Source organism: Novosphingobium sp. (assembly GCF_031417815.1).
Lineage (GTDB): Bacteria > Pseudomonadota > Alphaproteobacteria > Sphingomonadales > Sphingomonadaceae > Novosphingobium.
Map to the genome: position 1 here is coordinate 109,817 of NZ_JANOWI010000015.1, position 49,979 is coordinate 159,795.

At 64.2% G+C, this 49,979-nt stretch carries 44 protein-coding genes and 1 riboswitch (1 of these 45 cut by a window edge); of the genes, 16 read left to right on the forward strand and 28 right to left on the reverse strand.

The window, feature by feature from the left end:
- On the forward strand, window positions 1-279 hold the 3' portion of the coding sequence (locus RMN99_RS03570; protein WP_309621915.1) for a hypothetical protein. It extends 219 nt beyond the left edge of the window; only the last 279 of its 498 coding nucleotides appear in the window; its start codon lies off the left edge, out of view; the stop codon is at window positions 277-279.
- 6 nt (window positions 280-285) lie between these two features.
- Here RMN99_RS03570 and RMN99_RS03575 read toward each other — a convergent pair whose 3' ends face one another.
- The 3 genes from RMN99_RS03575 to RMN99_RS03585 all read right to left on the reverse strand — a co-directional run bounded on the left by RMN99_RS03575 (window position 286) and on the right by RMN99_RS03585 (window position 2,894).
- On the reverse strand, window positions 286-1,305 hold the full coding sequence (locus RMN99_RS03575; RefSeq protein WP_309621916.1) for an aromatic ring-hydroxylating dioxygenase subunit alpha: 1,020 nt from the start codon (window positions 1,303-1,305) through the stop codon (window positions 286-288).
- A gap of 10 nt (window positions 1,306-1,315) precedes the next feature.
- Window positions 1,316-2,605 (reverse strand): adenylosuccinate synthase, encoded by a 1,290-nt coding sequence (locus tag RMN99_RS03580; RefSeq protein ID WP_309621917.1) that lies wholly within the window; start codon window positions 2,603-2,605, stop codon window positions 1,316-1,318.
- A gap of 166 nt (window positions 2,606-2,771) precedes the next feature.
- Entirely contained in the window at window positions 2,772-2,894 is a 123-nt protein-coding gene (locus RMN99_RS03585; RefSeq protein ID WP_309621918.1) for a hypothetical protein, read from the reverse strand.
- Window positions 2,895-2,961: 67 nt separating this feature from the next.
- Between RMN99_RS03585 and RMN99_RS03590 the strand changes: the two genes are divergently transcribed.
- On the forward strand, window positions 2,962-3,879 hold the full coding sequence (locus RMN99_RS03590) for an alpha/beta hydrolase (protein ID WP_309621919.1): 918 nt from the start codon (window positions 2,962-2,964) through the stop codon (window positions 3,877-3,879).
- Between the two features lie 51 nt (window positions 3,880-3,930).
- Here the strand turns inward: RMN99_RS03590 and RMN99_RS03595 are convergent, their stop codons facing one another.
- From RMN99_RS03595 to RMN99_RS03605, 3 genes are all read right to left on the reverse strand, one after another.
- Window positions 3,931-5,055, reverse strand: a complete 1,125-nt coding sequence (locus RMN99_RS03595; RefSeq protein WP_309621920.1) for an ATP phosphoribosyltransferase regulatory subunit — start codon at window positions 5,053-5,055, stop codon at window positions 3,931-3,933.
- A 236-nt stretch (window positions 5,056-5,291) separates the two neighbouring features.
- Entirely contained in the window at window positions 5,292-6,875 is a 1,584-nt protein-coding gene (serA, locus tag RMN99_RS03600; protein WP_309621921.1) for a phosphoglycerate dehydrogenase, read from the reverse strand.
- Window positions 6,876-6,974: 99 nt separating this feature from the next.
- Complete coding sequence (locus RMN99_RS03605; RefSeq protein ID WP_309621922.1) at window positions 6,975-8,138, reverse strand: phosphoserine transaminase; 1,164 nt, start codon at window positions 8,136-8,138, stop codon at window positions 6,975-6,977.
- Window positions 8,139-8,338: 200 nt separating this feature from the next.
- Between RMN99_RS03605 and RMN99_RS03610 the strand changes: the two genes are divergently transcribed.
- Window positions 8,339-8,977, forward strand: coding sequence for an extensin family protein (locus RMN99_RS03610; RefSeq protein WP_309621923.1), 639 nt, complete (start codon window positions 8,339-8,341; stop codon window positions 8,975-8,977).
- Here the strand turns inward: RMN99_RS03610 and RMN99_RS03615 are convergent.
- The 9 genes from RMN99_RS03615 to RMN99_RS03655 form a co-directional block, all read right to left on the reverse strand.
- Complete coding sequence (locus RMN99_RS03615; protein WP_309621924.1) at window positions 8,974-9,450, reverse strand: hypothetical protein; 477 nt, start codon at window positions 9,448-9,450, stop codon at window positions 8,974-8,976. The two genes, RMN99_RS03610 and RMN99_RS03615, sit on opposite strands and share 4 nt — an antisense overlap.
- Entirely contained in the window at window positions 9,447-10,550 is a 1,104-nt protein-coding gene (locus RMN99_RS03620; RefSeq protein WP_309621925.1) for an agmatine deiminase family protein, read from the reverse strand. Before RMN99_RS03620 ends, RMN99_RS03615 begins: the two co-directional genes overlap by 4 nt.
- Window positions 10,547-11,287 (reverse strand): peptidase, encoded by a 741-nt coding sequence (locus RMN99_RS03625; RefSeq protein ID WP_309621926.1) that lies wholly within the window; start codon window positions 11,285-11,287, stop codon window positions 10,547-10,549. Before RMN99_RS03625 ends, RMN99_RS03620 begins: the two co-directional genes overlap by 4 nt.
- 47 nt (window positions 11,288-11,334) lie before the next feature.
- Window positions 11,335-12,150 carry a transglutaminase family protein gene (locus tag RMN99_RS03630; RefSeq protein ID WP_309621927.1) on the reverse strand — a complete coding sequence of 272 codons (816 nt, stop codon included), beginning with the start codon at window positions 12,148-12,150 and terminating at the stop codon, window positions 11,335-11,337.
- Window positions 12,147-13,094: an alpha-E domain-containing protein gene (locus RMN99_RS03635; protein ID WP_309621928.1), complete on the reverse strand. Its 948-nt coding sequence runs from the start codon at window positions 13,092-13,094 to the stop codon at window positions 12,147-12,149. The genes RMN99_RS03630 and RMN99_RS03635 overlap by 4 nt, the downstream gene beginning before the upstream one ends.
- A 16-nt stretch (window positions 13,095-13,110) precedes the next feature.
- Complete coding sequence (locus RMN99_RS03640; RefSeq protein ID WP_309621929.1) at window positions 13,111-14,538, reverse strand: circularly permuted type 2 ATP-grasp protein; 1,428 nt, start codon at window positions 14,536-14,538, stop codon at window positions 13,111-13,113.
- Between the two features lie 84 nt (window positions 14,539-14,622).
- Window positions 14,623-15,591, reverse strand: coding sequence for a hypothetical protein (locus RMN99_RS03645; RefSeq protein ID WP_309621930.1), 969 nt, complete (start codon window positions 15,589-15,591; stop codon window positions 14,623-14,625).
- A gap of 88 nt (window positions 15,592-15,679) precedes the next feature.
- A complete protein-coding gene (locus tag RMN99_RS03650; protein ID WP_309621931.1) occupies window positions 15,680-16,429 on the reverse strand; it encodes an arginine deiminase family protein in 750 nt (249 codons plus the stop codon).
- A 110-nt stretch (window positions 16,430-16,539) separates the two neighbouring features.
- Window positions 16,540-16,791 (reverse strand): GlsB/YeaQ/YmgE family stress response membrane protein, encoded by a 252-nt coding sequence (locus RMN99_RS03655; RefSeq protein ID WP_309621932.1) that lies wholly within the window; start codon window positions 16,789-16,791, stop codon window positions 16,540-16,542.
- A gap of 493 nt (window positions 16,792-17,284) precedes the next feature.
- Here RMN99_RS03655 and RMN99_RS03660 point away from each other — a divergent pair, with 493 nt between their 5' ends.
- Together RMN99_RS03660 and RMN99_RS03665 are read left to right on the forward strand one after the other, a co-directional pair.
- Window positions 17,285-18,478, forward strand: coding sequence for an acyl-CoA dehydrogenase family protein (locus RMN99_RS03660; RefSeq protein WP_309621933.1), 1,194 nt, complete (start codon window positions 17,285-17,287; stop codon window positions 18,476-18,478).
- 117 nt (window positions 18,479-18,595) lie between these two features.
- Window positions 18,596-19,726, forward strand: a complete 1,131-nt coding sequence (locus RMN99_RS03665) for an acyl-CoA dehydrogenase family protein (protein ID WP_309621934.1) — start codon at window positions 18,596-18,598, stop codon at window positions 19,724-19,726.
- 51 nt (window positions 19,727-19,777) lie between these two features.
- Here RMN99_RS03665 and RMN99_RS03670 read toward each other — a convergent pair whose 3' ends face one another.
- The 5 genes from RMN99_RS03670 to RMN99_RS03690 form a co-directional block, all read right to left on the reverse strand.
- Complete coding sequence (locus RMN99_RS03670) at window positions 19,778-20,386, reverse strand: HutD family protein (protein ID WP_309621935.1); 609 nt, start codon at window positions 20,384-20,386, stop codon at window positions 19,778-19,780.
- Window positions 20,271-21,149 carry an SHOCT domain-containing protein gene (locus tag RMN99_RS03675; RefSeq protein WP_309621936.1) on the reverse strand — a complete coding sequence of 293 codons (879 nt, stop codon included), beginning with the start codon at window positions 21,147-21,149 and terminating at the stop codon, window positions 20,271-20,273. The genes RMN99_RS03670 and RMN99_RS03675 overlap by 116 nt, the downstream gene beginning before the upstream one ends.
- A 258-nt stretch (window positions 21,150-21,407) precedes the next feature.
- On the reverse strand, window positions 21,408-22,208 hold the full coding sequence (locus tag RMN99_RS03680) for a hypothetical protein (RefSeq protein WP_309621937.1): 801 nt from the start codon (window positions 22,206-22,208) through the stop codon (window positions 21,408-21,410).
- A gap of 891 nt (window positions 22,209-23,099) precedes the next feature.
- Window positions 23,100-23,669 carry a hypothetical protein gene (locus RMN99_RS03685; RefSeq protein WP_309621938.1) on the reverse strand — a complete coding sequence of 190 codons (570 nt, stop codon included), beginning with the start codon at window positions 23,667-23,669 and terminating at the stop codon, window positions 23,100-23,102.
- Window positions 23,670-24,641: a hypothetical protein gene (locus RMN99_RS03690; protein ID WP_309621939.1), complete on the reverse strand. Its 972-nt coding sequence runs from the start codon at window positions 24,639-24,641 to the stop codon at window positions 23,670-23,672.
- Window positions 24,642-24,942: 301 nt separating this feature from the next.
- Here RMN99_RS03690 and RMN99_RS03695 point away from each other — a divergent pair, with 301 nt between their 5' ends.
- A complete protein-coding gene (locus RMN99_RS03695) occupies window positions 24,943-25,191 on the forward strand; it encodes a hypothetical protein (protein WP_309621940.1) in 249 nt (82 codons plus the stop codon).
- A 164-nt stretch (window positions 25,192-25,355) separates the two neighbouring features.
- Here RMN99_RS03695 and uvrA read toward each other — a convergent pair whose 3' ends face one another.
- Together uvrA and RMN99_RS03705 are read right to left on the reverse strand one after the other, a co-directional pair.
- Window positions 25,356-28,346 carry an excinuclease ABC subunit UvrA gene (gene uvrA, locus RMN99_RS03700; RefSeq protein WP_309621941.1) on the reverse strand — a complete coding sequence of 997 codons (2,991 nt, stop codon included), beginning with the start codon at window positions 28,344-28,346 and terminating at the stop codon, window positions 25,356-25,358.
- 60 nt (window positions 28,347-28,406) lie between these two features.
- The gene (locus tag RMN99_RS03705) at window positions 28,407-30,227 is read right to left on the reverse strand and encodes a winged helix-turn-helix domain-containing protein (RefSeq protein ID WP_309621942.1); all 1,821 of its coding nucleotides are present in this window, start codon (window positions 30,225-30,227) and stop codon (window positions 28,407-28,409) included.
- A gap of 223 nt (window positions 30,228-30,450) precedes the next feature.
- Between RMN99_RS03705 and RMN99_RS03710 the strand changes: the two genes are divergently transcribed.
- The 3 genes from RMN99_RS03710 (at window position 30,451) to RMN99_RS03720 (ending at window position 32,159) form a co-directional block, all read left to right on the forward strand.
- A complete protein-coding gene (locus tag RMN99_RS03710) occupies window positions 30,451-30,867 on the forward strand; it encodes a hypothetical protein (RefSeq protein WP_309621943.1) in 417 nt (138 codons plus the stop codon).
- A gap of 128 nt (window positions 30,868-30,995) precedes the next feature.
- Window positions 30,996-31,553: a hypothetical protein gene (locus RMN99_RS03715; RefSeq protein WP_309621944.1), complete on the forward strand. Its 558-nt coding sequence runs from the start codon at window positions 30,996-30,998 to the stop codon at window positions 31,551-31,553.
- Between the two features lie 111 nt (window positions 31,554-31,664).
- Entirely contained in the window at window positions 31,665-32,159 is a 495-nt protein-coding gene (locus tag RMN99_RS03720) for a hypothetical protein (RefSeq protein WP_309621945.1), read from the forward strand.
- On the opposite strand, the gene RMN99_RS03725 is transcribed toward RMN99_RS03720, so the two are convergent.
- On the reverse strand, window positions 32,156-34,252 hold the full coding sequence (locus RMN99_RS03725) for a TIR domain-containing protein (protein ID WP_309621946.1): 2,097 nt from the start codon (window positions 34,250-34,252) through the stop codon (window positions 32,156-32,158). The two genes, RMN99_RS03720 and RMN99_RS03725, sit on opposite strands and share 4 nt — an antisense overlap.
- Window positions 34,253-34,376: 124 nt before the next feature.
- On the reverse strand, window positions 34,377-34,757 hold the full coding sequence (locus RMN99_RS03730; RefSeq protein WP_309621947.1) for a hypothetical protein: 381 nt from the start codon (window positions 34,755-34,757) through the stop codon (window positions 34,377-34,379).
- Between the two features lie 213 nt (window positions 34,758-34,970).
- Between RMN99_RS03730 and RMN99_RS03735 the strand changes: the two genes are divergently transcribed.
- From RMN99_RS03735 to RMN99_RS03760, 6 genes are all read left to right on the forward strand, one after another.
- Window positions 34,971-36,716: a hypothetical protein gene (locus tag RMN99_RS03735; RefSeq protein WP_309621948.1), complete on the forward strand. Its 1,746-nt coding sequence runs from the start codon at window positions 34,971-34,973 to the stop codon at window positions 36,714-36,716.
- A 76-nt stretch (window positions 36,717-36,792) separates the two neighbouring features.
- Entirely contained in the window at window positions 36,793-37,161 is a 369-nt protein-coding gene (locus RMN99_RS03740; RefSeq protein WP_309621949.1) for a hypothetical protein, read from the forward strand.
- Window positions 37,162-37,314: 153 nt separating this feature from the next.
- A complete protein-coding gene (locus RMN99_RS03745) occupies window positions 37,315-37,653 on the forward strand; it encodes a hypothetical protein (protein ID WP_309621950.1) in 339 nt (112 codons plus the stop codon).
- On the forward strand, window positions 37,653-38,957 hold the full coding sequence (locus RMN99_RS03750) for a hypothetical protein (RefSeq protein ID WP_309621951.1): 1,305 nt from the start codon (window positions 37,653-37,655) through the stop codon (window positions 38,955-38,957). Before RMN99_RS03745 ends, RMN99_RS03750 begins: the two co-directional genes overlap by 1 nt.
- A 148-nt stretch (window positions 38,958-39,105) precedes the next feature.
- Complete coding sequence (locus RMN99_RS03755; RefSeq protein WP_309621952.1) at window positions 39,106-41,142, forward strand: M13 family metallopeptidase; 2,037 nt, start codon at window positions 39,106-39,108, stop codon at window positions 41,140-41,142.
- A gap of 78 nt (window positions 41,143-41,220) precedes the next feature.
- Window positions 41,221-43,404 carry a M3 family metallopeptidase gene (locus tag RMN99_RS03760; protein WP_309621953.1) on the forward strand — a complete coding sequence of 728 codons (2,184 nt, stop codon included), beginning with the start codon at window positions 41,221-41,223 and terminating at the stop codon, window positions 43,402-43,404.
- Window positions 43,405-43,569: 165 nt separating this feature from the next.
- Here the strand turns inward: RMN99_RS03760 and RMN99_RS03765 are convergent, their stop codons facing one another.
- The 4 genes from RMN99_RS03765 to RMN99_RS03780 form a co-directional block, all read right to left on the reverse strand.
- Complete coding sequence (locus RMN99_RS03765) at window positions 43,570-44,304, reverse strand: ABC transporter ATP-binding protein (RefSeq protein ID WP_309621954.1); 735 nt, start codon at window positions 44,302-44,304, stop codon at window positions 43,570-43,572.
- Window positions 44,301-45,260 carry an iron ABC transporter permease gene (locus RMN99_RS03770; protein WP_309621955.1) on the reverse strand — a complete coding sequence of 320 codons (960 nt, stop codon included), beginning with the start codon at window positions 45,258-45,260 and terminating at the stop codon, window positions 44,301-44,303. The genes RMN99_RS03765 and RMN99_RS03770 overlap by 4 nt, the downstream gene beginning before the upstream one ends.
- Entirely contained in the window at window positions 45,257-46,057 is an 801-nt protein-coding gene (locus tag RMN99_RS03775; RefSeq protein WP_309621956.1) for an ABC transporter substrate-binding protein, read from the reverse strand. The genes RMN99_RS03770 and RMN99_RS03775 overlap by 4 nt, the downstream gene beginning before the upstream one ends.
- Window positions 46,058-46,230: 173 nt before the next feature.
- Window positions 46,231-48,108 (reverse strand): TonB-dependent receptor domain-containing protein, encoded by a 1,878-nt coding sequence (locus tag RMN99_RS03780; protein WP_309621957.1) that lies wholly within the window; start codon window positions 48,106-48,108, stop codon window positions 46,231-46,233.
- Between the two features lie 91 nt (window positions 48,109-48,199).
- A riboswitch (cobalamin riboswitch) is annotated at window positions 48,200-48,400 on the reverse strand.
- 290 nt (window positions 48,401-48,690) lie between these two features.
- Between RMN99_RS03780 and RMN99_RS03785 the strand changes: the two genes are divergently transcribed.
- A complete protein-coding gene (locus RMN99_RS03785; protein WP_309621958.1) occupies window positions 48,691-49,839 on the forward strand; it encodes a cell wall hydrolase in 1,149 nt (382 codons plus the stop codon).
- Window positions 49,840-49,979 lie beyond the last annotated feature (140 nt).

The following is a 49,979-nucleotide window of genomic DNA, read 5'->3' on the forward strand; positions in this document are numbered from 1 at the left end:
CGCGCAGGCACATCGGGCACGGTCAAATGCACGGTCAACGTGGCCGAGGAGAGCGCGACCAGTTCAAGCGCAGCACTCGATTGCACCCAGTCCAAGGCCAAGAACGCGACGGTCAACCGGCTGGGCGGCGAGGCGATGACGATCGTGGTCTCTGAACACGTCCGCGCCAGCGCGCTCAAACAGCCCTATGACATCGACGGTGTGGGCGACAAGATGCTGTCCTTCATGGCCCGCAGCGCCCCCGCGATGGCCGCGCAGAGGCAGCCGCCGGGGAAGTAGGCGGCGCTAACGCACCCCCTCAGCCCTGATCATCCGCGCCAGCATCCGCCGGGCGTGATTGCTGCCAACGTCGGTGGCGAGATCGAGCTTGCCCGGCCGGGCTTTGATGCCGGCATGCACGGCCGAAAGCACCACCAGGTCTTCGTTGAACGCCGCGATAAAATCCTCGGTCAACGCCTCGCTTTCGGCCAGATCGTCAGCCGCATAATTGCGCACCTGGAACCAGTAATAGCGGCAATTGTCGGCATCGACCGGCGTGACCAGATTGTAGCTATCGATCAGGAAGGTATCGGCATGCAGGCGGCCTTCGGGCGCGCCCGATCCGGCCGGGGCGACCACATCCTTGATCACGGCCTGTGCTGGCATCCGCACTTCGTAGTGCTGGAGCCGGTCAGCCCGGCCCGCAAACGGCACTCGCTTGGCAAAGAACGGGGCTAGATCGTTATCCAGCAGCCAGCGGGTCACGATCACGCGGTCCTCGCCCACTTCGGTCTTCACTGGCACCCCGGCGGTATCGGCATTGCCCAGCGAACTGGCGTGAACATAGGATACATGGCTAGGATCAAGCAGGTTGTCGGTCATCCACTGATAATGGCAGGCCACATCCATCGCCGGGCCGCAGTTTACTGCCCAACCCGCCTCGGCAAAGTGCGGCACGTCGATAATCGCAGCGGGATCGGCCTTTGCCGGCTCGCCCATCCAGATCCACAGCAGGTTCCAGCGCAGCGCAACGGGATAGGCGCGGACCTGCGCAGCCGGCGGAATCACATCCTGCCCGGGAATGTCTGTGCAGCGCCCATCGGCCCCGAACAGCATCCCGTGATAGCCGCAGCGCAACCCATCGCCGATCACGCAGCCCTGCGAAAGCGGCAGGCGGCGATGCGGGCACGAATCCTCCAGCGCGGCGGGCTGGCCATCGCTGGTCCGGAACAGCACAATGGCTTCTTCAAGAATGGTGCGCGCCAGCGGCTGATCGCACAGCTCATGGTCCCAGGCGGCGACATACCAGGCGTTGTTTAGATACATCTGGAACTCCTCAGCCCCGGAACGGATCGCGCACCAAAATCGTATCCTCCCGCTCGGGTGAGGTACTCACCAAAGCCACCGGCGTCTCGATCAGCTCTTCGATCCGGCGGATGTATTTGATCGCCTGGGCGGGGAGATCGGCCCAGCTGCGCGCGCCGGCGGTGGTGCCGCTCCAGCCTTCGATTTCCTCGTAGACCGGCTCCACTGCGGCCTGATCGGCGGCGTGGCTGGGAAAATAGTCGAGCACTTCACCGCGCAGCGTGTAGCCAATGCAGATCTTGATCGTCTCGAACCCGTCGAGCACGTCGACCTTGGTCAGCGCGATGCCGGTTACCCCGCTGATCGCGCAAGATTGCCGGGTGAGCACCGCATCGAACCAGCCGCAGCGGCGCTTGCGGCCCGTAACGGTGCCAAATTCGTGGCCGCGTTCGCCCAGCCGCTGGCCGGTTGCGTCTTCCAGCTCGGTCGGGAACGGGCCCGAGCCGACGCGGGTGGTGTAGGCCTTGACGATGCCGAGCACGAAACCCGCTGCGCTCGGCCCCAGCCCCGATCCGCTGGCCGCCGTGCCGCTGACCGTGTTGGAACTGGTGACGAACGGATAAGTACCGTGATCGACATCGAGCAGCACGCCCTGCGCGCCTTCGAACAGGATGTTCTTGCCGGCCTTGTTGACCTGGTCGAGCGTGCGCCACACCGGCTTGGCAAAAGGCAGCACGAAAGCGGCGATATCCCACAAATCGTCCAGCAGGCGCTGGCGGTCGATCGGGTCCTTGTCAAAACCGCGGCGCAGCGCATCGTGGTGCGCGCAGATCCGGTCAAGCTGCGGGCCGAGCGCGTCAAGATGCGCCAGATCGCAAACCCGGATCGCGCGGCGACCGACTTTGTCTTCATAGGCCGGGCCGATCCCGCGCCGGGTCGTGCCGATCTTGCCCGCACCGCTGGCATCTTCGCGCAAGGCATCAAGATCGCGGTGGAACGGCATGATCAGCGGGGCGTTTTCGGCCACCTGCAGGTTCTGCGGATTGATCTCCACCCCCTGCGCCTTGAGCTTGGTCACTTCATCGCGGAAGTGCCACGGATCAAGCACCACGCCGTTGCCGATCAGGCTTAGCGTGCCGGTGACGATCCCCGATGGGAGCAGCGACAGCTTGTAGACCTTGTCGCCCACCACCAGCGTATGCCCGGCATTGTGCCCGCCCTGAAAGCGCACCACGGCATCGGCCTTGCTGGCCAGCCAGTCGACAATCTTGCCCTTGCCTTCATCGCCCCACTGGGCACCGATCACGGTAACGTTTGCCATGGATAGAGTCCTACCCCTGCCGCGAGGATCCGCAAGCGCCCTTCGACAGGTCTCGGCGCGAGGGATGGACTGGAGGACCGCTGGCGGCCCGTTGTGCGGAGCGGCCCCTAAGCGGGGTTGCGCCGCCGAGTCAAGCGGGCAGAGCGGGTTTGCCGCACTGTTATCCTCAATCCCCGCTTAGCCGCGCGACTGCCTTTTCCAGCATGACCCGCACCTTGGGTTCGGGATCGAGTTTCAGGCCCTTGCGGCAGCCGGTAAGCGTCAGCTCTCCGGTCCAGCGCTGTGACAATCGGCGACACTTTGCGGCTGGCGCGTCAACAGATCCGAAATACCCTTTGCCGCAAAGGGAGTACACCATGCGGAAACAGATCATACTTTCGTGCGCCGCCTTGGCGCTGCTCGCCGGATCGCTGGCCGAAGCCCGCCCCGGCGGACGGCTTCGCGACCGGATCGGCGGCGATCAGGCGCGCGATCAGGTGCCGCAGCCGCCGGGCAAGCAAACGCTGCCTTATGGCAGCGACCGGCTCCAGAACCTCGATTTCTGGCCCGCGCAAAGCGGCAACAAACGCGCCCCGCTGGTGATCTTCGTTCACGGCGGCGGGTGGAAGCGTGGCAGCAAGGATACCGCTTCGGGATCGTACAAGGCCCCGCACTATACTGGCACAGGCTATGCCTATGCCGCGATCAACTATCGCCTTGTGCCCGAAGCCACGGTTGAAGATCAGGCCGCCGATGTGGCGCGGTCGGTGCGCTATCTGATCGATAATGCCGTGCGGCTGGGCTTCGATCCTTCGCGGGTCGTGCTGATGGGCCACAGTGCGGGCGCGCATCTGGTGGCGCTGGTCGGCACCGACGAGCAATACCTGCGTGGTGCCGGACTCAGCTTTTCAAACATTAACGGGGTGATCCCGATCGACGGCGCGGCCTATGACGTGGCCAAACAGATGGCCGATGGCGGCAACTTCATGCACGATACCTATCTGCAGGCGTTTGGCAGCGATCCGGCGCGGCAAAGCGCGCTCAGTCCCACATTGCAGGCCGCCAGCCCCAACGCGCCATCGTTTCTGCTGATCCATGTGATGCGCAAAGACGGTGTGGCGCAGAACAAGGCGCTGGAAACCGCGCTGCGCGGGGCTGGCACTGCAGTCCAGCGCCGCGAATTTCCCGGCATCGGCCTCAAAGGCCACGCCGCGATCAACCGCAGCCTGGGCGATCCAGCTTACGCCGCAACGCCGGTGGTGGATGCGTGGCTTAAGCGGGTGTTCGGGGTTTAGCCGAACGAGGTCCTCCCCATGAGCGGCATTCGCCAAAAATGGGGAGGATCTTCAGAGCTTCACCGCTTCGCCATCTTCCAGCCGGTGCGTACAGCCCAGCGCCTTGGCATCGCAGCCATCGCCCAGCGCAGCCACGGTTCGCCAGCCGATCGCGCGCAGGCGCGCGGCGTGGTCCGTGTCATGCCCCAGCGGCAGGAACAGCGTGTCGCGCGCGGGTTCGCTGGCGGCCAGTGCATCGATCAGCGCATCGGGATAGAGCGAAAAGCCGATTGCCGGTTCATCCGCGCGGGCGGCGGAATTGCTGTTGATCGTGTAGCTGCCGCCGCGCCCCAGCAGGCCCGGCAAGCCATCGGCATAGATCGTGAAGCCAAACCATGACTGGTATTCGAACCCGTGGCGCTCGCTGGGATCGAGCGTCAGCCGCGCCTTGCCCCCCAGCCGCGCGGCAATCACGCGCAGAGCGGCGATCCGGCTGGCCAGCGCGCCACTGGCATCGAACGCCGCCAGCTTCTCGATCGCCGCGTAGAACGGACCTATTGCGCTAAGCAGCGGCAGATAGGCCTCGCCCCCCGCAGCAACCAAACCGCCGGCGTCCTTGGCGTCAAGTTCGCGGCGCACGGCTTCGCATTTGTCACCATCCAGCGGCAGCGCATTGGCGGACAGCAGGTCGACCAGATCGGGCATGGTGAAATCGACCGTCAGGTCCTTGGCCCCGGCGGCCGACAGCGCTTCGATCGCCACCGCCACGATCTCGCTGGCAGCGGCCAGATTGTCGTTGCCGATCAGCTCGGCGCCGAGCTGCAAGCGTTCGCGGGTGGGATCGAGCCCATCACCCTTGATGGTCACCACTGGCCCCGCATAGCACAGCCGCAAAGGCCGCGCGGTGCCGGCCAGGCTGGTCGAGGCGATCCGGCCCAGCTGCGGGGTCATATCGCTGCGCAGCGCCAGCGTGCGCAAGCTGGCCGGGTCGACGAACCGAAACATCTTGCGCGCCCGGATCCCGGCCATCCGGCTGGCGAGCGAGCGTTCAAATTCAATCATCGGCGGCTGGACCCGGTCATAGCCGTGGAGGCCCAACACATCGAGAACTGCGCGCGTTACTTGCGCGGCAGCGGCGGCGGCGGGCGGAAGACGGTCTTCGAGGCCTTCGGGCAGCAGATCGCGGTCGGTTTCCATAGACAGGCCTTTAGCGATTGGAGAGGGATTTGCCATCTGCAAGAAAAGAATGGTTCACGCAGAGGCGCAGAGAAGGAAGGGAGGCGCAAAGGGGTCGCGAGCGCCGCAGACTTTCGTTCCATTCGCGCCCTTGCGTTCAAATCAAAGGGTCGAAACTACAAGCGGCTGCGCCGCACGTGCCAGGCCTCTGCGTCGCTGTCTTCTTCTCGGCGTTCTGTGCGTGAACCCTCTTGTTCTTAAAACGCCAGTGCCATCACCCGCTTCACCCCGGGCAGCGCCTTGGCATGTTCGAGCACTTCGCGCTTCACCGGGCTATCGACGCTGAGCAGCAGCACCGCTTCCCCGCCAGCATCGCGGCGGCCAAGGTTGAAGGTGCCGATGTTGATCGCATTTTCGCCCAAGAGTGTGCCGATCCGGCCGATGAAACCCGGCGCATCCTCGTTGACGATATACATCATGTGCCCGGCCAGCTCGGCTTCAACCTTGATCCCGAACAGTTCGACCAGCCGCGGCTCGCTGTTGGAAAACAGCGTGCCGGCCACCGAACGTTCGCCCGCTTCGGTTTTCACCGAAACGCGGATCAGGGTGTGGTAATCACCCGCCTTCTCGGACCGGATCTCGCGCACTTCGATGCCGCGTTCCTTGGCCAGGAACGGCGCGTTGACCATGTTGACCGTGGCCGACTGGACCCGCAGGAACCCGGCCAGCACCGCGGCCACGATCGGCTTGATGTTAAGCTCGGCCGCGGCCCCTTCAGCGTGGATCGAGATCCGCGGGATCGCCCCGGTGGTCAGCTGCCCGACCAGGCCGCCGAGTTGCTCGGCCAAGGCCATGTACGGCTTCAGCTTGGGCGCTTCCTCGGCGCTCAGTGAGGGCATGTTGAGCGCGTTGGTCACCCCGCCATTGACCAGGTAATCGGCCATCTGTTCGGCCACCTGCAGCGCCACGTTGACCTGCGCTTCGTTGGTCGAGGCGCCAAGGTGCGGGGTGCAGATAAAGCCCGGCGTGCCGAACAGCGGGCTGTCCTTCGCCGGTTCGGTCTGGAACACGTCAAGCGCGGCCCCGGCGATGTGACCGCTGTCAAGCCCGGCTTTCAGTGCCGCTTCGTCGATCAAACCGCCCCGCGCGCAATTGACGATCCGCACGCCTTTCTTGGTCTTGGCAAGGTTTTCAGCCGAAAGGATGTTGCGGGTCTGGTCGGTCAGGGGCGTGTGCAGCGTGATGAAATCGGCACGCGCGAGCAGGTCATCCAGCTCGACCTTTTCGATCCCCAGTTCCACCGCGCGTTCGGGCGAAAGGAACGGATCGAACGCGACGACCTTCATCCTGAGGCCTAGTGCGCGGCTGGCGACGATCGAGCCGATATTGCCCGCGCCGATCAGCCCCAGCGTCTTGCCGGTGACTTCCACGCCCATGAAATCGTTCTTGGGCCATTTGCCGGCCTGCGTCTGGGCATTGGCCTCGGGAATCTGGCGCGCCAGCGCAAAGATCAGCGCAATCGCGTGTTCGGCGGTGGTGATCGAATTGCCGAACGGGGTGTTCATCACCACCACGCCCTGCGCCGAAGCGGCCGGGATATCGACGTTGTCCACCCCGATCCCGGCGCGGCCGACGACCTTGAGGTTTTTGGCGGCATCGAGCACCGCCTTGGTCACCTTGGTCGAGCTGCGGATCGCGAGGCCATCATAATCGCCGATCCGGGCGATCAGCTGTTCGGGGCTCTCGCCAGTGATGACATCGACCGTGCAGCCGCGCTCTTCGAAAATACGCGCGGCGTTGGGGTCCATCTTGTCGGAAATGAGTACGCGGGGTTTGGTCATGGTTCTCTCGTCATTCCCGCGAAGGCGGGAACCCAGTCCCACGATCGCGTATCAAATTGAGGGTTAAACTAGGTCCCCGCCTTCGCGGGGATGACGAATTCAGGCGGCTTTGGCGCTGTAGTAAGCCCAGTCGAGCCATGGCCCGAGCGCTTCGATATCGGCGGTTTCCACCGTCGCGCCGCACCAGATGCGCAGGCCCGGCGGGGCATCGCGGTAGCCAGCGATGTCATAGGCCGCGCCTTCCTTTTCCAGCGCGCCGGCCATTGCCTTGATCATCGCCTCGTCCGCGCCTTCGACCAGCAGGCAGACCGATGTCTTCGAACGCGAGGCCGGATCGGCGGCGAGGTGGCGCAGCCAGCTGCGTTCGCGCACGATGTTGTCGAGCGCGGCGGCATTGGCATCGCTGCGCGCCTGCAGGCCCCTCAGCCCGCCCAGCCCCCTGGCCCATTCGAGCGCGAAGATGGCGTCCTCGACCGCCAGCATCGAGGGGGTGTTGATCGTCTCACCCTTGAACACGCCTTCGCTCAGCGCACCCTTCGAAACGAGCCGGAACACTTTGGGCAGCGGCCAGGCTGGCGTGTAGCTTTCCAGCCGTTCGACCGCGCGCGGGCCAAGGATCAGCACGCCGTGGCCGCCCTCGCCGCCGAGCACTTTCTGCCACGAGAAGGTGGCGACATCGATCTTGTCCCACGGAATATCGTAAGCGAACACCGCGCTGGTCGCATCGGCAAAGGTCAGGCCCTGACGATCAGCCGGGATCCAGTCGCCGTTTGGCACCCGCACGCCGCTGGTGGTGCCGTTCCAGGTGAACAGCACATCATCGGCGAAGTTGATTTGGCTGAGATCAGGCAGCTGGCCGTAATCGGCGCGGATCACCGTGGGATCGAGTTTGAGCTGCCCCACCGCATCGGTCACCCAGCCCTCGCCAAAGCTTTCCCAGGTCAGCGTGGTCACGCCGCGCGCGCCCAGCATGGTCCACATCGCCATTTCGAAGGCGCCGGTATCGCTGCCGGGGACGATGCCGATGCGGTGCGTATCGGGCAGCTGCAGCACCTCGCGCATCAGATCGATGCACAATTGCAGGCGCGCCTTGCCGATCTTGGCGCGGTGCGAGCGGCCAAGCGATTCGGTGGCGAGTTTGCTGGGGGAATAGCCCGGCGGCTTGGCGCAGGGACCGGAAGAAAAGAACGGACGCGCGGGTTTGCGAGTCGGTTGAGTAAGTGTGCGCGAAGGCGCGCCCACGGGGGGCATTGGTACAGTCATTGTAGTCTCTCCTTACAGAGAGCTCGCGCGGCGTTGGGACCGCGTGGCCCGGAGCCGCACCTAGTGTTGCAGCGCAGCAAGTCAAGCCGAATGCATCACAGCTCGTCGCTTACCGGCGCGCAATCCGGGCGGCGTAGGGACTTGTTAACCAAAATGGCGGCATCCTTGCGGTCATGAAGACGGCTCCGCTCATACCGGTTTTGGCCATATTCGCGGCGGGCTGCCAGATGATCCCTGGCGGCGGCGCGGCGCAGCAACGAACGGTGGAAAAATCGGCCCAGCCGGTCGTCGTGCGCCCCGAAGCACGTGCCTGCATGGCCGATCTTGGCACCAAGCGCGCCGACTTCACCCCGGTCCGCGATCAGTATTACGGCGCTGGTTGTTCAACGCTTGGCACAGTCAAGCTGGTCAGCGTCAAGGGCGACAATGCGATGCTGGCGCTGGCCGGACTAGGCCCGGTCGCCTGTCCGCTGGCCGATAGCTTCGCCGGCTGGGCGCGCTATGGCGTCGACCGCGCGGCGCAGCAGATCCTTGGCAGCCGACTGGTCCGGATCGAGACGATGGGCAGCTACAATTGCCGCAATGTCGCCGGCTCAGCCCGTCGCAGCGCGCATGCCACCGCCAATGCGATCGATGTCTCGGGCTTTGTCCTGGCCGATGGCCGGCGGATCACCGTGGCCGGCAACTGGTCAGACAATTCACCCAAGGTGCGGCGTTTCTTCACCGCGATCCACACCAGCGCCTGCAAGCGTTTCGGCACCGTGCTGGGTCCGGCCTACAACGCCGCACACAAGGACCACCTGCATCTGGAGCTGTCGGGGCAGCAGGTTTGCCACTAGTCTGCGCAGGCGCTGACGAAGCCCTTGCACTGGCTGGCTTGAAAGCGCGTCATCAGTCCGCGAATTTGAGGCGTGTCATCCGACCAATCGCTTTCTGCGCACAAATATTCGCGGTGCGGTTTTAGATGGTCAGTCAAAGTCGCTTCCCAGGTCGGCGATGCGGCGAGCAACTGATCACCGGTATAAAGCAGGTATTCGACATAGTTTTCATAGGCCGCGCGCTGCGAGCCAGAGCGGATCGCGCAATAATCAGGATTGGCCAGTTCCGGCCGGGAAATCGAGAGATTTAGAAATTCGCGGTAAATGTCGCGCGCCGATTGCTCTTGCTGCAACCTGGCCGAAGCATCGATCTGCAACTTCACCCCGGCCAGCGCGAGCACCGCGACGACCATCGTCACCAGCCCAGCCAGCGCTTGCAGCGCCGTTGCGTGGCGTTCAAGAAACTTGAGCGGAGAACCTGCTGACTTGCTCATGCCTCGGCCTTTGGTTGCTGCTGGGTCGCACAGTGGATGCCGCCGCCATTTTCACCGATTGCATCTATCTCGATCATTTCCACCGCCCGCCCCGGGTAGAGATCCTGCAACAGCTCGCGGGCCCGCCCATCGGCCCGGCTATCCCCGAATTGGGCGGCAATCACTGCGCCGTTAGCGACGTAATAGTTCACATAGCTGGCGACGAAATCGGCGCTGGTCACGCGGGTATCAAGCGGTTCAGGCAACCGGATGATCTGCAATCGGTTGCCGTTCGCGTCGCATGCCGCTTGCAGAATGCGCAAGGTTTCATGGCCCGCAACCGACCAGGGATCGTCATGGTCGATCGCTTCACCCAGTTGGATCAACACTTTGCCTGGGCCGACAAACCGCGCCAGCGCATCGATGTGGTAATCGGTGATGTCCTTGCCCTTGATCCCCGGTGCCCAGATCATCTTGCGCCCGCCCAGGGCTGCAAGCAGCCGCCGCTCAATCTCGGCCAGCGGCAGCCGATTGCGGTTGGGATTGGCCCAGCTGCTGGCGTGGGCCAGCACGGTCCCGGCGCCGTCATGTTCAACCCCGCCCTGCTCGCCCACCAGCCCGCTCGCGATAACCGGCAAGCCAAGCCGCTGCGCCACTTTGCGGGCGATCAGCTTGTCGCGCGCGTGGGGCTGTTTGTTGCCCCAGCCGTTGAACTGAATCAGCGCGACCGCCAGTTTGCCATCCGCGCCGCGCACGAACGTCGGGCCGGAATCGCGGCACCACAAATCATCGGTCGAGATATCCCACAGCTCGACGGCCCCGCCCAGCATCAGCCGCGCGGCTGCGGCTTGATCACGCCCGACGAGCATCGCAACCGGCTCGTGGCGCGCAATCGTGGTTGCGATCCGGGCAACCGCTTGCTGGACCCGCACCAGCGCCGCCCGATCATAGACTGCAAGGCTGACCGGCCACTGCATCAGGCAACGTTCGTGCGGCTCGCTTTCAAGCGGCATTTCATAGCGCCTGGTGCCGTGCTGCATGATCGTCTTTCCAGCCAGCGCCGCGCCTGCCCCCAGCGTGATCGAACCACCCAGCAAACCGCGCCGGCTGATCCGCGTCACCCCGCTTTATCCTCGCCCTCGAAGAAACTGTAGTCCGGCAGCGCGTGGAAGGCGTTCTTCAGCGCCTCGCTCCAGCCGGCCGAAACGGCGCGGTAATAGGGATCGTCGGCGGCGATCCGGCGTTGGTGGGTGGGCACGAAAGTGCCCGTCTCGATCACCAGCAGATCGAGCGGCAGCCCGACCGAGAGGTTGGCTTTGATGGTCGAATCGAAGCTGACCATCAGCAGCTTGACCGCGTCTTCAAAGCTCATGTCGCGGTCATAGCCGCGGATGATGATCGGGCGACCATACTTGGTCTCGCCGATCTGGAAGAACGGGGTATCGAAGCTCGCCTCGATGAAATTGCCTTCGGGATAGATCATGAACAGCCGCGGCTGTCCGCCCTTGATCTGGCCGGCGACGATCATCGACGCGCGGAACGCGGCCGAAGCATCTTCGCCGTTCTGTTCGGAACTGGTCGCAATCGTATCGCGCAGGATCTTGCCGACGGCCGTGGCCACCTGGAACATCGTTTCGGCTTCGAGCAGCGAATTGTGCCGCTCGTTATGCGCCTTGGCGCGTTCCTCGATCTGGCTGATCACACCTTGCGTGGTGGCCAGGTTGCCGGCGGTCATGATCGAAATGATCCGTTCGTCGGGAACCGACCAGACGTGCATCTTGCGAAACACCGATATGTTGTCAACGCCCGAATTGGTGCGGGTGTCGCTCATCAACACCAGCCCCTTGTCGAGCAGCATTCCCACGCAATAGGTCAATGCAGCAGCCTCCCTCGCCCCAAAGCGGCCTACTGCTCGCAGCGCTGTTGTTCAACCGCCAGGGTCACCTTAAGCAAGCTTTCCCCAGCTCCGTAGCTTAACCCGGTGATCGGCGCCGCCTCACGGTAGTCGCGCCCGGTGGCGACGCGGACATAACGCTCGTCGGGGCTGATCCCGTTCGAGACATCGAAACCGACCCAGCCCAGTCCATCGAGGTGGGCCTCAGCCCAGGCATGGCCGGCTTCCTGTTCGATCCGGTCGTTCATCATCAGATAACCCGAGACATAGCGCGCCGGCACCCCCAGCGCGCGCGCCGCACCGATGAAAATGTGGGCGTGATCCTGGCATACCCCCATGCGCAGTTCGGCCGCTTCCTCGCCGGTGGTATCAACCCCGGTCTGCCCGGCGACATAGCTGACCTGGGCGATGATCTTTGCCGAAAGGTGGTGGAGCATTTCCAGCACCGTATCGCGCGGGTTGAAAAGCCCGGCCATGATGGCCCGCACCCGCGGCCCCGGCCTGGTCAGCGCCGATTGTTCGAGGAACGACCACAGCGGCATGTGTCCCGAATGCAGGCCGACCACCCCGGCGCTGTCCGCCGTGACCACACTGCCGCGGCATTCAACCACGATGCTGGTCGCCCCCGGTTCGACCGAGACCAGCGTGGTGCGGTTGCGGTTGTGATCGTCGTATTCCACCTCGCAGCGCGCGCCTTCGAGGTGCATCTGCCAATCGAGCACGGTCTGGCCCTGAGTACTTTTGGGGGTCAGCCGCAAGCGCTGCAACCCGTGCTTGACCGGGTTGGCGAATTCATAGCGGGTGGTGTGGCTGATCCGCAGTCTCATGCAACAAACCTGTAGGCGCGTTCGATCGCCTGGGCGACCTGACGGTTGCTGGCAATGAAGTCCTGGATGAATTCGTGCAGGCCCGCTTCGAATACCGCTTCGATCGTGGTCTGGTGGAAACGGGTGGTCAGGCTGCGCAGCACTTCATGCGCTTCGGTTTCGTGCCCGTATTCCAGCGCGAGGCCAGCCAGGTTTGACCGCAACTTGTCGACGCAGAAGTGCAAACTGCGCGGAAAGCGGCGATCAAGCAGGATGAATTCGGCGATCCCCTTTGGCTCCATTACGCCTGCGTTAAGCCAGCGATAGGCGCGCTCGCCAGATACCGCGCGCAGCACGCTCTCCCACTGCACATTATCGAGGCTCGAGCCGACCCAGGCGAGCGAGGGCAGCAGAACGTAGTACTTCACGTCGAGGATCCGCGCGGTGCTGTCGCCGCGTTCGATGAAGGTGCCCAGCCGGGTAAAATTGTAATTCTCGTTGCGCAGCATGGTGCCATCGAACGCGCCGCGCACTGCGGTGGCCTCGCGCCGGATCGCGGCCAGCGCGCTGCCCAGCGCCGGTTCGCGCACCGGCCGCGCAAGCAAGTCCTTCAGCACCATCCAGGCCTCGTTGATCGCCTCCCACACCTCGCGGGTCAGCGCGGTGCGCACGCCGCGGGCATTGGTGCGGGCCAACTCCATCTGGTTCAGCACCGAGCCGGGATTGGCCGGCGCGCGCAGCAGGAAATTCCATACCCGTTCGCCGGCATAGTCGGGGCCATAGGCGGCTTCGAACCCGCCGGTCTGGCCAAGCGTTGCAATCAGCGAGCGCCACTCCTCATGCGCGGTGGCGGCATCGCGGGTCAGTGCCATGCGGAAACCGGCCTCGATCAGCCGCGCGGTATTCTCCGCACGTTCGAGATAGCGGGCCATCCAGAAAGCCCCGTTAGCGGTCCGGCCTAGCATGATGCGGTTCCGGGCATCAGTCTTCCAGCACCCAGCTGTCCTTGGTCCCGCCGCCCTGCGACGAGTTGACCACCAGCGATCCCGCTTTCAGCGCCACCCGGGTCAGCCCGCCCGGCGTGATATCGATCCCGTTGGGCGATACCAGCACGAACGGGCGCAGATCAACGTGACGCGGCGCGAGTCCGGTCTTGGCGAAGATCGGCACGGTCGACAGCGCCAGCGTCGGCTGGGCGATATAGTTAGCCGGCTTGGCCCGCAGCTTGGCTGCGAAGGCGGTGATCTCTTTCTTCGAACTGGTCGGCCCGATCAGCATACCATAGCCGCCCGAGCCGTGGACTTCCTTGACCACCAGATCGGCCAGGTTGTCGAGCACGTGGGCCAGGCTGTCCTTTTCGCTGCAGCGCCAGGTCGGTACGTTGCTGAGCAGCGGCTTTTCGCCGGTGTAGAATTCGACGATTTCGGGCATGAACGAATAGATCGCCTTGTCATCGGCGATTCCGGTGCCGGGCGCATTGGCGATGGTGATCCCGCCGGCGCGGTAGATGTCCATGATGCCAGGTACGCCCAGCTTGGAACCGGGATTGAAGCTGAGCGGATCGAGATAATCGTCATCAACCCGCCGATAGAGCACGTCGATCGGCTGAAACCCGCGCGTGGTGCGCATCGCGACCCGGCCATCGACCACGCGCAGATCGCTGCCTTCGACCAGTTCGGCGCCCATCTGGTCGGCCAGGAAGGCATGTTCGAAATAGGCCGAATTGTAGATCCCCGGGGTCAGCACCGCCACCACCGGGCGTTCACCGGCGCAGGCCGGCGCGCAGGCTGCAAGGCTTTTGGCGAGACGGCGCGGATAGTCTGAAACCGGGCGGACATTCACCGTGGTGAACAATTCCGGGAACATCGCCATCATCGTTTCGCGGTTTTCGAGCATGTAGGATACGCCCGAAGGGGTGCGGGCATTGTCTTCCAGCACCATGAATTCGTCCGGCCCGGTGCGAACCAGATCGATCCCGACGATATGGGTATAAACCCCGCCCGGCACCTCCATCCCCACCATCTGCGGCAGAAAGGCGGCATTGCGCGCGATCAGCCGTTCGGGTACGCGCCCGGCGCGGACGATTTCCTGACGGTGGTAGATATCGTGCAAGAACGCGTTGAGCGCGGTGACCCGCTGCTCGATTCCTTTGGTCACCCGCCGCCATTCGCCCGCGGTGATGATCCGGGGCACCATGTCGAACGGGATCAGCCGTTCCTCGCCCGCGTTGTCACCATAGACGTTGAAAGTGATCCCGGTGCGGCGAAAGTTGTTTTCGGCTTCGAGGCCCTTGCGCCGCAGCGCAGCCTGATCCTGGCGGCCATGCCAGTCGCAGTAACCGGCATAGGCCGCACGGACGCCGCCTTCAGCATCGTACATCTCGTCATAGCACGCGGGCGCGTGATTCATGCAGCGGTGTTCCCTTCTCGGACATGACTGCCGCATGACGGGGAAGAGTCAAGCACTTGCTGCACCTGCGAAAAGAATGGCGGCCTAGCGGCTATAGACCCGCGCCGATTGCGCCAGCCGTTGCCGCGAAGTGTTGACCGGAACCGCGATCGCGGTGCCCGGATCATAGACCTTGCCGACCGCCTTGCTGCCCGGCGCGACCCACACTTCGACCCAGGTGTTGGTATAGCTGTTGGGCTTGTAGCGCACCCAGTAGCCATCGGGATGGAGGCTCCAGCGGGTGGCGGGGACATCGATCGATCCGGGCCCGCGCGGTGCGACCCCGCCGATCACCGCAACGCGTTCGATATCGGCATAGCTTGAACCCGGCGTGGCCAGCAGCCCGCGCATCCGGCTTTCCGCCTCGACGATCGTGCGCAGCGGCCCTGGCAACCCGCCGGTGATCGCAGACAGTTGCGGGCTGGTCAGCACACCCAGCGCTGAACGGTTGAGCCCGGCCAGCTGCTTGGTGGTGAGCAGGTTTGCCGCGACCGCTTTCAGCCGCGGATCGAGATCCTCGAACTTGGCGCGGGCCACAATCGCCCACAGCAGCAACTGGATATCGTGCTGGTCGATCTCGGGATGGACCACCGAATTGCGCAGAATGCTGGTTACCGCATCCTTGGCCGATCCCTTGACCGGGGCAAAAAGGTAGCCGTCACCGCCGCCCGGACCATAAGTTCCGGCGTGCAGGCAATAGCTTTGCGCCAGCATCATGTAATAACCCGGCGCCAGCACGAACCCGCCTTGCGGGCTGCGCGGCAGCGTGGTCATCTGCAGCGGCTTGCCCGGCAGGCTGGTGCCATCGCGCGCCGCATCGCCGAAAATCGCATCCTTGATATTGGTCGAAACCGGCTGCGGACCATTGATGATATCGGGCAGCCCCGGTGCCTTGATCGGGGCCGCGCTGATCACTTTGCCGATCCCGCCGAACTGCGCCTCAGCCCCGCTCGCAGCCAGAGTCGTCGCCGCCACCAGGGCCGCGAGCGGCAGGAATTTCCTGAAACGAATCATAATCTTGCGCTCCGGCAAATTGGGCGATTGCGGTGCTGATCCTGGCGCAAGCAAGAGGCAAAGTCTTGGCAATTTTCGCCAGCCGAATTCACCAGCGCAGCGACATGCAGGTCAGCCCGGCATCGATCATGGCGATGGCCCCGGTTTCCAGCGGCACGGGCTCTGCTCCGTGGCCCGCAATCAGATCGGCAATGCGGGGATAGCCGCTGCCCATCAAGACACGGTCGGCCAGCCGCAGGACGTTGGCCCCGCCCTCTTCGTCCGCAGGCACTTCGATCACGCAGTAGTCCGCGAACAGGCCGCTGCGGGCAATCGCCCCGGTTGCCAGCACTGTTTCGGCATCGATCAGCGAGCAGGCGGTCTTGAGGTGCAACACCCCCGGCGGCGGCGTGACAATCGTCGTCGCAAGACCGAAAAGTTCCAGAATCCGGGCCAATTCCTTGGCCCCAGCGCGGTCAGTCCGCGCCGAAAGGCCGATAAAGGCCCGGCCCGGCATGACCAGCACATCGCCGCCATCGGCGTGACCTTCAGCCAAGGTTTCGATCTGCTCGAAGTGTTCGGCCAGCGCGGGGGCCAGTTCGGCAACCTCGCCCGCGCGGCTTGGCACACCCGGATTGAGCAGCACCGCCATGCCTTCCCGAAAGACCAGCGCCGGATCCTCGACAAACAGGGCGTCGGGAAAGGTCGCAAGCGGATCGAGCACGGTCACCGCAATCCCCGCCGCTTCGAGCGCGGCGACATAGCCGGCGTGTTCGGACAGCAAGCCAGCGAAATCGGGGTCGGGGCCACGCCCGGCGCGCAGCCCTTTGACCGCGCTGGGGCCAGGTGTTCGGACCATTGCCCGTGTGAAATCAAATATCCGCGTCACGCTCGCTCGGCACCCCAATCAACGAAACGGGGCGAAGCCCTGTAAGGCCCCGCCCCGCTCTGGTCTGCAGTTGCGGTGCGTCAGGCGACGCCGGCAAAGCGGGCGATGAAGATCACCACCAGCGCACCGAGGATCGAATAGACGAACCCGGCGGGCTTGAGCTGGGTTCCCGGCTCCTTGTCGACCATGCTGCCGACAAATCCGGCCAGGAACGAACCGACGACACCCAGCACCGCGCTCAGGATCAGGCCCATCGGCACCGCACCGGGATAGATGAAGCGCGCCAGGATCCCGACCACCAGGCCAACCACGATCATGCTGACATATTTCATTGGAATTCCCCTCTTGTGCCCCGTTCCCATGACCCAATGCGGGACGGGCGCTGAACCAAGGCGACACCAGCTAGGGCGCTAAGTCAAGCAAAACCAAGCGGCTTTACGTGGCGCAATCATCGATCCGTTCGGCTTTGACGGTCTGTTCGATATGGATCGACTTGCCGCCCGGCATGGCCATGTCGGCAACGATCGCGGCCTGCGAACCGCTGACGGTAGTAGGTGCCCTTCGAACTTGCCCGCGTGGTCATGCCCGATACCGGGGAGCAGGTGAACGCCGCGCGCGCGATTCGCCAGCTTTTGCGGCGAAAACAGGCCCGCTTGGCCAGCCGCGTCTGGCAATGCCCGTTTTGGCATGTTCGGCGCGGCGTGGCCTTGCCGTAACGGCAGCAGCACTATCGGCCCCGCACTTGGGTTTTGCCTTGAAACGCACACTTGCAGCGCGGGCCAAGCTGGGCCAATCTGGCGCCAACAACACAAACGGAGAGCAGCCATGGACCTCGAATTCAGCGCCGAGGACCTCGCCTTTCGCGACGAGGTTCGCACTTTCATTGCCGAAAGTTATCCGGCGGCCTTGCGCGGCAAGCAGGACGAAGGCGAAGAGCTGGCCAAGGACGACTTCCTCGCCTGGCACAAGGTTCTGGCCAAAAAAGGCTGGATCGCCCCGGCCTGGCCGGTTGAATATGGCGGCACCGGCTGGACCTCGACCCAGCGTTACATCTGGTCTGAAGAAACCGCACGGGCCGATTGCATCCGCCTGCTGCCGTTCGGCCTGACCATGGTCGGCCCGGTGATCTACACTTTCGGCACGCCCGAACAAAAGGCCCACTTCCTGCCCCGGATCCTGTCGGGCGAAGATTGGTGGTGCCAGGGCTACAGCGAACCAGGCTCGGGCTCTGACCTTGCCTCGCTGCGCACCAAGGCCGAACTGGATGGCGATCACTATGTCGTCAACGGCCAGAAGACCTGGACCACGCTGGCCCAGCACGCCGATTGGGGCTTCTTCCTGGTCCGCACCGATAACGATGCCAAGATGCAGGAAGGCATTTCGTTCCTGCTGATCGACATGAGGAGCCCGGGCATCACCGTGCGTCCGATCATCACGCTGGGCGGCGAACACGAAGTCAACGAGGTGTTCCTCGACAATGTCCGCGTACCGGTCGCCAACCGCGTGTTCGAAGAGAACAAGGGTTGGACCTGCGCCAAGTTCCTGCTCGCGCATGAACGCGTCGGGATCGCCGGGGTGGCCAGTTCGAAGCGCTCGATCGAGCGGATCAAGGACATAGCCCGAACCGAAATGGACGGCGAACACACGCTGCTTTCCAACCCGTTCTTCAAGCGCAAGGTGGCCGAGCTAGAGATCGATCTCGCCGCGCTCGAATACACCGAACTGCGCACCATCGCCGGCATGGCGGCGGGCCGCGGGCCGGGGCCGGAAAGCTCGGTGCTCAAGATCAAGGGCTCCGAAATCCAGCAGCGGCTGACCGAACTGACGCTGGAAATGGCGGGCCACTATGGTGCCCCCTATTTCCGCGGCTTTGGCGAGGGCGACAACGAGCACCCGATCGGCCCGGCCTGGGCCAACCGCGCCGCGCCCAGCTATTACAACACCCGCAAGACCACGATTTACGGCGGATCCAACGAGATCCAGCGCAACGTGATCGCCAAGATGGTGCTGGGGCTGTAAGCTAATTCGGCGACACTAAGCTAATTCGGGGGCACAATACGAATTAGAGGCCGAGTTACAATTTCGGGCACTACGAAGGCTAATTCGTATTGTGTCCCCGAATTAGGGACGATGAAAATGGATCTGAGCACCACCGAAACCCAGGATATGCTGCGCGATACGCTCAGCCGGTTCCTGGCCGATACCTATTCCTTCGATGCCCGGCAAAAGATGCTGGCCAGCCCCGAAGGCCGCGATCCTGGCATCTGGAAGGCGCTGTCGAGCGAGCTTGGCCTGACCTGCGCACCCTTTGCCGAGGAACTTGGCGGCATGGGCGGCGGGCACATCGAAAACATGATCATGATGGAAGAGCTGGGCAAGGTCATCGCGATCGAGCCCTGGCTGCAGACTGTGGTGGCCGGCGGCGGTGCGCTGACCGCAGCGGGCGGGCAGATGGCCGAAGCACTGATCCCCCAGATCATCAGCGGCGATTGCCTGATCGCCTTCGCCTATGCCGAACCGCAAGGCCGCTACAACCTGGCCGACATCGGCACTTCGGTGAAGAGCGATGGTGGCGGCCACGTGCTCAACGGGCACAAGGCGGTGGTTTATGGCGCGCCCTGGGCGACCCACTTTCTCGTCACCGCGCGCACCGGCGGCAGCCGCCGTGAGCGCGAAGGCGTGGAGCTGTTCGTGGTCGAGGCTAACAGCGCCGGCATCTCGCGCCGCGATTACCCCACCGTCGATGGCTTCCGCGCCAGCGAAGTCTACTTCGAGAACGTCAAGCTGCCCGGCCAGGCCGTGCTCGCGGGCGGGATCGACCTGATCGAACAGGTGGCCGACCAGTGCACCATGGCGATCTGCGCCGAAGCCACCGGGATGGCGCGTTCGATGCTCGCCCAGACGGTCGAATACACCCAGCAGCGCAAGCAGTTCGGCCAGCCGATCGGCAAGTTCCAGGCGCTGCAGCACCGCATGGCCGACATGCTGGTCGAGGCCGAGCAGATCGCCTCGATGAGCCTGATGGGCACGCTGCGCCTTGGCGCGGACGCCCAAGCCCGCAAAACCGCCGTGTCTGCGGCCAAGTCAAAGGTCTCGCGCAGCCTCAAATTCGTCGGCCAGAACGCGGTTCAGACTCACGGCGGGATCGGGATCACGATGGAGCTTGCCATCGGTCACTATTTCAAGCGCAGCACCATGATCGAGAACCAGTTCGGCGGCGCCGACTACCATCTCGAACGCTATGAGGCGCTGACGCTGGCGGCCTGATCGGCTTCTCGAACCAACCTTTTTGAAGGCCGGGCTATCAACGCCCGGCCTTCAGCTTATCCGCACCGCCAGAAACGATCCCGCCAGCCCGCTTGGATATGGCGGCACGATCAGATCGCCCGCGTCATAGCGCGGCCCATCCCCGGCCAGCGCCACCAGCAGCGCGCCTTCAACCGGCCCGGCGGCGCGCTGCACAGCATGCCGCGCCAAGCCCCGCGCGGTCATCACGTTGAGCGCACGCACCGGCCCACCCTCCAGCCGCACCGCCACCGCAGCCTCGCCGGCAAAGCTGGTCCATTGCCCCGGGGCCAGCACCCGTTCCGCGCCATCGACAGTCAGCGTCACCGCATCCGGGCCGAGCAGGCAGAAAGTCCGGTCATACCCCGCATAGGCCGAGAACGGCGCATCGCATTCCAGCACGGCCACGCTGATCCGCGCGCCCTCCCCAGACCACAACGTCCGCGTTCGCCCGGCCCCGTTGCGCCACGGCTCATCGGCGCAGTCACGGGCGCGGATCAGGTGCAGAGGTGCGGCGGGGAGCGCGTCAACAACTCCAGCTGCACACCAGCGCCGACCCGCCGCTGATCGCCACGATCTGCATCGATCCCTTGCAGTCTTGGTCGTTGAGTTCGGAAAAGCCCGGCGCGCGCGGCGCGCCAAAGCCCAGCCGGGCGAACGTTGATCGAACCTTGTCGGGCTGGTCGAGGAATGTCATCGCCTGCTCGTACGCGCCAGCATCGCTTTCCGGTTCCAGGGTGCTCGTCGAGGTCAACCGGCTCAGCTTCAGCCCGTGCCAGGTGGTGCCCTCGGGAAAGCGCAGCCAGGCGTGCCTTGTCTCGATCCCGTCGGCATCGGTGCCGTTTTTCACGTTCAGCGCCAGCGGGCTGTCAAACGCATCCAGCCGCACCGTGATGCCGTTTGCACTGCCCAGCCCGGCCGCCGAATCGAGCTTCTTGTAGATCGCCTCAAGCGCCCCCGCGGCCTTGCAATTGTTCGCCGCGGCATAAGTCAATGTCTCGTCCAGCGAAGCGGGCAGCGCCGCTTCTTCGCTCGGCGCAGCGCTGGCCGCAGCGGCAGCGCTGGCCAAGGGCGCCGCCGTGGCCGCCCCGCTCAGCCCGGGATCGCTCTTGGGCCCGATCAGCGTCGATCCAAACCACGCCGCGCCTGCCAGTACCAGGGCCACCGGCAGCCCGATCAACGCCCACTTCGCCGCAGTGCTGCGCGGCGCGTCCGCAACGTAGGCGGCGCTGTCCCACTCCGCCGCCGCCGGGGCCGCCGGTTCGGGCTCCGGCGCGCGCGACGCATCAGGCGCGGCAGCCAGGGCCATCACCCGCGCCTTCTGCGCCGCAAACTCCTCGTCGGTCAGCGCCCCGGCCTTGTGCAGCTGGCTGAGCCGCTCCAGTTGTTCGATCCAATCCGCCATCGCGCCCTCCCAAGAATTCGTGCGTAGCCCCAAGGGCTAACCCGGCGGGCCCGGTGTGCCAAGGGCAGAGTAGCATGGGGGTTCGCGCAGAGACGCTGAGAAGAAGGAGAGACGCAGAGGGGCCAAGCCGGGCCGCAGGCCCTTTCACCTATCAGGACGCCGCGCCACCCGCTGCACTTGATCAGACAAAGCGGCTACGCCGCCAAAGCAGCATCTCTGCGCCTCTCCTTCTTCCCTGCGGCCCCTGCGTGAACCCCATCACGCCTGCTCCGCCAGATAGTGCCACACCTCCGGGTCCGCCCCCTCGGGCGGGGGGATCACGCGCCACCACTCCTCCACCCCCTCCTCGAACGCGGCCAGCTGCTCGTCATAGATCGTCCCATCGGGGTCGCCGCCCGGTAAATCCCACGGATGCAGCGCGCGGGGCGGCCGCGCATCGTCCATTCGCTGCATCCGGTTGCCCGGCCACTGGCAATCCTTTTTGGTCAGCTTGGCATCCGGGCCAAGACAGCGCCCGCCGCAGTCCGGACACGGATTTTCGATCGGTTTGGGCGACCGGCTGGACCGCCTGGACCACTGTCCAGAGGATAATTTCGCCGCCGCCTTCGCGAGCTTCTCAGGCTCCCGCGCCGGGCGGTCGTCGCCCGCGGCATAGCGCTCAAGCGCCAGATCGAAGCTATCGGCAAACCCCGCCACCTCGGCATCGCTGCACAGCTTGTCGAGCCGCGCCAGGTGCGCCAGCAGCAACCGGTCCGAAAAGCGCCGCCGCGTCGCCACCACCTCGCCGTGATAGAGCACGTCCTCCTCCCACCCGTCGAGCGCGCGGCACGCCAGCACCTCCTCCGCCTGCGCCCGCGCCGCCAGCAAGGCCGCATCCCACGCCCGCCGAAACCCCGGCAAAGCCAGCCGCGTGCGGTACGCCGTCTGATGCGAAACCCCCGCCCGCGCCGAAGCCGAGCGGACATTGCCCGTCCCCGCCAGCGCGGCAAGGAAAGCCGCCTGCCGCTCGCGCGAAAACAGCGCGGGATCGGCGTCAATCAGAACAGGAAGCGAAGACATGTGCGACATGGGCGGTGGCTCCTTAGGGTAAGGCAAACCGGCCATGTTGCAGATTTTTGGGGTGTAGGAAAATTTCCCATTCGGCAATCTCCTTGACCTTGAAGTTATCGGGAGTCAGCCAACCGCATAGTATCCATTCAAGAATTGACATTTTCCATAATTTAATCACACTCATTGACCTTGTTCTCCATTCGGGACGATGCCCATGTCTTTGCATAGCATCCATCTACGCAAGTTACTCAAGTTTCTCTACCTACAGGGGCAACCAAGAGTATCTGCATTTAGATCTGACATTCGGGACGACCTTGCACGTGATAGGGATGAACCGGCGGGCGGGGGCGACTTCTATGGTCCTTTTTGGCGAGATGCTAAAGATCATGTATTTGGAATCGCGGACCTGCGAGTGCAAACGCGATTGAGGGTCGCTGCAAACAGCGGTCGTGCGAACCTGTATTCCCGCCTGCGCGATGGGTTTCTCACTTGGTGGGATGAACGTCGGAGGTGGACGAATGAGCCATTTCGACAAGCAGAAGCCCTAAGACGCGTTTGTCGCTTACCCGGTGTGAATTTGGAGATAAAGATCGCTAACATATTGAGCGTGCGTGATGGCAATGGTGAAGATCACTTTGTCTATCCTTACTGGTTTCCTGAACCCGCCATGACCGAGGAAATGGGCCGCATCGCTCTGTGGACTCTTACAATCGCCTTTCCCAATATCGATCACGCAGCACTGCGCGTCTTGGACGTTATACGCGGCCAAACCTATTCGCTCGATAGAACGCCTCTGCAAGGAAATGAGAGTGCCATTTTCCAACGTCGATTCAGAGATGCTCTCGCGGAGTGGGAACGCTTAAGGTGTGACTACGAATAACCTAGACTATTTAGGTTTGGTCAGACCTTTCCTCGATGTATACGCTCTGCAAGGAAGTACATTCCAACTAAAGTTGTGATTACTATGTTAAAAGTTATCAGTAACGCTGTTAATACGAAAATCACCTTAATAATAAGATGTGCTTTTTCGTCCGATATCAGCCTACTTATTCCTGGCGCTAAGAGATCCCCCGCAATTAAAACCGCTATACCTAAAAACGCCACGGATGTGAGATAGGCAAAGAGGAAACTAAGAAACATGCGAGTGGTAAGCTTCACAAACCCTTTTTTTCCTTGCGTCATCAGCTTCAACTGCGGAGCAGGGTCTGGCATTTCCACATCGAGTTCAGGTCGATTGAAAGTGGCCACAGCTGCCAGTGCTGCAATAAAAAATCCCGGGAGGGAACTAAACACAGGCAGTATGGCTTGAATAAATGACCCAGAACCGAAAATCTTTCGAGTGGGATCAACAACAAATAACGCAAGGGTCGCAATGGACGCGCAAACGATTGATCCGGCTATCATCGCAGTACGCAGATGATCATGCCTCACTAATATAAACGCAAACGGCCTGGCGAGAATATAGAACATTTAGCTTCGATCCGATTGGATGCGCCGCTTTATTTGATCTGCGAGCCGCACAACAATGTGATCCGAAGAGTCATTTAGTGGTGGCGCAACACCGCTGATGTCGTACGATGCAAGATATTGTAATTGCTCAGGATTACCCGAGTCTATGTCGAATTTAACCGTACGATTGTGCCCCTGAGGATCCTTGAATCGAATAGCCGCCGTTTGGAAGCTTGCTCGGCGAGTTCGCGCTGCACCAATCAGCCCAGCAAGTCGGTTGCCTGCGGGCATAGCGGAGTCGACTTTAACCTGAACAATATGTTCGCGTTCCTCAAGATACTGGTTTCCGCCCAGTTGGCCTTTCGGTCGGGCGTCTATCAGCGTTATTTGCGAAACCGTTCCTTGTTCGAGATCATTGATCAAATTCTCGTGTGGATGACCGAGCAGTTCGATCAATGGCACGAAAGGATGCGTCTTCAGACTTCCTTGGTGATCTCTTGCGCCAGCCGGATCGTCATAGCTGAAAAACGAAAGGTTGTTCTTAGTAGCTTGACTGACCGCCCGATTTAGCAGCGCCTGCACAACCCGATGTCCAATGGCTGGAACGCCTTCAAGGTGCGCCAGATAGCGTCCGGGGCGGGCAGATTCAGAGACAAGCGAAATGACCAAATGAGCCGCTCGGTCCCCAACCTCATCTTCTTCACGCTCCGCAACGCGTGAGGCGCCTGTAACTCGATGAGAGTAGACAGCGTTTGACGCATTAGTATCACCGCGCCTGATCAAGAGGGTCACAGTATTGGCAATATCATCGACTTCAAGTTCGCCGATTCGATAAATTATGGTGCCCCGGTCGCGCTCAATTACAGCAAGTTGACCATCCACTGCCGCACGCAATGCAACTATCACGTCTGACAACGGCGGCGGGACCGCATGACGCGATCTTGAACGAACAGAAACATCGTAGATGTAAATTTGCCGTTCAGTGCGCTTCATAAATCCTCCGCAGTCGATTGGAATATCACTTAGACCGCATGCCAAAATGTTCGCAAGTGCTAGCAGACGCAGCTTAACATACAAATCGGAAGCTCAGCTCGAAGCTATCATGGCTCATTAGTCCATTTTGCCAAGCATCGACTTCAAATACTGCCCCGCAAAGTTCCGCGCATTCGCAGCCACCGCCTCCAGCGTCCCCTCTGCCACAATCTCCCCACCTCTGCCCCCCAAGGGAACAAAACCCCCGCTCCTGCGTCTTACCCTACGGCCAATCTCGCGCCGCACCTTTTAGGGGAATGACATGCGTACCACTGCAACTCTCGCCATTATCGGCTGTTCACTGATCACGCTTGCTGGGTGCAAGCAGGAAACCGTTGTTCCCGCCGATAGTGCGACCACCACGGTGATGGTGCCCGCGCCGATGCCGACGCAGACTGAAGTTGTCGGCGTACCGGTGCCTGGGCCGACTTCGACCCGCACCGATGTGGTGGTGGTGCCGGTGCCTGGCGCGACTGTGACGGAAACGGCGACGGCTACGCCTGCGCCTTAGCCTTAGCCATAGCGGACAGTCGGCCTGACACCCTCATCCTCCCTGAGCTTGTCTCGGGGAGGGGGACCGCCCGAAGGGTGGTGGAGGGGCAAAGCTGCACCCGGTATCCCCTCCGTCAGCCGCCTCTGGCGTCTGCCACCTCCCCGAGCAAGCTCGGGGAGGAACTAGCGCGCCAGCAGCGCCTTGAGATAGCCGCCGGTGTAGCTGTTCTTGTTGGCCGCGACTTGTTCCGGCGTTCCCTCGGCCACCACCAGCCCGCCGCGCACGCCGCCTTCGGGGCCGAGATCGACCACCCAATCCGCCACCTTGATCACATCGAGGTTATGTTCGATCACCACCACCGAATTGCCCTGATCGACCAGCCGCTGCAGCACTTCGAGCAGCTTGCGCACGTCTTCGAAGTGCAGCCCGGTGGTGGGTTCATCGAGGATGTAGAGCGTCTGGCCCGTCGACCGCCGGCTGAGTTCCTTGGCGAGCTTGACCCGCTGCGCCTCACCGCCGCTGAGCGTGGTGGCCTGCTGGCCGACCTTGACGTAGCCGAGGCCGACCTCGTTCAGCATGTGCATCTTGTCGCGGATCGGGGGGACGGCCTTGAAGAACTCTTCCGCGTCCTCGATCGTCATGTCGAGCACGTCGGCGATGCTGTGCCCCTTGAACTTCACCTCGAGCGTTTCGCGGTTGTAGCGTTTGCCGTGGCATTCCTCGCAGGTGACGTAAACGTCGGGCAGGAAGTGCATTTCGATTTTGATCAGGCCATCGCCCTGGCACTGTTCGCAGCGCCCGCCCTTGACGTTGAAGCTGAACCGCCCGGGCTTGTAGCCGCGCGCGCCGCTTTCGGGCAGGCCGGCGAACCAGTCACGGATCTGGGTGAAGGCGCCGGTGTAGGTCGCGGGGTTGCTCCGCGGGGTGCGGCCGATCGGGCTCTGGTCGATCTCGATCACCTTGTCGCAGAATTCGAGCCCGGTGATCTTGTCATGCGGGCCGGCGATCACCCGTGCGCCGTTGAGCACACGCGCCGCACCGGCGTAGAGCGTGTCGAGCGTCAAGGAGCTCTTGCCGCTGCCCGACAGCCCGGTGACGCACGTGAAGGTGCCGAGCGGGAGCGAAACGGTGACGTTCTGCAGGTTGTTGGCGCGCGCGCCGTGGACGGTCAGCTTGTGCCCGTTGCCCTTGCGGCGCTTGGCCGGGACTTCGATCTTGCGTTTGCCCGAGAGGTACTGGCCGGTCAGGCTCTCCTCCGAAGCGAGGATATCGGCCAAGGTGCCTTGCGCGACGATATGCCCGCCGTGCACGCCCGCGCCGGGGCCCAGATCGACCACGTGATCGGCGTGGCGGATCGCATCCTCATCGTGTTCGACCACGATCACCGTGTTGCCGAGATCGCGCAGCCGCTTGAGCGTTTCGAGCAGCCGGTCATTGTCGCGCTGATGCAGGCCGATGCTCGGTTCATCCAGAACGTACAAAACACCCGAAAGCCCCGAGCCGATCTGGCTGGCGAGGCGGATCCGCTGGCTCTCCCCGCCGCTCAAGGTGCCGCTGGTGCGGCTCAAGTTGAGGTAATCGAGCCCGACATTGTTGAGGAACCCCAGCCGCTCGTTGATTTCCTTGAGCACCGCCTTGGCAATCTGCTGCTGCTGCGGGCCGAGCTGGTCGTTGAGATCGAGGAACCACTGCACCGCCGCGGCGACCGACAGCATGGTGATGGTGCTGATATCCTCGCCCGCCACCTTGACGCTCAGCGCCTCGGGCTTGAGCCGCTTGCCTTCGCAGGTTTCGCACGGCTGCGCGGTCTGGAACTTGCCCAGCTCCTCGCGCATCCAGGCGCTTTCGGTTTGCAGCAGGCGGCGGGTGAGGTTGCCGATCACGCCGTCGAAGGCCTTTTTGACCGTGTAGCTCTTCTTGCCATCGGTGAAGGTCAGCGGCACCGCGCGCCCGGCAGTGCCATGCAGGATCACGATCCACACTTCGGGTGCCAGATCCTGCCACGGCGTCTCCAGACTGAAGCCGAATTCGGCGGCGAGGCTGGACAGCACCTGCATGTAATAGGGACTGGGCGGGTTGCTCTTGGCCCACGGCACCACCGCGCCCTGTTTGAGGCTGAGCGCTTCGTTGGGCACCACCAGCTGCGGATCGAACAGCAGCTTTTCGCCCAGCCCGTCGCAGGCCGGGCAGGCCCCCATCGGGGCGTTGAAGCTGAACAGCCGGGGTTCAAGGCTTTCGATGGTGAAGCCACTGACCGGGCAGGCGAACTTTTCGCTGAACACGATGCGGTTGGCGGGGAGGCCGGTGTTCTTCATTCCCCCCTCCCGCTTGCGGGAGGGGTCGGGGGTGGGTGAGTCTGGATCGGGTTCGTCGGTTGAAGGCTCGGACTGGCCCACCCCTAACCCCTCCCGCAAGCGGGAGCGGGACTGGTCGTGGAGCCCCGTCACCGTCGCATCGACCAGATCGAGATAAACCAGCCCGTCAGCCAGTTTCAACGCCTGCTCAAATGAGTCCGCCAGCCGCGTTTCGATGCCGCCTCGCACCGCGATCCGGTCCACCACCACTTCGATGTCGTGCTTGTACTTCTTGTCGAGCGCGGGGGCCTCTTCGATTGCGTAAAGCTCGCCGTCGATCCGCACGCGGGTGAAACCGGCCTTCTGCCATTCGGCCAGTTCCTTGCGGTATTCGCCCTTGCGCCCGCGCACCGCCGGGGCCAGCAGATAGGCGCGTGTGCCCTCCGGCAGCGCCATCACCCGGTCGACCATTTGCGACACCGTCTGCGCCGCAATTGGCAGCCCGGTGGCAGGCGAATAGGGCACGCCGACGCGGGCCCACAGCAGCCGCATGTAATCGTAGATCTCGGTCACCGTCGCCACGGTGGAGCGCGGGTTGCGGCTGGTGGTCTTCTGCTCGATCGAAATCGCGGGGCTCAGCCCGTCGATATGTTCGACATCGGGCTTCTGCATCATCTCGAGGAACTGGCGGGCATAGGCCGACAGGCTTTCGACATAACGCCGCTGCCCTTCGGCATAGATCGTATCGAACGCCAGGCTGCTTTTGCCGCTGCCCGAAAGCCCGGTGATCACGATCAGGCTGTCACGCGGCAGCGTAACGTCAAAGCCTTTGAGGTTGTGTTCCCGGGCGCCCCGGACGGTGATATGGGAGAGGGACATGGGGCCGCTCTGTTCCAGATTTGTTCGATTCAGGCAAGGGGGCTGCGCCTGCCTTTTCGATCAGGTCTGGAAGCTGCCGTGCGGATAACCGGCATGGCGCGCGCACTCCCCTCTGAAATCGTAATCCACGTCATCCGCGCAATCGGGCCATTGCCCGCTGTCCAGCCAGTATTGCGCCAGCCCCAGCCGCGCGCAGACCCCTGTGAAGCGCGGGTCGGCGCGCAGCGCGGTATAGGCCGCCGGGAACAACAGCAGGGTGCGATAGGCGTGGGTGCCCATCACGTCGCGGGGGCTGCCGCAGGGGCCGAATGTGCTGCGTTCGAGCAGCGCAAAGGTCTCGTCAACAAAGCCCAGCTCGGCCGCGATCACGCCAACTTGCGGATCGATATGCCCGGTCGCATCGGCGCGCCTGGCGATTTCATCGAACATGTGTCGCCGCCCGGCCGGATCGGTCGCGCGCATCACCCGCGCGAACGCCACCACGCCAACGTGTTCGCGCAAGGGATAGAGTGCAAGCCGAGCCGGATCGGTCAGCCGGGCCACCGCATCCCAATCCTGCCGATGGACATGGGCCTGGATCAGCACCGCCACGCTGTGATGGCTATCAGGCCATTTGTTAACGACGTGCTCCATCGCCGCCAGCGCGCGGTCCCACTGCCCGGCAAACCACAGTGCCTGACCGTAAAGCCCCATCGCGAACGGATTGAGCGGATCGAGCCGCGCAGCCCGCTCCGCTTCCTCGGCCGCCGCCGCGCTGCGTCCGGTGCATTCGAGAAAATAGGCCCGGGTGGTGAGGAAATCGACCGCGGCGATGCCCGCCGCAGTGTTCGAATTCAACATCGCTTCCTGCGCGCCAAGCGAGCCGAACGGCACCATCAGTTCCCAGCGCGCGGCCAGTGCATCGGGGTGGCCGGGATCGAGCGCGTCGCTGCGCGCGAGTTCTGACTCGACCGCCTGGCGCACGATCGCGCGCCGATCATATGGGCAATGCATCATCAGCTCGGCCCGGCGGTAAGCCAGAGTGGCCCAGCCCGCCGCAAAGCCTGGCGCATTGAGCGCCACCTGGGCCAGACTGGCGACATTGCGCGTCATCTGCGCCGGATCGGTCACCCGTTCACGCGCCCGCAGGTAAAGGTCGTAGATCGCCGGATCGACCGGGGCCACATCTTTGGGCGCGAATTCCAGTTCGAGCGCTGCGGCGATCGCCTCGGCAATTTCATCCTGCACCGCAAAGATATCTTCCAGCCCCCGGTCATAGCGCTGCGACCACAGGCTGGTCTGGCCCGCGCAATCGAGCAGGTGTGCCGAAACCCGGATCTGCCCGCCCGAACGCTGGATCGAGCCATCGAGCACGTGGCTGGCCCGCAGGCTGGTGGCGGCATGGGCCTTGTCCGCCCCGCGAAACTGGAAGCTGGAAGTGCGGCCGATTGCGGTCAGCCGGGCATGACGGGTGATGCGGGTGAGGATTTCTTCGGAAACGCCATCGCAGAAATAGGTCAGCTCGGCGTCGCTGGAGAGGTTATCGAACGGCAGCACGGCAAGGACGATGCCGGTGGCGGCGTCTGGCGCAGCGGCACCACGTTGCTCAGGCTCAAGCCGGTAGCCCTGCCCGCGGATCGTCACCAGCCGGTCAGCCACGGCACCCAGCGCCTTGCGCAGCGCCGCGATGTGAACCTGGATCGCGTTTTCCTCGACGATCAAGCCGCCCCACACCGCGCCCATCAGCTCGTCCTTGGTCACCAGAGCGCCGCGCGCTTCGGCCAGCACCGATAGCAGCGCCAATGCCTTGGATCCCAGCGGCAGGCGCTGGCCGCCATCGAGCAGTTGCCGGCCTGGCTGCAGCACCAGGTGCCCAATCCTGAACTCTTCGCTATCGCCCATTCGTCCCCCCGGTGCGACCCAACGGACCTCCAAGACCTAATCCATATCGTCTTGGCCGTCCATTCAGACTTGGCGGGTCAGGATTCAGAAAACTTCAGGTTCGCGCCAAGGACCGCAGGCCGCGAATCGGCCAGCAGGGCGCGGCGGACATTCTTTCCGCAACTGAAGGGAATGAACCATGCACAACTTGACCAGACTGGCCCTTGCGGCTGCTGCGCTCGGCTTGAGTGCGACCGCTGCACAGGCCCAGACAGTGACTTTCCAGACCACCCAGACTTCGGTGGTCAACACCGGCGCCCCGGTGCCCGGCGGCGCGCCCATTGCCGGTGTCTATCAGACCGGCACCCAGGTGATCACCTCGGCCGATGGCAAGAAGGTGACCGAAACCTTCACCTGCATCGGCACCACCCAGCCGCCGCGCGATGCGGTTTTCCAGTTCAGCTCGGTCTGCGATTCCACCGGCCCGAACGGCGATACCTCGTCGGTCTGGGGCTGCAACTTCGTCAGCATGGAGCGTAACGAAATCTCCTGCGTCGGCGGGGTCATCGGCAAGACCGGCGCCTATACCGGGCGCCGCGGCACCATGACCTACCACGGCGTGAATGGCAGCGGATCGGGTACGGGTCAGTGGTATAACTGACCTGCACTGGCGCGGGGCAGGCAACGCGACCCTGCTGTGCTCCGCGCCACCATTTGACTGCCGGGATTTGCTGACGGACACGCGCGCTACACACGGCAGAACAACATTGCGTAACCAGGAGAAACAGAATGCCCGCCAAGTCCATCACGATTAACCTGCTGATCGGCGGAATCCAGAATCCGGACAACAGCATCGGCAACACCACCCAATATCCCAACAACCTCACCGCCGCCTACACCATGGTCAGCAGCCAGCCGCCGACCTCCGCGCTGGTTGTGCAGAGCGATGGCGACATGGATCTGAGCCTGTTGCCCTCTGGCCCTGGCTACAGCCCGGAAACCGACATCTACTTCACGCTGTCCGGATCGATCCGCGCGACCAATGGCGCAATGCTGACGCCGCGCTGGGCCCAGCCCGACGAAGGCTCGGGCGATCCGCGCTACAAGGGGTTCTGCTGGCTGGTGGTTGCTGAAGGTGATCCGACCGTGCTGCCGTGGCCTCCGGGCATGCAGGCCCGGCTGGTTCCGCCGGGCAAGAACCCGATCGGGACGCAGACCGTGCTGATCGACGACAATCGCCGCGGTGATCCGTACTACTATGTCTTGGGCGTCTGCTTTGACAACGCACCGGGCTGGACCACGCCGTACTTCGTCAGCTTCGATCCCAAGATCGTCAATCCGGGGTAACGGGCCGGGGCGTGCATCAAAGATACTGCATGACACGCATTCAATCGGCCCTTGCAGCCGCAGCGATGCCAACCAATCAGCCACAAAACTGGCAACTTTGGGAGAACGCAAATGCCTAAGAAAAAAGACTCTTTGCTCAACGTCAACCTGAGCGTCAGTGCCACCCAGAACCCCGACGGCACGTGGCGAAATTTGACCACAACCTACTCGCAAGGCGTTACCGAGCCGCCGTCGCCCGGGGTTGTTGGCGCGAACGGCGATATCGACCTTTCCCGATTCCAGGACCCGGATGGGCAGTATGGCCCTGCGACCGATATCATCATCACTCTGTCAAACTGCAATGTGGTTGATAAGTTCGGAAACAGTCTCAACATGATTTACGCCCCCCAGGGCAACAATCAGATTACCTTCACCGGGCGAGACGCTGCCTCCCAATTTGTTCGCGCCGTCGGCTCTGGCAGCAACATTGCGGTGGCCTTCACCGATACCGATACCGATTCCGGGGACTACCATTACTGCCTGAACCTGTGGGGCTACGAAGACGGGCACAGACCGCCTGAAGGCTACCCGCTGCCGCTGGATCCGAAGATCGTCAATCCGGGCTAGTACACCTGGCGCAATTCGCGCAGATAAGCAGGATGCCGCCAGCCGCGCCGATCCAGTACCTGCCGGATCGGCGCGGCTGCGGCGGCATTGCCTTGCCGCCGCGCCGCTGCATAACGCAGCGTCAGGAGTGACGATGGCAAGTCCGCGTCCGCGCCCGCGGTCAACCGGTCCACGCTGCGCCAATCCTCCCGCGCCAGGGCCCGCTGCCCTGCGCGCAGATGCATGTCGCCGCGCACCAGCAGCACCGAGGCATAGACCGCGCGCATCATTGGATCGGTTGAATCCTTGCGCTGGCCAAGCAAAGCGATGGCATGATCGGCGCGGATGATCGCTTCGCCGTGGCGGCCGCTCCCCGCCAGCAGCCGCACCTCCAGCTCGTCAAGCTGCGCGGCGAGATCGAGGTTCCAGATATCGTTGGTCGGATCCTTGGCGATCAGACCGCCCAGCAGGGGGCGCGCCGCGGAAAGCTGCTGCCGCGCCAGATCGATCCGGCCGAACAGCAGCGCGGCGATCCCCAGTTCATAGCGCCGCTTGACCTCGTACTGCGTCCACAAGGTATTGCCCGGCTCGGCGCTGCGTAAAGCGATGCTGCCATCGACCGCTTTCTGCATAGCGCTGAGCGCCTTGGCACCGTTTCCGCGCATCGTTTCAAGCCGCCCGATGCCGATCAGCGCGGTGCCGGTGCCACTGCGTGCGGTGGTGTTGCCGGGGTCCTTGGCCAGAACGGCAACGTAGATCGCATGCTCACGGCCATAGAGCGCCAGTGCCGGTTCGATTTTCTCCTGCCGTTCGAGCGCAAAGGCGGTCCACGAGATCGCCTGCGCCATGTCGATCTGCTTGGTCAGATCGGCCGGGTCTTTGGCGGCGATCGCTTCGGCGATGCGCTGGGCATTGGCGAAGCTCTGTTCCGCCTCGCCATAGCGGCCCTGTCCAAGCAGCAGCGTGCCCAGGTTGCTGTCGGCATAGGACACTTCCAGCTGCCAGTCGGTATTGCCCGGATCGATCGCCACCAGCCGGTCGGCCAGCCGCTTGTATTCGCGAAACTGCGCCTCGGCTTCTTTGGGTTCGCCGCGTTCATAAGCGGTGTAGCCGACCCAATAGACGCTTTGCGCGTGATCGAAGATGCGCTGCGGATTGCCGGGATCGCGCGCCAGCAGTTCGCCGGTGGTGGCGGCGGCCTGGCGAAATGCGCCCAGCCCGGCAGCACTGTCACCGCGGATATTGCTGACCTCGCCGACCAGATGCAACGCGCGGCTGCGGCGGCCCAGCGAATCCGCATCGAGGCTGCCGGCCTGCTGCCCGGCGTAATATTTCAGCGCGCGCTGGCCGACCACGTCGAGCGCATCGAGCCGCCCAACCGGTTCCAGCTTTTCGCGCAGGTCGGTCAGCATGAATTCGACCAGGCCATCGGATTCGGCGCGCTGCCGGTCAGCCTCATCGCGCGCCACCACCGCCGCCCAGGCCAGCCCGCTCATCACGGTCGCCAGCGCCAGCGATGCGCCGACCATGAGCCGCGTGCGCACGGTGCGGCGGCGATCATCGCGATTGACCAGTTCATCCAGCCCGACCCCCAGCATCGCCGCCGCCAGTTTCAGCCGGGCGCGGCGTTTGCCATCGCCGCTGATCCGCGCATCGGCGGCCAGCGGGGCATCGACCGGCTCGTCCGTCACGCGCATGTCCGGCGCAACGCGGTGAGTCAGCGCGGCGGGAAAGCATTCGTGTTCATCGCCGCTGCCCGGTGTGCCATCGACGATCAGCGCCAGGATTTTGGCCGGATCGCGGTGAGTCTTGAACCACGCCAGTTCGCGGTTGACCCATTTTGACTGGGCCGAGCGCGGCGAGCAGATGACGATCAGGAATTCGGAATTTTCGAGCGCGTGTTCCACCGCCTGGCCGATGCTGGCCCCGGCGGCTTCCTCCTCGCGGTCCTTGAACAACGGATGCAGCCGCGCCGGCACCGGGCCCAGCTGTCCGTCCTTGCCGATCAGCGCGCCGGGGGTGCGGTACGTCTCGATGGCGTGGAGCAGCCACTTGCCCCATTTGGCATCGGACCAGCTATAGCTGACAAAGGCCTTGTAGCGAAATTCCGCCATACCCGTCCCCGCACCTGCGCCCAAACCTGCACGGCGCGCGGACAGGCCTGCGGCGCTGTCCGCCGCTCATGACCCGGCGGCAGGTTACCCGCAAACACCGCGCAGCACAACGCCGCGCAGGCGTTCAGTCCGCCGCGCAGCTCATCGGCAGGGCATAGTTGCCCCACAGCAAGGTCGCGATCCGCTGCTTGCGATCATAGCTTACCAGCGCAGCCCCGCCCGCCCCGCCGGTCCGTGCGTGGACCACCAGCAGATCGCCGCGCGCGCGCCGCAGATCGACCGTTCCCGATTGGCACGCGCTATAGGCGCAGACTTCAAGCTGCGATCCGGTCAGCGAGACCGACATCGGGGTGAACGCAGTCGTATCGACCGCGCATTTTTGTGCCGTGCAGGTCACTTCGGCCTGGGCATTGCGGCAAGTGAAATCGGCGCTGGCGGCCTGGGCGGCAGGTGCAGCGCAGGCGGCGGCGAGCGCCAGTGCGGCGGAGAGGGTTCTGCTGGGCATCGCGTCTACTCCATGGAAGAGGAACAACCGGATGCGACCCGCGATTTTGCCGGTCAGGCCATCTGGCCCGCCGGTTTCCGCGATGATTGCAGATTGTCGCGATGTTGCAAGGCGGCAAGCGGCGAACCGTTCATTGTGCGGCAAGCGGAGTCTTGCCATCGTTGCAACCGGGCCGCGCTGAAAAGCCATGGATTCGCGCCAAGGGGGGCAGGAATGATACGTCCGCAGTTCAGGAAATCGGTCTCGAAGCGCGCGATGGCGTGGTTCGCTTTGCCGCTGGCCGCGGCGCTGCCGCTGACATTGCCGGTGGGCACTGCGGCGCAGCAGCTTGGCCTGCCCGGCCCGCTGGCCGCAGTGCTTGCTGATGCTGGCACCGCCCAGGCCGCTACCGCCAAGCCCAAGGTAAAAGCGAAGAGGAAGGCCAAAGCCAAGGCCAAGCCTGCCGCCTACAAAACGGTCTGCAAGACGCGCAAGGTCAAGGGCAAAACCAGGCGCACCTGCACCAAGGTCAAGATTGTGCCCGCCATAGTGCCGCCGCCGCCGGTCGTGGTTTCGGCCGCGCCCTATGCGCCGCAGTCCTATTCCACCCTTCCCTCGCCGCAGCAAATCGCGCCGCCGCCCGCACCGGCACCGTTCCCGGTGGCTGCCCCGCCACCGCCGCCGCAAATTCCGATCACCGCCTATTATTACATCGATCAGGCTGACAGCTTTGCCGGTGCATTGGGCAAATCGCCGCCCGATTTCAGCTTCGATTGCGGCGGCTATGATTGCTATGGCTGGGTCAGCCGCGCGGGTGAGGCGCTGATCGTCGAGCCGGGCCGCGACGGCGTGGTGCAGTATTACTATGCCCCTGGCGATAGCGCGCCCTATCTGGTGCGCGATAGCTACAACGCCTATGCTTTCGATGGGCGCAGGCTGGATGTGATCTATGACCGGCGCGGCAACGTAAGCCTTGATGCACCCGATTGGCGGCAGGACGATTATGCCAGGTCGCTGCGCGAACGCGGCCGCGCGCTCTATTCCGCCTCGCTGCGCGAGCGGCGCTGGGATACCCGCAGCGCGATTGCCTATGGCGATTGGTATGATCGCTATTACTATTATCCCACCTGGGGTTACGGCTGGGACCGGCAGTGGACCCAGCGGGTCGATTATGGCCTGATCCCGCATCATCGCCAGCCGCGCCGGCTTGACGACGAACGCCGCCGCCGCACCCATGCCGATGGCGATTACCAGCAATGGCGCCGCCGCGGCGGCCCCGGTGCACCGCCGCTCACCGGAAATCCGGTGGTCACCCCGGTGGCCAGCCCGATCACCCCGTCGGGGCCAGGCGGGTCGAACGGAGCGGTGCCCGGCACCGCCAATCCGCGTCCGCGCCAGCCCGGCTGGCAGGCCGCACCCAGTTCCCCCGCCGCCGCGCCGCCAGCCCCTGCGCCGCCGGTGACGCAGGCACCGCCGCCCCCTGCACCGGTGCCACCGCTCAGCCAGCCGCCCGCCCCGCCGCCGCGCGCCGGACGCGAAGACCGCGATGTGCGCGAACCGGGCGAACGGCCGCAGGGTCCGCGCCCGCGCCGCGAAGTGCAGAGCGACGGACCGGTTGAGAGTGCGCCGCAGCAAAGCGCGCCGCCGCCGCCCCCGGTGATCTATCAGGCACCCCCGCCCGCACCCGAACCAGCCTACGTCGCACCGCCACCGCCGCCGCCCGCACCGGCTTATGTCGCGCCGCCCGAGCCGGCATACGTGGCACCGACCCCGCCCCCGTCTCCGCCACCCGAACCGGTCTACGCGGCACCACCCGAGCCGGCTTACGTGGCACCGCCACCTCCGCCGCCGCCGCCCGCGCCTGTTTACATCGCGCCGCCCGAGCCGGTTTATGTGGCACCGCCACCGCCGCCTCCGCCTCCGCCGCCGCCTCCGCCGCGCGATGTGGTGGACACCTCGCCCGGCACCGAGACGCCGTAATTTACCGGCTTCCCTCCGTGGCGTTGCCAACCTATCAAGGGCCCAGGGGTCGCCTGTTATTGCCAGGAGACATGCGATGAATGTGATCCGTAACGCTTTTGGCGCGCTGGGCCTGATGGCGCTGGCCGCTGCGATGGCCACAACTCCGGCCGATGCCAAAGGCAAGCGCAAGGCCAGCCCGGCCACCGCCGCCGTCCCGGCAACACCCGCAGCCGAAAGCAGCGAAGCAGCACGCGCGCGGATCAACGCCGAACAGGCTGCCGCCGCCAAGGCGCAGAACGATGCCAACGCCGCCGCACAGGCCGCCTATGACAAGGCAATCGCCGACGAAGCCGCCCGCGCCGCCAAGGAAAAGGCCGACTATGACGCCGCCATGGCCAAATGGCGCGCCGACGGCGAAGCCTGCAGGGCCGGTGACAAGACCAGGTGCGCCGCGCCGAAGTAGGGATTCGCACCGCCCAATACCAAACGCTTGCACAAGGCTGTCGCCCACCCCCGCCAATTGGCGGTGGATGCTGCCATGTGATTTGCATCACATACTATCGGGGTGCGATCCCCCATCCGGGTTCCCGTCACCATTACTTGGGGGGAGCCAACCATGGCCTTGCCGTTATCACCGATGCCGAATGACGGGACACCCGTCGAAGTCACGACCACCGATTGCACCGTCGATGAATCCGTGATGCTGGAAATCACGCAAAAGGACGTTGTCCGCTATGCGCAGGCGATCAAGGTCAACGCCACGACGAAATTCAAACTCCCGACCGGGAGATACCGGTTCAATTTCCACTTCCAGAAAGTCGATGGGCCGGCGACGTTCAATTGTTCGGTCGCGGTCCCTTCGACCGAAGCGTCGTTTCCCATTGACCCGGCAGTCGGATCCGGGACGAAGCAACAGGGCAAATGGGGCCTTGTCGCCTACCGGGTGATCGTCTGATGCGCGCCGTTATCCAGCGCCCGCCCGCAGTATGCCTTGCAGTTTGCTCCGCGCTCTCAGCCGCGTTTCTCGCCCAGCCGGCCCTTGCCAAAGACGATGCTCCGGCCATCAGCACAACCTATGTCGGCGTGACCAGCGGCGGCAGCAACCAGACCGGCGAACGCACAGCCAGTGCTGGCTATGAACAGATCAGCACGTCGGCCCAGCTCAGCAGCGAAGGCGAACAGATCAATGCCGATTTTTCGCTCGATTACCGGATTGCCGGCGCGCCCCGATTGGATGGCACGCACCTGGTTGGCAGCTTCCTGTCGGTCTCGATCAAGGGCAGCGTGCCGCTGAACGGGTCGAAGCCCGGGTCGGTGGTCGATTTCAAGACATTTGGCAGCGGCGGAAACCTGACGCTGGGCTTCAACTACTTCCGCCCGCGGGTAACTTCGGTCTCGCAAAGTTATCCGGTGATCCGCCAGTTGGCCCGCTACTGCGTAGCAACTTCTGTCAGCAAATGGGGTGATGATGGGCATGGCTCACCGGCGGAAGCAGCCGCAGGCGCGGCCGCGCTGGGGCGTTTCGATCAAAGCGCCGCTGACACCGAACTGGGGGTGTTCGAAATAATCAAGGAGACCGTTGGCGATGAAGCCGGCACCGGCACGATTGGCAAGGCGATCGCTGAAAACTGCTCGAAGGACAATCCCAAGCTGACCGACGACAGCAGCTTCATCGATGTCTTCGCCACCCACGGCTTGACCCCGGCTGAAGCTGCCGCGTGGCGGCGCAACGTGCGCAGCGAAGGCACCCTGTTCCTGGGCGGGCAGGTTAGCCTCGGCTACAACCGCTTCGATATCGTTGATCGCACCGCGCTGGCCAATCGTCCAGTTGATCGGATCGGCTATGATGCCAACGGGCGCATCGGCTATGTCTTCGGCGGTGCCAATGTCATGGCATTGGGCACCTTCGGCTATACGCGCAGTTACAAGGCGAAGGATGTGGTCGATGTTTGCGGGCCGCCCGACATCAATGGCAAAAGCATCTGTATCAACGGCCAGGATGGTGCGCCCGATCGCAAGGACACCGGCTATGCCGGCGCGGTGCTGCGCGTTGTAGTTCTTCGCAACAAAGATGGCGAGGCGACGCTCGGCATCAGACCATCGGCCACCTATGTCTTCGAAGACAAGGACTGGCAGCTCGAAATTCCGGTCTTTTTCCAACATACCGACACGGGCGGTCTCGATGCTGGGGTCAAGGGCATCTACAACACTGGCAAGAAAGATTTCGGTATCGGTGCTTTTGTCGGCCTAGCCTTTTAGACCCCCTTCCACCAACGCCTGATCGCCATCGGCGAACGGCATTGACTTGCCAGGCCCCCCGCGCGAGGCAGCATGCATAGTTTTGCGTGCGGGGCATCGCGTTTTGTGTCTGATCCCGTGCGGTTGTTACCCAAGGGAGTCTTGCCTGATGAAAAGCCGTTTCCTTCTGGCCGGTGCCGCGGTTGCGCTGCTGGCCGCGCCGTTTGCCGGGGGCCAGGTACTGGCCCAGGCCGGGGCCGCCGCGTCCAGCGTTGCCAAGGCCGCGATCGGCGCTTGGGGGGTCGATCTTTCGGGCCAGGATACCGCGGTCAAGCCGGGCGATGATTTCTACCTTTACGCCGGCGGCAAATGGGCTGCGGCCACTGCAATTCCTGAAGACCGTGCATCGGTCGGGGCCTTTTCGGACCTGCGCGAACGCACCCAGGATCAGAGCAAGGCGCTGATCACCGATGCCCCCGCCGGCAGCAAATATGGCGCGCTTTACGCCAGCTACATGGACGAAGCGCAGGTTGAAAAGGTTGGCCTGGCCCCGCTGATGGCCGATCTTTCCAAGCTCAAGGCGGTCAGGACCAAAAGCCAGTTTGCCCGCCTGATGGGGGATACCAATGGCAAGTTTGGCAGCGCGGTAATCGATTTCGGGGTCGGCCCGGATACCGCCAACCCCAACATCAACATCCTTTACGTTGGCCAGGCAGGGCTCGGCCTGCCCGATCGCAAGTACTATCTTGATGACAGCCTGAAGAAGCAGCGCGACGCCTACCGTGCCTATATCGAACGGACGATGAAGACGCTGGGTCATGCCGATCCGGCGGGTGCGGCGAACACCATCATCAATTTCGAGACCAATCTTGCGATCAAGAGCTGGGATGCCGATGCCCGCCGCGATATCGACAAGGTCAACAACCCGATGAGCACGGCGGAACTGGCGCGTTATGCCCCGGGGATCGATTGGGCCGCGTTCTGGCAGGGCGCCAGGATTCCGGCGCAGAAGCGGATAATCGTTGGTGAAAACACGGCGGTGCGCGGCATCGCGATGATCTTTGATGAAACACCGCTGGAAACGCTGAAGCTGTGGGAAGCCTTCCACATCGCCAGCCAGGCATCGCCGTTTCTGGGCAAGACGATGGTCGACAGCCAGTTCGAATATACCAGGCAGCTTTCGGGGGTGACGCAGATGCGCCCGCGCTGGAAGCGCGCGCTGGGCATGGTCGATGGATCGCTGGGTGAACTGGTCGGTCAGGACTATGTCGCCCGGTTCTTCCCCGCCAGCTCGAAAGCCAAGATGGATGGGCTGGTCGGTAACCTGAAGATGGCGATGGCCGGGCGGATCCGCGCCAACGACTGGATGGCCGAAGCCACCAAGTCTGCCGCGCTCGACAAGCTGGCGCGAATGGACGTGATGGTCGGATATCCCAACAAGTGGCGCGATTACAGCGGGTTGAAGATCAATCCGGGCGATCTTTATGGCAATGCCAAGCGCGCCGGGGCGTTCAACGCGGCCTATAACATGAGCTTCCTGGGCAAGCCGGTTGACCGCAAGCTGTGGGGGATGAACCCGCAGACGGTGAATGCCTATAACGGCGGGCTGGAAAACAAGATCGTGTTCCCGGCCGGCATCCTGCAGGCACCGTTCTTCGATCCCAACGCCGATGATGCGGCCAATTATGGCGCGATCGGCGCGGTGATCGGGCACGAAATCAGCCATGGCTTCGATGACCAGGGCCGCAAGATCGACGCCTCTGGCGCGGTGCGCGATTGGTGGACGCCCGAAGATTCCAAGCGGTTCGAGGAACAGGCCGCAATTTTCGGCGCGCAATATGCGAAGTACGAAGCGGCACCCGGCTTCTTCGTCAATCCCAAGCTGACCATGGGCGAAAACATCGCCGATCTGGCCGGGGTTTCGGTGGCGCTTGATGCTTACCACGCCTCGCTCGGCGGCAAGCCCGCCCCGGTAATCGGCGGGTTGACCGGTGATCAGCGCTTTTTCCTGGCCTTTGCCCAGGTGTGGCGCACCAAGATGCGCGATGATGCGCTGCGCAACCAGGTGACCACCGATCCGCACAGCCCGGCGGTGTTCCGCACCTATGGCCCGCTGCGCAATGTCGATGGCTGGTATGCTGCGTTTAATGTCCAGCCGGGCGACAAGCTCTACATCGCCCCTGAAAAGCGGGCGCGGATCTGGTAAGCGCGCCGTTCAGTTAATACTCAGGGGGGCAACGGCAACGTTGCCCCCAAATGCTTTTTCCTCAGGAGTCGCCCCCCCATGCGTAACACCGTAATGGTTTCGCTTTCCGCGTTAGCTCTGTCCGGCTGCGCCGCGTCTGCCATCCAGACCGCAACCGCCCCCGCCGCCGATCCCGGCCCCACTGCCGCGCCCTATGCGCCGGTTATCCCCAAGGGCACCGGGATCTTTGCCGAAGCGTCGACGCTGCCGTTCCAGGCGCCCGATTTCAGCAAGATCCAGGAAAGCGACTACGAACCCGCGATCGAGCAGGGCATTACGATCCAGCTGGCCGAGGTTGAGGCCATTGCGAACAATCCCGCAGCGCCCAGCTTTGAAAACACCATGATCGCGCTGGAACGGTCGGGTGCGATGCTGACCCGCGTGCTCTATGTGTTCAGTGCGCTGACTTCAGCCAACACCAACGACAATCTGGACGGGATCGACACCCGCACCGGCCCCAAGCTGTCTGCGATGCGCGATGCAATCACACTCAACCCCATGCTGTTCCAGCGCGTCAAGACGCTGTACGACGCCCGCGCCAGCCTGAACCTGGCGCCCGACCAGATCCAGCTGCTGACCATCCAGTATGACAATATGGTGCGCAACGGTGCCAACCTCGATAGCGCTGCCAAGGCGCGGCTGATTGATATCAACGGCCAGCTTTCCACCCTGCAGACCGATTTCGGCCAGAAGCTGACCAAGGGCACCAAGGACGGTGCGCTGGTGGTCAAGGGCAAGGCGGCGCTGGCCGGGCTTGATGCAGCAGCGATGGCCGCTGCCGAACGGGCCGCGGCCGAACGCGGACTGGCCAAGGGCAACTATGTTCTGCCGCTGCAGAACACCACGCAGCAGCCGCTGCTGCCGCAGCTGACCAACCGTGCGACCCGCCAGGCGCTGTTCGAAAAGAGCTGGAACCGCTCCGAACGCGGTGATGCCAACGATACCCGCGCGATCATCCTGCAGCTGGCCGCACTGCGCGCCGAAAAGGCCAGGCTGCTCGGCTTTGACAGCTATGGTGCCTATTCGCTGTCGGACCAGATGGCCAAGACGCCCGAAGCTGCGCTGAGCCTGCTGGAAAGCTTCATCCCGGCGCTGGGTGCCGCGCAAAAGCGCGATGCGGGCGAAATCAACGCGATGATCAAGGCTGAAGGCGGCAAATTCACCGTCACCCCGGCTGACTGGGACTTTTACGCCGAGAAGCTGCGCCGCAAGAAGTACGCGCTCGATCAGAACGAAGTGAAGCCGTACCTTGAGATCACCAATGTGCTGGAAAACGGCGTGTTCTTCGCCGCCAACCAGCTTTACGGGCTGACCTTCAAGAAGCGCAGCGACATTCCGGTCTACCACCCCGACGTGACGGTCTACACCGTCTATGACGCCGACGGCAGCGAACTGGCGCTGTTCTACTTCGATCCGTGGAAGCGCGACAACAAGTCGGGCGGAGCGTGGATGTCGAACTTTGTCGACCAGAACGGACTGACCGGCACCAAGCCAGTGATCTTCAACGTCGAGAACTACACCAAGCCCGCCCCCGGCCAACCCGCGTTGGTCACCTGGGACGATGCCAACACCATGTTCCACGAATTTGGCCACGCGCTGCACGGCATGCTGTCGAACCAGCGCTACCCCTCGATCTCGGGCACCAATACGGCGCGCGATTTCGTTGAGTTTCCCAGCCAGTTCATGGAAAACTTCATGACCGATCCCAAGGTGCTGGCGAACTTTGCCAAGCACTACAAAACCGGCGCGCCGATGCCCGCCAGCCTGATCGCCAAGATCGACAAGGCCAGCAAGTTCAACCAGGGTTATGCGCTGGGCGAGGTGATGACCGCGGCGATGCTCGACATGAAGTGGCATGCAGCCCCGGCGGGTACCGCTTTTGGCACGGTCGGCAGCTATGAAAACACGATCATGGCCGGCATGGCGGCCAAGGGCCTGCAGGTTGCGCAGGTCCCCAGCCGCTATCGCACCAGCTATTTCCGCCACATCTGGGGCGGCGGCTATGCCTCGGGCTATTATGCCTACAGCTGGACCGAAATGCTCGATCACGATGCCTTTGCCTGGTTTGAAGCCAACGGCGGCATGACCCGTGCCAACGGCCAGCATTTCCGCGATACGATCCTCTCGAAGGGGCACTCGCAGGACTACAGCGTGATGTACCGCAACTTCGCCGGGCGCGATCCCAGCGTGGAACCGATGCTGAAAGCACGCGGGTTGAAGTAACGCACAACGAAGGTCCTCTCCATTGTTGGCTTCTGCCACAAATGGGGAGGTGGATCGTCCGCAAGACGAGACGGAGGGGTTATGGCGCTGGCGTCGATACCCCTCCGTCGGTCGCTACGCGACAGCCACCACCCCATTTGCACTGCGTGAAAATGGAGAGGATCTTTAGATAACCAAAGCCCGCGCGCCAGCCTCACCCAGCCAGCGCGCCTTGACGCCCCACACCCGCGCGATCATTTCGGCGGACAGCGCCGCTTCCGGCGGGCCATCGGCTACCACGCGGCCCTGCTCCAGCACGACCACGCGGCCCGCATGGTTCATCGCCTGGGCCAGATCGTGCAGCACCAGCGCCACCCCCAACCCTTGTCCGGCCAGCGTGCGGAAGTGCGCCAGCAGGGTCAGCTGATGGGCCAGATCGAGATTGGCCAGCGGCTCGTCCGCCAGCAGCCAGGTGGGTTCGCCCGCCAGCACCCGCGCCAGCATCGCCCGCGCGCGCTCCCCGCCCGAGAGGCGCGAAAGCGGACGCTGGCGGTATTCGCGCAATTGCATGTCGGCCAGCGCGCGGTCGATCGCGGTGCGGTCGGCTGCGGCACCCAGATTCCATGGCAGGCGGCCCAGGGCGACCAGCACTTCGACCGACAAGTCCCAGGCCAGTTCCGCCTGCTGCGGCAGATAGCCGATCCGCCGCGCGCGGTCGGCGTGGTCCAGCAAAGCCAGCAGATCGCCGTCCAGCCGCACCGTCCCACCGTCCAGCGGCAGGATCCCGGCGAGCGCGGTCAGCAGGCTCGATTTGCCCGCACCATTGGGCCCGCAGATCGCGGTGACTTCGCCCTGCCGCAGCGTCAAAGAAACCCCGCGCAGCCGGGTGCCAAGCTGGAGATCCTGCGCGGTGATCGTCATGCCAGCTCCCGCCGCATCCGCAGCAACAGCCCGAGGAAAAACGGCGCGCCCAGAAGCGACAATGCGATGCCGAGCCGCAGCTCGCTTTGCAGCGGCAGCACCCGGCACAGGCAATCAGCCACCAGCAGCAACAAGGCGCCGGCCAGCGCGCTGGGCACGATCAGCTGCGATGGCCGCCGATCGGTGTAGCGGCGCATCAGGTGCGGCACGATCAGGCCGACAAAGCCGATGATCCCGGCGGCCGCCACGCCCGCGCCGACGGTCAAGCCGACACCGCCGATCATCAGCCACTGCAACTGCTTGGGATCGACGCCGAGCGAACGCGCCGCCGCCTCGCCCAGGGTCAGCGCGTCGAGCGCCTTGCCGGCGCGCAGCAGCAGCGCGATCCCCGCCATGGTCAGCGGCGCGGCAAACCACACTTCGTGCCACGATCGGTCGGCCAGCGCGCCCATCAGCCAGGTGACGATTTCGCTCATCGCAAAGGGTGTCGGCGAAAGGCTGATCGCCAGGCTCATCAAGGCCCCGGCCAGGCTGGCGATGATCATGCCGGCCAGCGTAAACAACAGCGCCGATCCGCTGCGCCCTGCAATCAGGCCGAGCAGCGCCATCGCCCCGCCCGCGCCCACCAGCGCGAACAGCGGCAGCACCCACGGGGTTCCGGCCAGCCCGGTCCAGAAGCTCAGCACCGCCCCCAGCGCCGCGCCCGGCGCAATCCCGAACAGCCCCGGATCGGCGAGCGGATTGCGCAAATAGCCCTGCATCGCCGCGCCCGCCGCACCCAGCCCCGCGCCCAGCACCAGCGCCAGCACGGCGCGCGGCAGGCGCAGTTCGGTGAGGATAATCAGGGCGTTTGGCTGCAGTGTCGCGGTTGGATCAAGCCACACCCGGCCGGCCAGCAGCGACAGCGGTACGGCAATCGCGATGCCGATCAGGAGCAGGAGGTTGGGGCGAGTCACAGGCTCCGCCGCACCTGCGCCAACCTTGCCACCGTCCGCACGATGGTCGGGCCGCCGCACCACAGCAGCTTGGGATCGAACGCGGCGCGGCGCGTATCGGTCAGCGCAGCCAGCGCGGGGTGCGAAAGCAGGCGGTCCTCTTCGGAATGGCGATTGCCCGCGGCGAAGATTACTTGCGGCGGGTCGGCCAGCATGGCTTCCAGCCCCAGCACATCGGCCTGCTGCAGCCCGCGCAGTGCGGCGTAATTGACGAAGCCGGTGCGGCTCAGCAGGTCGTTGATCAAGGTCCCCTGGCCCGGCACGATCCCGCCCGATTGCCAGACCACCGCCGAGACCGGCGGCCCCGGCGGCGGCGCGGCAGTGGCCAGTGCCGCATCGATCCGCGCGACCAGCGCCTCGCCGCGTTCGGGATGCCCGGCGATCTTTGCCAAAGCGCGCACTTGTTCGCGGCTTTCCTCGACCGTTCCGGCCAGGCCGAACGCTTCGAACCGGTAGCCCAGCCGCTCCAGCGCCATGCGGGTGCCCGGCGCGGTGAAGCTCGATCCGATGACGATCTGCGGGTGCAGCGCCAGCACTTCCTCGACCGTCCCGCTGACGCCCCGCATCGCGCGGGCGCGGGCCAGGTCCATCGAGCTGGAGGCCGGGTCCTGGCTGTAGCTGGAGATTGCCAGCAACTGCTGCGGATCGGCGACTTCGGCCAGGATCGCGTCGGTGCAAGGGTTCATGCTGACCAGCGTGAGGCCGGTTGTGGCGGAGCCGGGCTGCGGTGCGGCGCAGGCGGTGAGGGCGAAGATCAAAAAGGGCGCCAAGGTCCTCCCCATTTTTGGCGAAGGCCACAAATGGGGAGGTGGCAGCGGCGTCCAGCCGCTGACGGAGGGGTCTGGACGCTGGCGTCGATACCCCTCCGTCACGCCTACGGCGCGCCACCTCCCCATTTGGCTTCGCAAAATGGAGAGGATCTTGTTGCCTATCACCACTTCAGCCGGACACCGGCATAGGCCGAGCGGCCATAGCTGCCGTACCCGGCGGCGGTTTCGTAACTCTGGTCGGTGACGTTCTCGACCCGGCCATAGAGCTCCAGCTTGTCACCCACCGGCACGCTGGCGCGCAGCGAAACCAGGCCGTAACCATCGAGCGGGGTGAAGTTCCCGGCATCGTCGAAGCGTTCGCCAACCAGCCGGAAATCGGCCCCCAGCTTGAGGCCCGCCAACGGCGTTTTCCAATCGATCGACGTGCTCAGCGAATGGCGCGGGCGACGCGCCAGCTGGTTGCCATTCGCGCGATTGGTGGCATCGAGGAAGGTGTAAGCGCCCGCGAGGGTCAGGCTGTCAGCCACGGTCACCGCGCCTTCCAGTTCGAACCCCTGCGCGCGGGTGCGGCCCACGTTGAAATATTTGCTGCTGACGAAATCGTAGTCGATCAGGTTGCTTGAATCGCGGCGGAACACGGTCACCGCGAAATGGCCCGAGCCGTCATCGAATTCGAGCGCGGCATCATAGGCATCGCTGGTCTCGGGCTGGAGCAGCGGGTTGGCGCCGTAGCCGTAAAGCTGGCTGAGCGAGGGCGCCTTGAAGCCCTGCCCCCATGATGCCCGCACGCGCCAGTGTTCGGCCAGCATGAAGCTGCCGTTGGCCCCCAGCGTGGTGTGGCTGCCGAACCGGTCATGATCGTCGACGCGCCCGCCCGCAGTCAGGCTCACCCGGTCATCATGATAGCCCAGCAGCGCATGCGCGCCCACGGTGCGGGCAGTCTGGCGCGGATCGTAGGTGGTCGAATAGCGCGCCCAATCGGCATCGGCCCCAAAATCGAGCCGCAAACCGCCCGACAGATCGACGCGGCCCTTGAGATCAGCATGGACGCCGCGGCCCACGGTGTTGAAATTGGGCGCGGTGCCATAGGTCGGATCGTAATAGGCGCGGCGCGTGTCAGACAGCGCCACGCCGCCAGCCAGTTCAAACCCGTCGCTATTGTCGAATTCCAGCCCGGCGCGGCCCGAGGCCTGCCGGGTGGTCTGGTATTCGGGGGTATCGGCGAACACGCTGTAAGTCGGTGCCGGATACCCGTCGAAATCGATCCGGCTATCGGCATAGCGCCCCGCCGCGACCAGTTTGACGCTATCGGTCAACCCCAGCGAGCCCTTGCCATTGACGCGCCACTGGCGGAACCCATCGGGCTCTGCCCCGCCAGCGACAGCGGAAATCCCGTCGCTGCGGGTGTAGCCACCGTTCAGCGCGAGGCCGGTCTGACTATCGCGCCGCAGGGCGAAGCCGGCATCGGCGCTGACCGTGTTGTTTGCCCCGTACTCCACCCCGGCACGCAGGCCCGGGCGATCGTCGCTGGTCACCGCCAGCACCCCGCCAATCGCGTCAGAGCCCCAGGCCAGGCTGTTCGATCCGCGCAGCAGCTCGATCCGGCCCACCCCGCCGTTCAGCACGGTGCCGAAATCGAACCCGCCCGATGGCGCGGCCTGATCGTCCACCCGCACCCCGTCGATCGTGACCAGCAATTGCTGCGAATTGGCCCCGCGCACAAACACGCTGGTAGCGCTGCCCAAGGGGCCGTTGCGCGATGTCGCCACACCGGGGAGCCGTTCGAGTAGCCGCACCGGATCGCTGCCTTGCACCGCCTCAATCTGATCGACCGTAATCACCGAGATCGACTGGCCACTTTCGGCGATCAGCCCTTCGATCCCGGTGGAGGTGACGGTGATGGTGTCATCGATGGCCAGGTGCGGCTGTATCGCGATCACGCCTACAATGTCGTTGGTGCCATCATCGCCCTGATCGTCCTGCGCCAAGGCAGGGGTGGCAACCAGCAGCGAAGCACTTAGCAGATAAACAAATTTCACGCGCAATTCTCCCGTCATGAACAAGCCGTCCATGCGAAAGCGCCCGCACCATTGCGGACCTTGCGCTGCATTCCGGTACACCCCGCCCGGCTGCGGAACGACCGTCATTGGCAGGTCTACTGGCTCCCGGATCAAAAGTTTTGCCCGCCTTCCCGGCCCTCATTGAAGAGATCTGGCCAGTGGCATAATGGAGCAAACCCTCCCCGGTCACAGTTGCGGGGGCAGCGCGAGCACTTCACTCGCTTCCCTCTTAGGTCCAGTCGCCCGGACAACCTATGACGTCGCCCGCCTCTAGCTGCGACAGCTTGCAGAAGCAATCCTCCTTCCCCCCCTCCCCGCTGGGGAGGGGCCGGGGGTGGGGGTTAGACGCCAGCGCCGAGCCCCCACCCCAACCCCTCCCCGCCGGGGAGGGGCTTCAGAAGCCAAAACCGGATCGCCTGAATGACCCATTCTTAACCCGTAAAGCCTATGCGGGCAGTCCGTCCCGCTTCGGCACGGTGCCAACTGCGTGCTGGTGCCGGGCCGGTCTGCGGGATTACGCGCTTGGCGCGTAGCCAGATACGAGAACCGATGATCCATTCCGTGATCCTTCCTTATGAACCCAGACCGCGCGATTTCGCCGCGCGGTTCAAGCGGCGCGCGCACGCGACGCTGGGGCTGAAGCGGCGGCGCAAGCACCGCGGACGGCGGCTGGCGGTGCTGCTGGCGGCCGTGGCGGTGCCGGCGTTTGCTGCGCCGCAGGGATGGGACGCGCTGGAACTGCGCGATGCCGCCGGGCAAGGCTTTGCCTTCGATCCGATGCCGTTCGAGCGCCCGGGCGACAGTTTCCCCGGCTCAGCCTTCTATTATGTCGCGCAAAGCGAAGCGCTGCCTGCGGGGCTTGATCCCTCGGGCCTGCCCAGCGATGCCGCCGGGGCCGAACTGGCTGACTTTTCCGGCGGCCCGATCGCGCGGGCGATGCGGGTCGATCTGTCGGGGATCGACCGGACCCGCGCGGTCGAATGTCTGACCGCGGCGGTTTACTACGAAGCCGCCAGCGAGCCCGACCAGGGCCAGCGCTCGGTGGCGCAAGTGGTGCTTAACCGCGTCGCCCACCCCAGCTATCCCAGCACCGTCTGCGGCGTGGTCTATCAGGGCAGCGAGCGCACCACCGGGTGCCAGTTCAGCTTCACCTGCGATGGATCGCTGGCGCGGCGGCCCAGCGCCTTCTTCTGGCAGCGCGCGCGGCGCGTCGCCGAAACCGCCTTGTCGGGCTATGTCGAGCCCGGCGTCGGCCTCGCCACGCATTACCACACCGTGGCGATCCATCCCTATTGGGCCCCCAGCCTCAATTACATCACCACCGTCGGTGCCCACAAATTCTACCGCTTCAAGGGGCGCGCCGGGGAAGCCGGAACTTTCCGCTTTGCCTATGCCGGCGGCGAGCCGGTGGCCGCGCCCCATGCCCGCAACCCGGCGGCTGATAAGGCGCCCGATGCGGTGCTCGATCCCACCGCGCTGCAGCGCAGCTACGATGCCGGGCTGGCCCAGGCGCAGGCCCCGCTGGCGCCCGGTCAGCCGGGTAATCCCGCGCCCGCCCCGCAGCGCCCGGCCGCGCCGCCGGCTTATTCCAGCGAAGTGCGCGAACGCGGCGGCGACCGGCAGTTTTCCGGCGAAAACCTGCCCGCTGCGCAAGGGGTAAAGCCCGAATACCAGAACTCAGGCCAGTGGATCAAACAGCCCAGCCAGTAATGCCACGTCTCAATGATCGGAACCCATGGCTCCCCTCCCCGCTGGGGAGGGGTTGGGGTTGGGGGTTATTCGCTAGCCTCAGCGCTCGCCTCGATCCGCGCGAGCAGCGCCTCGACCTGCACCTGCGCCCCGGCCTCGGC

What these genes read in the sequence shown, in the direction of transcription:
- RMN99_RS03655 (WP_309621932.1), bottom strand. Translation starts at nt 16,791, where the DNA reads ATGAAATATGTCAGCATGATCGTGGTTGGCCTGGTGGTCGGGATCCTG.
- RMN99_RS03605 (WP_309621922.1), bottom strand. Translation starts at nt 8,138, where the DNA reads ATGACTGTACCAATGCCCCCCGTGGGCGCGCCTTCGCGCACACTTACT.
- RMN99_RS03750 (WP_309621951.1), top strand. Translation starts at nt 37,653, where the DNA reads ATGCGCGCCGTTATCCAGCGCCCGCCCGCAGTATGCCTTGCAGTTTGC.
- RMN99_RS03680 (WP_309621937.1), bottom strand. Translation starts at nt 22,208, where the DNA reads ATGTCTTCGCTTCCTGTTCTGATTGACGCCGATCCCGCGCTGTTTTCG.
- RMN99_RS03640 (WP_309621929.1), bottom strand. Translation starts at nt 14,538, where the DNA reads ATGAATCACGCGCCCGCGTGCTATGACGAGATGTACGATGCTGAAGGC.
- uvrA (WP_309621941.1), bottom strand. Translation starts at nt 28,346, where the DNA reads ATGTCCCTCTCCCATATCACCGTCCGGGGCGCCCGGGAACACAACCTC.
- RMN99_RS03660 (WP_309621933.1), top strand. Translation starts at nt 17,285, where the DNA reads ATGGACCTCGAATTCAGCGCCGAGGACCTCGCCTTTCGCGACGAGGTT.
- RMN99_RS03630 (WP_309621927.1), bottom strand. Translation starts at nt 12,150, where the DNA reads ATGAGACTGCGGATCAGCCACACCACCCGCTATGAATTCGCCAACCCG.
- RMN99_RS03580 (WP_309621917.1), bottom strand. Translation starts at nt 2,605, where the DNA reads ATGGCAAACGTTACCGTGATCGGTGCCCAGTGGGGCGATGAAGGCAAG.
- RMN99_RS03725 (WP_309621946.1), bottom strand. Translation starts at nt 34,252, where the DNA reads ATGGCGGAATTTCGCTACAAGGCCTTTGTCAGCTATAGCTGGTCCGAT.
- RMN99_RS03740 (WP_309621949.1), top strand. Translation starts at nt 36,793, where the DNA reads ATGAATGTGATCCGTAACGCTTTTGGCGCGCTGGGCCTGATGGCGCTG.
- RMN99_RS03755 (WP_309621952.1), top strand. Translation starts at nt 39,106, where the DNA reads ATGAAAAGCCGTTTCCTTCTGGCCGGTGCCGCGGTTGCGCTGCTGGCC.
- RMN99_RS03715 (WP_309621944.1), top strand. Translation starts at nt 30,996, where the DNA reads ATGCCCGCCAAGTCCATCACGATTAACCTGCTGATCGGCGGAATCCAG.
- RMN99_RS03595 (WP_309621920.1), bottom strand. Translation starts at nt 5,055, where the DNA reads ATGGAAACCGACCGCGATCTGCTGCCCGAAGGCCTCGAAGACCGTCTT.
- RMN99_RS03690 (WP_309621939.1), bottom strand. Translation starts at nt 24,641, where the DNA reads ATGAAGCGCACTGAACGGCAAATTTACATCTACGATGTTTCTGTTCGT.
- RMN99_RS03730 (WP_309621947.1), bottom strand. Translation starts at nt 34,757, where the DNA reads ATGCCCAGCAGAACCCTCTCCGCCGCACTGGCGCTCGCCGCCGCCTGC.
- RMN99_RS03760 (WP_309621953.1), top strand. Translation starts at nt 41,221, where the DNA reads ATGCGTAACACCGTAATGGTTTCGCTTTCCGCGTTAGCTCTGTCCGGC.
- RMN99_RS03645 (WP_309621930.1), bottom strand. Translation starts at nt 15,591, where the DNA reads ATGATTCGTTTCAGGAAATTCCTGCCGCTCGCGGCCCTGGTGGCGGCG.
- RMN99_RS03625 (WP_309621926.1), bottom strand. Translation starts at nt 11,287, where the DNA reads ATGCTGCTCGACAAGGGGCTGGTGTTGATGAGCGACACCCGCACCAAT.
- RMN99_RS03635 (WP_309621928.1), bottom strand. Translation starts at nt 13,094, where the DNA reads ATGCTAGGCCGGACCGCTAACGGGGCTTTCTGGATGGCCCGCTATCTC.
- RMN99_RS03615 (WP_309621924.1), bottom strand. Translation starts at nt 9,450, where the DNA reads ATGAGCAAGTCAGCAGGTTCTCCGCTCAAGTTTCTTGAACGCCACGCA.
- RMN99_RS03575 (WP_309621916.1), bottom strand. Translation starts at nt 1,305, where the DNA reads ATGTATCTAAACAACGCCTGGTATGTCGCCGCCTGGGACCATGAGCTG.
- serA (WP_309621921.1), bottom strand. Translation starts at nt 6,875, where the DNA reads ATGACCAAACCCCGCGTACTCATTTCCGACAAGATGGACCCCAACGCC.
- RMN99_RS03685 (WP_309621938.1), bottom strand. Translation starts at nt 23,669, where the DNA reads ATGTTCTATATTCTCGCCAGGCCGTTTGCGTTTATATTAGTGAGGCAT.
- RMN99_RS03745 (WP_309621950.1), top strand. Translation starts at nt 37,315, where the DNA reads ATGGCCTTGCCGTTATCACCGATGCCGAATGACGGGACACCCGTCGAA.
- RMN99_RS03665 (WP_309621934.1), top strand. Translation starts at nt 18,596, where the DNA reads ATGGATCTGAGCACCACCGAAACCCAGGATATGCTGCGCGATACGCTC.
- RMN99_RS03695 (WP_309621940.1), top strand. Translation starts at nt 24,943, where the DNA reads ATGCGTACCACTGCAACTCTCGCCATTATCGGCTGTTCACTGATCACG.
- RMN99_RS03590 (WP_309621919.1), top strand. Translation starts at nt 2,962, where the DNA reads ATGCGGAAACAGATCATACTTTCGTGCGCCGCCTTGGCGCTGCTCGCC.
- RMN99_RS03765 (WP_309621954.1), bottom strand. Translation starts at nt 44,304, where the DNA reads ATGACGATCACCGCGCAGGATCTCCAGCTTGGCACCCGGCTGCGCGGG.
- RMN99_RS03650 (WP_309621931.1), bottom strand. Translation starts at nt 16,429, where the DNA reads ATGGTCCGAACACCTGGCCCCAGCGCGGTCAAAGGGCTGCGCGCCGGG.
- RMN99_RS03735 (WP_309621948.1), top strand. Translation starts at nt 34,971, where the DNA reads ATGATACGTCCGCAGTTCAGGAAATCGGTCTCGAAGCGCGCGATGGCG.
- RMN99_RS03720 (WP_309621945.1), top strand. Translation starts at nt 31,665, where the DNA reads ATGCCTAAGAAAAAAGACTCTTTGCTCAACGTCAACCTGAGCGTCAGT.
- RMN99_RS03675 (WP_309621936.1), bottom strand. Translation starts at nt 21,149, where the DNA reads ATGGCGGATTGGATCGAACAACTGGAGCGGCTCAGCCAGCTGCACAAG.
- RMN99_RS03705 (WP_309621942.1), bottom strand. Translation starts at nt 30,227, where the DNA reads ATGGGCGATAGCGAAGAGTTCAGGATTGGGCACCTGGTGCTGCAGCCA.